This is a genomic window from Ralstonia sp. VS2407 (assembly GCF_052950655.1).
In genome coordinates, this window is sequence record NZ_JBRFVG010000004.1 from 1 (window position 1) to 55,778 (window position 55,778).

Sequence of the window (55,778 nt, forward strand, 5' to 3'; positions counted from 1 at the left end):
CGAACACGACGGTCAGCAGCAGGCTGACGATCAGCACGCTCACAGCCGACTTGGAGGCCGAGGCCTTGTCGATGCCGATATGCAGATCGAGGATCAGGTAACGGATGCCGGCGCAGAAGTGGTGCAGATATGCCCAGATGAGGGCAAGGACGACAACCTTGGCAAAACCGTTGGACAGAAGCGCCGAGAACTTGGCGAAACTGATTTCCGACGTGAGACTTTGCTCGAACAAGTACAGCACGAACGGAAGAAGAAGGAACATCAACGCACCGCTGGCACGGTGCAAGATGGACACCTTACCGGCCCAGGGCAACCGGTAACGGGCGATGTCGCCCAAACCGATGTTCCTGTATACCGGCCTGGCTTTCTTGATGGCTTCTGCCATGGTCAGACCCCAATTGGCTAATCAACAAACAAAACAGCTTTGCACAAATCCGCGAGATTTTAGCGCGCTTTTGTTGCGCAGCGCACCATTAATTCCATGCGACGCGCTCCACTTTTGTGCTTCCTGCCCTCGCCTGCCAGTGGCGTGATACGGGGGCCGATTGTCCTCTCTACACTGCCTTCATGCCGCGCAATACGCTGTTGCGCGACGCACAAACCCAGACCCAGTCTCAGTCGCAACGGGCCGCCCGAATCGGGCCTGGCAGCGCGTCGTCAATTCAATTCGTTCTGGTAAAAGTGCCGCGTCGTGACGTACAGGCCACGACGTATCTCCACCGGTTTGTCGCCGAACGTATGCGACACGCGCTCCACCGACAGCAACGGCGATTGAGCCGCCACCGAGAGCAATTCAGCCGTGGTCGCGTCAGCCGCCACTGCACGGATGCGCTCGGTGGCACGCAACATGCGCACACCGAACTCCGCCTCGAAAAAGGCGTACATCGGGCCCTTCCACTCGGTCAGTTTTTCAGCCGTCAGCCCTTTGAAACTCGCGCCCGGCAGCCAGATTTCTTCCAGCACGGTCGGCTCACCCGAAAAGAACAGGATGCGGCGGATCTGCACGACGCTGTCGCCGGCCTTGAGTTCGAGCAGGCGGGCGATCTCGGCCGGGGCGCGCATGCGCTTGCACTCCAGCACACGGCTGCTCGGATAGTGCTGTTCGCCCTGCTCCGGCATCAGACGCAAAAACCGGAACTGCACGCCCTCTTCGTAATGCGTGGTAACGAAGGTGCCCTTACCCTGGCGCCGCGCGACCAGGTTTTCGGCCGCCAGTTCGTCGATCGCCTTGCGCACGGTACCCTGGCTGACCTTGTAGCGGGCCGCCAATTCCATCTCACTGGGGATCATCTCGCCCGGCTTCCATTCGCCGGCCTGCAGGCTTTGCAGGATCAGCGTCTTGATCTGCTGATACAACGGGCTGAACGTGGGAGAGCCGCCCGCGCCGCCCGAAGAAGCGGGCGATGCGCCGCCTTCGCCGCCCGGGGGCGGCATCGCAGCGGATAGAGGGCTGGGTGTGCTCGACATAACTGCCGATTTCACCACAAAAGCGACAAAGGCGTCCAGCCCGTTTATAGAATGTCTTATGTCTTATATAAGACAGAAGATTCATTGACTTTCCGGCGAGGCCAGACCTACACTCGCGCCTGTTCCGGGCGACGGCCCCCACGACACGCCACAACGGCTCAAAGGTCAATTGCAGTGTGTTTCCACATCGTCATGCGGACGCAGTAAACTGCGAGGCTCTTGCCGTTTCTGAGCCGACCGCCCACGAGGCGCCGACCGTTGCCGGCAATGCCTGCGAGGCTGCACCGACATCCTGCTGGGATGCGCGCCGCGCGCAGTGCGATCCGCTTTCACTACCGTTTGGAGAGTTCTCATGGCAAAAGCACCCATGCGCGTCGCAGTGACCGGCGCTGCTGGACAGATCGGTTACGCCCTGCTGTTCCGCATCGCCGCCGGCGAAATGCTGGGCAAGGATCAACCCGTCATCCTGCAACTGCTGGAAATCCCCGATGAGAAGGCCCAGAAGGCGCTCAAGGGCGTGATGATGGAGATCGAAGACTGCGCATTCCCGCTGCTGGCTGGCATGGAAGCGCACTCCGACCCGATGACCGCATTCAAGGACGCCGACGTGGCTCTGCTGGTGGGCGCCCGCCCCCGTGGCCCGGGCATGGAACGTGCGGACCTGCTGTCGGCCAACGCCCAGATCTTCACGGCACAAGGCAAGGCACTGAACGCCGTTGCTTCGCGCAACGTCAAGGTGCTGGTGGTCGGCAACCCGGCCAACACGAACGCCTACATCGCCATGAAGTCGGCGCCGGACCTGCCGCGTGAGAACTTCACCGCCATGCTGCGCCTGGACCACAACCGTGCCCTGTCGCAGATCGCCGCCAAGACCGGCAAGCCGGTTTCGAGCATCGAAAAGCTGTTCGTGTGGGGCAACCACAGCCCGACGATGTACGCCGACTATCGCTACGCCACGATCGACGGCAAGAGCGTCAAGGACATGATCAACGACCCGGTGTGGAACAACGACGTGTTCCTGCCGACCGTTGGCAAGCGCGGCGCCGCCATCATCGAAGCGCGCGGCCTGTCGTCGGCTGCTTCGGCTGCCAACGCCGCCATCGACCACGTGCGTGACTGGGTGCTCGGCACCAACGGCAAGATTGTCACGATGGGCATCCCGTCGAACGGCGAATACGGCATTCCGAAGGACGTGATGTTCGGCTTCCCGGTCACCACCGAAAACGGCAAGTACAAGATCGTCGAAGGCCTGGAAATCGACGAGTACAGCCAAGGCAAGATCAAGATCACGCTCGACGAGCTGGAAGGCGAGCGTGCGGGCGTGCAGCATCTGCTGTAATCCGCATGATCTAAGAAAGAACCGGAGCGGATCGGCAGCGACCCCTCCGGTTTTTTTACACCTGCACTCCGATCAAGACACAGGCGCCACAAGCGCCGCAGAACCGATACCAGCCCGTGCACCCCACCGAGGTTTTGTTCCAGGACGATGCCCTGCCGGCCCAATTGCCGGTCTGCGACCACTACGCGGGCGCAGAAAAACTGATGCGCAAGTCGCTCGCCCTGCAACAAGCCCTTGGCCCCGTTTTCGACATCACGTTTGACTGCGAAGACGGCGCCGCCGTCGGTCAGGAACGCGCACATGCCGAATTGGCCGCCGCGCTCATCAACAGCGACGACAACCGCTTCAACCGCGTTGGCGTTCGCATCCACGATCCGAACCACGACGCATGGACGCAGGACGTCGACATCCTTGTCGGCCTTGCGGGCCGCCGCCTCGCCTACGTGACCGTGCCAAAGGTCCGTGACGTCGTGGAAGTCGCGCGTGTGACCGATCGCGTCAACCAAGCCGCCAAGGCGGCCGGCATTGCGAGGCACCTGCCGATCCACGTGCTGATCGAAACGCATGGCGCGCTCGCGCAGGTGTTCGATATCGCCGCGCTGGTGCAGGTGGAATGCCTGAGCTTCGGCCTGATGGATTTTGTCTCGGCGCACAACGGCGCGATTCCCGGTGCGGCGATGGGCTCGCCAGAGCAGTTCGAGCATCCTCTGATCCGCCGCGCCCTTGCCGAGATTTCCGCCGCTTGCCACGCGCACGGCAAGGTGCCGTCGCACAACGTCAGCACTGACATCAAGCACCCCGACCGAGCCGGCGCCGATGCCGCCCGTGCCCGCAACGAGTTCGGCTATCTGCGCAAGTGGAGCATCCATCCGGACCAGATCGCGCCAATCGTTTCCGCATTCCGCCCATCGCACGAAGAAGTGACACGCGCGGGCGCCATTCTTGCGGCCGCGCAGGACGCCTCCTGGGGGCCCATCCAGCACGAGGGCCGGCTGCATGACCGCGCAAGCTATCGCTATTGGTGGGCCGTGCTGCAACGGGCGCACACCACCGGCGTGGAGATGCCGGCCGACGCCGTCGCGCGCTTCTTCGCGTGACGTGCAGAGAAAGGAGATTCGCCATGACGACAAACACCCAAGCCAGCGCAGGAGCGCGCTTCCGCCAGGCGCTGGTCGATGAATCGCCACTGCAGGTGGTGGGCACCATCAATGCAAACCACGCGCTGCTGGCCAAGCGCGCCGGCTATCGCACGATCTATCTGTCGGGCGGCGGCGTGGCAGCGGGCTCGCTGGGCTTGCCGGATCTCGGCATATCGGGCCTGGACGACGTTTTGACCGACGTCCGCCGCATCACCGATGTCTGCGACGTACCGCTCCTGGTGGATGTCGACACGGGCTTTGGCGCTTCGGCATTCAACGTGGCGCGCACGACCAAATCGCTCATCAAGTTTGGCGCCGCGGCCATGCATATCGAAGACCAGGTCGGCGCCAAGCGCTGCGGCCATCGGCCCAACAAGGAGATCGTCTCGAAGGACGAGATGGTCGATCGCATCAAGGCTGCCGTCGATGCCCGCACCGACGCCAGCTTTGTCGTCATGGCGCGCACCGATGCCCTGGCCGTCGAAGGCTTCGACCGCGCCCTCGAACGTGCCGTGGCCTGCGTGGAAGCCGGCGCGGACGCGATCTTTCCTGAGGCAATGACAGAACTGTCGATGTACCGCAAGTTTGTCGACGCGGTGAAGGTGCCGGTGCTGGCAAACATCACCGAATTTGGGCAGACGCCGCTTTTCACGCGCGATGAGCTGGCCTCCGCAGGCGTATCGATGATCCTGTATCCGCTGTCGGCATTTCGCGCGATGAACAAGGCCGCGGAAAACGTCTACGCTGCCATACGCCGCGATGGCACGCAAAAAAATGTCGTCGACACCATGCAGACGCGCATGGAGTTATACGACAGCATTGGTTACCACGACTACGAAGCCAAGTTGGACGCGCTCTTCGCACAGAATCGCGGTTGAGCCGGGCCAAGATCCACACCAACGCAAACAAGGAGAACGGAAGGCAAACCTGCGGGGGCAAGCTGCCCGGGAACAACCCGAAAAACGGCGCTGGCGCAAGCACGACACCCCCTTTTGGCGGAGCGGTCGGGCAAGCATGTAACAGAACGTTGGGCGCGGCGTCCAAATCGGTCAAAATACCGGCCGGTGTGCGAAATGCCGTGGCATCTCGTGGCCTGGCAGCCGCCTCCCCCACTCTGTCTTACCGAAGGAAACCCTATGAACAAATTCATCGTGGGCGCCTGTGCTGGCGTTCTCTCGCTGGCTGCATCGCAATATGCAGCCGCTCAGGCCCCAGAGAAGTCGGCTACCAAGAAGGCTCCCGCCAAGAAGACTTGGACCAAGAAGCATGCCGCCAAGAAGGCCGCGCCTGTTGCTGCCGTCAAGCCGGAAGGCGTCGAATGGAAGTGCGAGCTTGGCAACGAGATGTACCTCAAGGGCGACATGGCGCGCGATCAGATCATTACGATGTACTGGAAGGGCAAGAACTACCAGCTGCCGCGCCAAATGACCCGCACGGGCGCCGACCGTTACTTCGACCAGAAGACCGGGATGGATCTGGTGGTGATCCCGGCCAAGGCCATGCTGTTCGACCGCAACGAAGGCCACCGCCTGGCCGATGAGTGCCAGACCGCCGAAATGGCTGCCGGCGCACCGGCCCCGACGCAAGCGGGCGCCCTGCGCGCTCCGGCCGGCCTGCCGCTGATGGCGCCGGACAGCCCTGCCCCCGCTCCGGCCCCTGCTCCGGGCGCAGTGCTACCGGCCCAGCAGTAACGCGATATCGCACAAGAGGCCCACAGGAGCCGCTCATGTCCGCACCAGTTGCGAACCTCCGCACGAATCTGGGCAAGGCCATCGTCGACGATGTGACCTTGCCCGGATGCGCCGGGCTCCGTGGGCCTTTTGTGTCTGGGACCGTCCTGTCAGATGGCACGACGGGCACGACGGCTCCAGGCACGCCCCTCTTCGGCCGCAAGGCAATCGAAGATCAACAAGATTCCGTCGCCCGCGGCCAGCGCACCCATGTGCTGCGCATGACCATTGCCCGCGTGGACGATCAGCCTTTCACCACGAATGACCACGACGCCAAGAAGCGTGCGATCGCCCATGGCATCACCGCCCGCATCAGCGGCGGCAAGCCGTTCAGCGGTGTCGTGGCGGATTACCCGACCGGTCAGAAGCCAGGCCGGTCAACGCGTTTGTCGGTTTGTACGTGATTTGATTTTGTCGATTTGATGTATCCGCAAGGGGCGCCCCGGCACCCCGCGCAATCCTCAAGCCTTGGAGTCATGCCATGCCCCACAATCTGAAAAAAACACTCAAGGAATTTAAGATCAACGGCGGCCAGACCGGTAAGTTCCACTCCCTGCCGCAACTGGGCAAGGAACTGGGCGTGGCGATCGAGCGCCTGCCGGTGTCGATCCGCATCGTGCTCGAGTCCGTGCTGCGAAACTGCGACGGCAAGAAGGTGACCGAAGAGCACGTTGCGCAACTGGCCAACTGGAAGCCCAACGCCGAGCGCGTTGATGAAATCCCGTTCGTGGTAGCCCGCGTGGTGCTGCAGGACTTTACCGGTGTGCCGCTGCTGGCTGACCTGGCCGCCATGCGCAACGTGGCCGAGCGCATGGGCAAGAACCCCAAGAAGATCGAGCCGCTGGTGCCGGTCGACCTGGTGGTGGATCACTCGGTGCAGATTGACCACTTCCGTGAGAAGAAGGCGCTGGACCTGAACATGCAGCTGGAATTCTCGCGCAACAACGAGCGCTACCAGTTCATGAAGTGGGGCATGCAGGCATTCGACACGTTTGGCGTGGTGCAGCCTGGCTTCGGCATCGTCCACCAGGTCAACCTGGAGTACCTGGCACGCGGCGTCCATAAGAAAGACGGCGTGTACTACCCGGATACGCTGGTCGGCACCGACAGCCACACCACCATGATCAACGGTATTGGCGTGGTGGGCTGGGGCGTGGGCGGCATCGAGGCGGAAGCCGGCATGCTGGGCCAGCCGGTGTACTTCCTGACGCCGGACGTCGTGGGCGTGGAGCTGAAGGGCCGCCTGCGCGAAGGCTGCACGGCCACCGACCTCGTTCTCACGATCACCGAAATGCTGCGCAAGGAGAAGGTCGTCGGCAAGTTCGTCGAGTTCTTCGGCGAAGGCACCGCCAGCCTGTCGCTGCCGGACCGCGCAACCATCGGCAACATGGCTCCGGAATACGGCGCCACGATGGGCTTCTTCCCGGTGGACGACAAGACCATTGACTACTTCAAGGGCACGGGCCGCACGAAGGAAGAAATCGCCGCGTTCGAAAGCTACTTCAAGGCACAAAAGCTGTTCGGCGTGCCGAAGGCCGGCGAAATCGACTACACCAAGACGTTGACGCTGGACCTCGGCACGGTGGCCCCGTCGCTGGCTGGCCCGAAGCGTCCGCAAGACCGCATCGAAATCGGCAACGTGAAGTCGACGTTCTCGTCGCTGTTCTCCAAGCCGGTTGCGGAAAACGGTTTCAACAAGAAATCGGAAGACCTCGACAAGACCTTCACGACCACCAACGGCGTCGACGTGAAGAGCGGCGACGTGCTGATCGCGGCCATCACCTCGTGCACGAACACCTCGAATCCGAGCGTGCTGCTGGCGGCGGGCCTGCTGGCCAAGAAGGCTGTCGAAGCCGGCCTGGAGGTCGCGCCGCACATCAAGACCTCGCTCGCCCCGGGAAGCCGCGTGGTGACGAAGTACCTGGAAGCCGCCGGCCTGCTTCCGTATCTGGAAAAGCTCGGCTTTGGCGTGACGGCCTACGGTTGCACGACGTGTATCGGTAACGCCGGTGACCTGACGCCGGAGTTGAACGAAGCCATCGTGAAGAACGACATCGTGGCTGCCGCCGTGCTGTCGGGCAACCGCAACTTTGAAGCGCGCATTCACCCGAACATCCGCGCCAACTTCCTGGCCTCGCCGCCGCTGGTGGTCGCTTATGCAATCGCTGGCAACGTGACGCGCGACCTGATGACCGAGCCGGTCGGCAAGGGCAAGAAGGGTCGCGACGTCTATCTGGGCGACATTTGGCCGACCTCGGACGAGATCGCCAAGCTGATGAAGTTCGCGATGAACGCCGACACGTTCCGCACGAACTACGAACAGGTCAAGAAGCCGTCCAAGCTGTGGGCCAACGTCAAGGGCACGAAGGGTCAGGTCTACGACTGGCCGAAGTCGACGTACATCGCCGAGCCGCCGTTCTTCGAAGGCTTTGGCATGACGCCGGCCGCTGCCTCGGCATCGGTCAAGGGCGCACGCGCGCTCGGCGTGTTCGGCGATTCCGTGACGACCGACCACATCTCCCCGGCCGGTTCGATCAAGGAAACGTCGCCCGCCGGCAAGTACCTGCTGGCCAACGGCGTGCTCAAAGCCGACTTCAACAGCTATGGCTCGCGCCGCGGCAACCATGAGGTGATGATGCGCGGCACGTTCGCCAACGTGCGCATCAAGAACCTGATGATCCCGGCCAAGGCCGACGGTTCGCGCGTGGAAGGTGGCGAAACGCTGTTCCAGCCGAGCGGCGAACAAATGTCGATCTACGACGCTGCCATGAAGTACATCGCCGACGGCACGCCGACGGTCGTGTTCGGTGGCGAAGAGTACGGCACGGGCAGCTCGCGCGACTGGGCCGCCAAGGGCACGCAGTTGCTGGGCGTGAAGGCCGTGATCGCACGCAGCTTCGAGCGAATCCACCGCTCGAACCTGGTGGGCATGGGCGTGCTGCCGCTGCAGTTCAAGGGCAGCGACTCGGCACAGTCGCTGGGCATCGTGGGCGACGAGACCTTCGACATCGAAGGCCTGGATGGCGAAATCAAGCCGCAACAGGACGTCACCCTGGTCATCCATCGCGCCAACGGCGAGACGACGCGTGCACAAGTGCTGCTGCGCATCGACACGCCGATCGAAGTGGACTACTACAAGCACGGCGGCATCCTGCCGTTCGTGCTGCGTCAGCTGCTGGCGGCTTAAGCTTCACGCCGTTACGCTGCATTGGTGCAGGACGGAAACCGGCTCTTCGGAGCCGGTTTTTTTATTGCCTGCCGAATCAAACAAGGTGACGATCCTCCAATCGGCGAGCAGGCTTTGGTACAGTGTGCCGAATAGGCCGCGTGACGTGCTCGCCCTGTTGATGGCGAAATTGCCGCCCGTCCTCGCCTGATCGTTTCATTGCTGGAGTCCCGCACCCATGGCCCAAGTGGTACTAGCCTTCATCGTCGTGGCGGCTGCCGTGTTCTACATCCTGATCAAGGCACCGCAAACCGACGCCCAGGCCCCAGCCTCGACAGCGCCTGCTGTAACAGCCGCGCCCGTTCCTCCGCCCCCGCCGCTGGCCGCTTCGGAGCCCGTCGCCACGACGCACGTGGCACCAGCCAGCGCGCCAGTTGCATCGGAACCCACACCGGCTTCCGTACCTGCGGCCACGAGCAGTGTCGCAGCGGAAGCGTCGGCACCTGCGGCCAAGCCTTAACGTTTTCGCCCTATGGGTTTCGTAATAGGCGTCGCGCAGTAGCGTCCAAGGGTAAAATAACGCCCCTTTCATTGTTCCAACGACCGGTACGGCACAGCATGGCAGGATTCCGCTCCAAGGCTCCACAACGTCTTTCCCCCGATGCAGAACGGCTGGTGGCCGATGCGCTGGCGCTCGACGCGTCAGGCAGCCGCATCGAAGACGTCTATTGGGAACAAAGGCTGTCCGAACGTCTTTCCCGGCTGCTCAAGAACGGCAGCCAGACCGCGCTCGACGCCGCGCTAGACCATCTTTTCAAACACAACGAGGAAGCGTCCGACGTGCTGGCCGAACAGGCCGAGACACTGGCCGAATCGGCCATCCTCAGCTCAGGTGGCGTCGAATATGATGCGTTGCTGATCGCGGCGCCCATCCTGGCACACACGCGCTACATGATCCCGTCGGGCACGATCAAGCCCGAGATGGCGCAAACGCTGCAGGTACACCTGCAGGCGCACGTGATGGCTTCCAACGCCCGCGTGGCGCTGGCTCCTTACCTGTACAGCATCGATCAACTGCCGCGCACGCATTCCGACACCTTTGCGCTCACGCACAAGCTGGCCGCGTATGCGCTGTCGGGCCAGCCGGCCAAGGTCGAACTACGCGACATGCCCGAGACGGCGCCCATCCTGGCCGATCCGCGGTATCTGGTGGCAATCGTCGTGGCGCAGCACGGCCAAGCGCTGTTCCGCTGGCAGGAAGACGCCAAGGAACACCACGCAGAGCGCTCCGCCTGCCTGGAGCAATGGCGCGAGCAGGTCACGCCAACCATCTCCACACTGATGCCCGGCTGCGAGTTCGACCTGCTTCTGCCGGACGCCTTCTTCCTGTCGTGCCGCGAGTCCGACAAGCAGATTCGCCCACTGACAGTACGCGCCGCCGTCAATTACCTGCAGGGCGCGCTCGATATGCCGGCCAACCGCTTCGGCGCCATCATCGGCGCGTTCGGCGAAGAGCAGATCGAGGAATACCGCGTAGCGTTCACGGTGCGTGGCGAGAAAGAACTCATCTACGGCATCGTCTGGCCGGTGTACGGCCGCGATGGCGGCGCCACGGATGTCACCGCGGAAGGCGAACCGGGCAGCCCACTCGAGCAAATTTGCGATGAACTGCGCGCCTGCGGCATCGAAGACATCTTCCGCCACGGCCAGCTCTTCGAACCCGAGTACTGCGAAGATTGCGGCGCCCCGCTCTACGCAGACCGCGCGGCCGAAATCGTCCACGCAGAAATGCCGGAAGACGCGCCGACCCAACAGCCGCTGTTCCACTGACGGCGACGCGCGTGATCAAAGCCACCTCCGGGTGGCTTTTTTATTGCTCCGCCATCGTTCATATTGATTGTCGGTTTGCGTCGCACGTGCCCGGCCGGGCTGCGGCACAATGACGATCTTCCGCCACATGGCATCACCGCCCGAACCCCAGGAGCCCCCCGATGACAACCCGTCCCCTCTTGTGTGTTCCCATCCGCGCCCTGATCCGCAACCTTGCCGCATGCGCGCTGGCTGCGGCCGCCGCGATGCCGTTCGCCGCGCAAGCCGATGACCTGCGCATCGGCCTGTCCGCCGACGTCACGTCGATGGACCCGCAATGGAACAATGCCGGCCCCAACAACGCCATGGCGCTGCACATCTTCGAATCGCTGGTCTTCCTCGACAAGAACGGCCGCTACACGCCCGGCCTTGCCACTTCGTGGAAACCCATTGACGCCAACACGTGGGAGATCAAGCTCCGCCCCAACGTGAAGTGGAGTGATGGCACGCCGTTCACCGGCGAAGACGTGAAGGCATCCATCGAGCGTCCGGCGCGCCTGACCAACAGCCCCGGCCCGTTCACCAGCTACACCAAGTCAATTACCGACGTACAGATCGTCGATCCACTCACGGTGCGGCTGAAGTTGTCGACGCCCAATTACGCGAGCATCCCGAACGATCTGAACAGCCTGCCCATCATCCCGAAGAAAGTGGCCAATGCGGCGCAGGCGGACTTCGATGCTGGCCGCGCCATGATCGGCACCGGGCCGTTCCTGTTCGACCACTTCACGCGCGGGCAGGAAATCGTGTTGAAGAAGAACCCGCACTACTGGGGCCGCGTGCCGCAGTGGGACAAGGTGACCTTCAAGATCATCACCGACAATGCCGCGCGCACGGCCGCGCTGCTTTCGGGCGATGTGGATGTCGTCGAGGCCGTGCCGGCTGCAGACGTGCCACGCATCAAGCAGGACCCGAGGTTCCACCTCGAACAACAGGTGTCGTGGCGCACGATTTTCTGGCAGATGGACCAGAGCCGCGATGTGTCGCCGTTCGTGACCGACAAGGCCGGCAAGCCGCTCGCCAAGAACCCTCTCAAGGATCATCGCGTGCGAGAGGCCATTGCACTGGCCATCAACCGCGATGCCATCGTCAGCCGCGTGCTGGAAGGCCAGGGCGTGGTCGCATCGAGCATCGTGTCGCCGCAGATCTTCGGACATCCTGGCGGCAAGCCGATTGCCTATGACCCGGCTCGTGCGAAAAAACTGCTTGCCGAGGCGGGCTATCCGGACGGGTTCGGACTCACGCTGCACGCCACCAACAACCGCTATCTGAATGATGCGCAGGTCGCGCAAACCACCGCACAGCTGCTCACGCGCATCGGCATCCAGACAAAGGTCGAAACGCTGCCGGTGGCGGCGTATTTCTCGCGCGCGCGTCAGGGCGAGTTCTCGTTCATGATGCTTGGCTGGGGCTCGGTGGCGGCCGATGTGGCGCTGCGCAGCATTCTCGGCACACCCAACCCGAAAACCGGCTATGGTTCGTGGAACTGGGGCCGCTACAGCAATCCGGAACTGGACAAGCTGGTGCAGACATCGCTGTCGACGGTCTCGAGCGAACAGGCACATGAGCAGGCCGCCAAGGCCGCGGCGCGCTTTGCCCAGACAGACTACGCGATCATCCCGTCGCATCACCAACTGGCCACATGGGCCATGCGCAAGGGCATCCGCTACGAGGCACGCACCGATGAATGGTCGCTCGCGTGGTTGTTCACCAAGCAATGATGATGACTTGGTAACCAACACCGTGCCGTAACGCGCTGTTACAGCAAATTCGCTCGATGTGCCGCATTGGGGACGCATTGGGGTAACTAGCAGGAACTTTCATCCTTAGCTTTCCTCTATCATGGCGATTTCCACGCCGACACCCTGTAACTCGTGATGTTGCGACCCAAACTACTTTGTCTCGGCGTCGTCGCTTTGCTGGCCGCCTGCTCCAACCTGCAGACTGAACCGACCGATGCGTCGGCCCAGGCCACCAACGCCACGCCGAGCACCCCTGCCGCGCCAGCCAAGCCGGCCACTCAGCCCGTCCCGACCACGCCGCCCATCGTTTTCGACTCGACCAATAGCAGCGGCACAACGACGGTCAATCTGCCCTCCAAGGACAAGATGAGCTTGTCCGAATACCGCGCACAAACCCGCGACCGCCTGATTCAATCGGAAGGTGCCCGGCCCGACGTGGCAGACTGTGCCGCACATGCGAGCTGGATCATCCCGCGCTCAACCAATTTCGACCAGTTCCGCCTGCCAACCGGCGCGCTCTCCAACGACCAAGCTAAGGTCGAACCGTGGGGCTCCCGCTTCTCGTCCAGCAAGCAAGGCGCGATCAAGGTGTCCAGCGTGGTCAGCTTCAATGCCGCCGTGCATAAGCGCGGCACGGGCAATGACCAGTGGGAGCCGGTGCGCGTGCGCTGCGGGTATGACGAAGGGATGATGCTGGCGTATGAGCTGCTCGACGCCAATGGCCAGCCGTTCGCCGCGCCAGCCGCTGCACCTTCGTCGTCGAAAGCGCGCACGCACTGCCGCCGCGGCCATCGCTGCACGACCAGTGCGGCGGCACACGGCAAGAGCGCGGCCAAGGGCAAGGCCTCGACGAAAGCGACGGCCAAGTCCGCCAAGGGCAGCAGCACGGCCAAGACAAAGTCGACGACCGCAAGCAAATCCACCGCCAAGTCGACGGCCAAAAAGACGACGAAGAAGTCGTCCTCCAACTAAGCGCAACGCGCCGCCAACCCAGGCGGCGCGGCGTTTTTCTTCAGCCGAGATACTCCAGGATCGCCTGCAGCATGGCCGCGCCCAACGCGGCGCTGCGGGCGCCGTCCCAGCCCACGCGCGGGTCGGGCAGGTCGGCGTTGTCCTTGAACGGCATTTCGAGCGTCAACGACAGGCAGCCATACGTGTGGCCGATGTACTTGGAAGCGAGCTTAAGCGCGTCTTCGTTGTACTTGCTGGCCTCGTAGCCGTACCGCGTCTGGAAATCCGGTGACGCGCGAAGGAACGCCGCGACAAAGCGGTCTTGATCAGCGCGCTGTGCATCGGTAAAGCCCGGCAACATTTCACTGCCCGCGACGAACACATACGGCAGCGCCTCATCGCCGTGGATGTCGAAGAACAGGTCGACCCCGGTCTGCTCGATGGCCTGACGCACTGCCAGCACCTCGGGACTGCGCTGTGCGTCGGGCTCCATCCACTCGCGGTTCAGGTTGGCGCCGGCCGCATTGGTGCGCAGGTTGCCCAGCGACGAGCCGTCCGGATTCATGTTCGGCACGATATGGAAGACGGCGCGCTCGGCAAGCACACGGCCGATCGGATCGCCGCCCCAGACACCTTGACGCGTCAGCCGCGCAAGCAGGCCTTCGACGAACCACTCGGCCATCGTCTCGCCCGGATGCTGACGCGCGATGATCCACACGTTCTTCTTGCCGGGGCCGGGTTCGCCGACGGTGATGCTGGTCATGTCGCGGCCCTGCACCGTTTGCCCCAAGCACTGCGTGCGCACACCGGGCTTTGTCTGCGCTGCGGCTACGAGCGAAAGGTGGCGCTCATCCGAGTACGGCTCGAAATAGGCAAACCAGATGCTGTCATGCTCGGGCGTCACCTCAATGGTCAACGTCTTGCCGTCATAGCGGGTCGGTACACGGAACCAGTGCTCGCGGTCGTACGAGGCGACGGCACGGTAGTCCTTCCAGCCGGAGGCATAGGTGCATTCGCCGGCGTTTTCAAGCGCGAGCTTGCAGGCTTGGCCCCGCACACCCTGTAGCCGGAAGTGGAACCACTGGGTGAAGTCGGCGTGCGAATCGCGGCGAATTCGCAGGCGGACGGCATCGGCGCGGGCGGCATCGACAATTTCGATGGCGCCGCTGTCGAACGCGCTGGAGATGTGCGGTTGAGTGGGGGTCATGTCGGATCCTGTCATCAGGTGAGCTTGCGGCGGAAGACCCAGCGCTCGTCGTCGGAATCGGCAGCGGCGAAGGCGTAGCCATCGACATCGAACGCCTTGAGCTTGCGCGGATCGATAATGCGGTGCTCGATCGCGTAGCGCGCCATCAGGCCACGCGCACGCTTGGCGTAGAACGAAATGATCTTGTACTGGCCGTTCTTCCAGTCTTCAAAAACCGGTGTGACGATGCGCGCCTTGAGCACTTTGGGCCGCACCACCTTGAAGTACTCTTCCGAGGCAAGATTCACGAGCACGGGGTCGTCGTCCTGCTTGAAGAGCTTGTTCAGCGCGAGCGTCACCTCGTCGCCCCAGAAGGCGTACAGGTCTTTGCCGCGCGGATTGGCGAGGCGCGTGCCCATTTCCAGGCGATACGGCTGCATCCAGTCGAGCGGGCGCAGCACGCCATACAGCCCCGACAGAATCCGCAGATGCTTCTGCGCGAACTGCAGATCGTCGGCCGCCAGCGAATTGGCGTCGAGCCCGCCGTAGACATCGCCGTCGAAGGCGAGCGCCGCTTGCTTGCTGTTCTCGGCCGTGAATTCGGGCGACCAATCGGCATAGCGCGTGGCATTGAGCACCGCCAACGGATCGGAGATGTGCATGAGCGTACCGATCTGGGCCGGCGACAGCTTGCGAAGCACTTCAATGAGTTCTGCGGAGCGCGCGATGAAATCGGGCAGCGTGTGGGTCTTGGTGCGCGGCGGCGTGTCGTAGTCGAGGGACTTGGCCGGCGAGAGGACGATGATCATGTCAGAATCGCGGTTCACAAGTCTGGAATTGTATCGAATGGCAGACGCTGCCGCCCTCGCCCACTCCACCCAGGCTCCGGCCCCGCGCGTGGTGCTGGACTCCAACATCTGGGTCGACATCCTGATCTTCGACGATGCGGTTGCCCGCCCGATCCGCGCTGCTCTGGAAGCCGGCCGGCTGGACGCCATCATCAGCCCCGCCTGCCGCGAAGAACTGCGCCGCGTGCTGGATTACCCGCAATTCGCGCATTACGCCGTCGACGCGCAAGCCGCCCTGGCGTGGGTCGATCGCGTGACACGGTCCGTTGCCGATCCTGAAGAAGCCCCCCGCGTGCAAGGCGAAGCGTTCGTTCCGCGCTGCAAGGATCGCGACGACCAGAAATTTCTCGCGCTGGCCAACGCGGCCGACGTTGCCTATCTCGTTTCCAAGGACCGCGCCGTGCTCAAGCTCAAGCGCCGCATGGCCAAGTATTGCGACGTGGCGGTGCTGCCGCCCAAGCAGTTCGTCGCGCTGGTCCAGTTGGAAAACGCACCCCTTGCTGCTATCCCGAATCAAGCCTGAAGCCGTCTTGTCATGACCACTGTTGAATCGTTCGCGCCCATCGCCCCGCCGCCGTCGCGGCTGCCGAATGTCGGCACCACCATCTTCACCGTGATGTCGGCGCTTGCCGCGGAAAAGCAGGCCGTCAACCTGGGCCAGGGCTTTCCGGATTTCGATTGCGATCCGCGCATTGTCGATGCGGTGTCGGACGCCATGCGCGCCGGCCTGAACCAATACCCGCCAATGACCGGCGTGCCCGCCCTGCGCCAGGCCGTCGCCGCGAAGGTCGCCAATCTGTACGGCCACGCTTACGATGCCGACCGCGAGATCACCATCACCGCGGGCGCCACGCAGGCGCTGCTGACGACGGTGCTGTGCTGCGTGCATCCGGGCGATGAAGTCATCGTCTTCGAGCCGACGTACGACAGCTACATCCCGTCGATTGAACTGGCTGGCGGCAAGGTCGTGCCGATCACGCTGAACGCGCCGGACTTCCGCATCCCGTTCGACACGCTGGCGGCGGCCATCACACCGCGCACGCGCCTGATCATGCTCAACACGCCGCACAACCCGACCGGCACGGTCTGGCATGCGGACGACATGCGCAAGCTCGCCGAGATCCTGGCGCCCACCAACGTGCTGCTGCTCTCCGATGAGGTGTACGAGCACATGGTGTACGACGGCGTGCAACATGCGTCCGTCGCACGCATTCCGGAGCTGGCACGGCGCGCATTCGTGGTGTCGAGCTTCGGCAAGACGTATCACGTGACGGGCTGGAAGGTCGGCTACGTGGCCGCGCCCGCCGCGCTGATGGCGGAGTTCCGCAAGGTGCACCAGTTCAACGTGTTCACCGTCAACACGCCAATGCAGCACGGCTTGGCGAACTACATGGCCGATCCGCGTCCGTATCTGGAGCTGCCGGCGTTCTACCAGCGCAAGCGCGACCTGTTCCGCGCGGGGCTGGAGAAAACGCGCTTCAAGCTGCTGCCCTGCCAGGGCACGTACTTCCAGTGCGTGGATTACAGCGCCATCTCCGATCTGCCCGAAGCCGAATTCGCCAAGTGGCTGACGAGCGAGATTGGTGTGGCGGCGATCCCCGTCTCGGCGTTCTATTCGCAGCCGCACGAATCGGGCGTGGTGCGCTTTTGCTTCGCCAAGAAAGACGAAACGCTCCAGGTTGCCCTGGAGCGTTTGTCGAAGGTGTAAGACCGTAAGGCTACAGCCGATCAGCGCTTGCTGGCGTAGTGCGCCAGCATCTGCTCCAGATTGGCCTTGCTGTCTGCCCGCACCTTCTGCACGTTGGGGTTCTCGGCCATCTTGGCCAGGTAAGGCTTGACGCCCTCGACCTGCGCCAGCAGGTCTTCACCATAGATGATCTTGGTGGCCTGGCTGATCAGCGGGAAATGCACGATGGCCGCGCAGTCCGCAATGGTGAACGTGTCACCCGCCACATAAGGCGAAAACTTGAACAGCTTGGCCGCCGCCGGAATATTCTTCTGCAGTTGCTCGCGCACCTTCACCTTCAGGTTGTCGCTGATCTTGCCGCCGAAGAACGCCTCGGGAAACAGCTGGCGCGCGACCAGCTCCAGGTGCAGCTCCAGGAACGTCACGATCTCCCGCACCTTGGCCGCCTTGAACGGATCAGCCGGAATCAGCGGATGTTGCGGGTAGCGCGCTTCCAGATAATCGAGGATGACCTGCGATTCGCACATTCCACCATCCTCTCCCACCAGATACGGCACCTTGTGCAGCGGCGAAACCTCACCGTCGGTCTGGTCCGGCCAGCGCAGCGATTCCTCAAACGCAATCCCCTTCTCCATCAGCGCGAGCTTGACCTTGTTGTAGTAGTTGCTCGCAGAAAAACCGTATAGCGTCAGCATGAAGCCGTCTCCTTGGTAATTTGGCCGTCCGTTATGGTCGGTGCGGATGCCAGAAATCGCACGCTCGTGCTATTTTAGCCAGACTTCTTTCGATCGCAGCGGATTTCATATGCAGACTATCGGGATTGTGGGCACCGGCGCCATGGGGCGCGGCATTGCGCAGATCGCGGCCCAGGCCGGTTTGCGCGTCAAACTGTTCGACGCCAACCCGCAGGCCGTGGAAGCGGCGCGCACTGCACTGGCCGATACGCTCGCCAAGCTGGCCACCAAGGGCAAGATGACGGCGGAGGAAGCCGACGCCACCGTCGCGCGGCTCGTTCCTGCAGGAGCCCTCACCGATCTGGCGGACTGCGATCTCGTGGTCGAGGCCATCGTCGAAAAGCTCGACGTCAAGCGCGACCTCTTCCGCCAGCTCGAAGACATTGTCCGCGCCGATGCGATCCTCGCGTCGAATACCTCATCGCTGTCGATCACGGCGATTGCCGCCACATGCAAGCACCCCGAACGCGTCGCGGGCTTTCACTTCTTCAACCCGGTGCCACTGATGAAGGTGGTCGAGGTGATCGACGGCCTGCGCAGCGCGCCCGCCACCGGCGACGCCCTGGCCGCACTGGCCAAGCGCATGGGGCACACGGCCGTGCGCTGCATCGACATGCCCGGCTTCATCGTCAACCACGCCGGGCGCGGCATGAACACCGAGGGCTTGCGCGCGGCCCAGGAGAGTGTGGCGGCGTATGCGGACATCGACGCCATCATGCGCGAGCAGGCCGGCTTCCGCATGGGGCCGTTCGAGTTGATGGACCTGACGGGGCTCGATGTTTCGCATCCGGTGATGGAATCGGTCTACCGACAGTTCTATGACGAGCCGCGCTATCGTCCGTCGCAGATCACGGCGGTGCGCTTTGCCGGCGGCATCCTGGGCCGCAAGACGGGCGAAGGTTTCTACCGCTATCCGGAAGGACAGAAGCAGGTTCCCGCTGAGGCGCCTGCACCGACTGCGCGCCCATCTTCGGTGTGGATCAGCCGCGCGCATGACGCCGGCCACGCCGCAGCGCAGCGCCTCTTGCTCGATCTGGGCATCACGCCCGAAGGCGGTTCCAAACCGTCCGCCGATGCACTGATCATCGTCACGCCGCGAGGCCTGGATGCCACGGCCTGCGTGGCCGCCGAGGGGCTCGACGCACGCCGCACCGTGGCGCTCGACACGCTCTATCCGTTTGCCGCCACCAAGCGCCGCACGCTGATGACCACGCCCGCCACCGATGCGGCCTACCGAGATGCCGCACACGGCTTGCTGGCCTCCGACGGCGTGCCGGTTACGGTGATCCGCGATTCGGGTGGCTTTGTCGCGCAGCGCATCGTTGCGTGCATCGTCAACATCGCGTGCGACATCGCCCAGCAGCGCATTGCCACGCCCACGGACATCGATCTCGCCGTCACGCTGGGCCTCGGTTATCCGCAAGGGCCACTGGCACTCGGCGATACGCTCGGCACGAACGCCATCCTTGAAGTCCTGCAGAACCTCTACGCGCTCTATGGGGACCCGCGTTATCGCCCGAGCCCGTGGTTGCTGCGCCGTGCCCGTCTGGGCATGTCGTTGCTTACGCCTGATGCCTGACGCCTGATTGCCGTTTACCCAACGAGGCCGCCATGACCGCGCAATTGCTCTCCAAACGCATCGGCTCGACGCTGGTGCTGACGCTGTCCAACCCTGACGCGCGCAACGCGCTGGACCCGGTGATGTACACCGCGTCGATGGAAGCGCTGGACCGCGCCGCCAACGACAACGAGATCCGCGCTGTCATCTTCACGGGCGCCGGCAATGCCTTCTGCGCGGGCGGCAACCTGAACCGCCTGCTGGAAAACCGCAGCAAGCCGCGAAGCGTGCAGGAAGACGGCATCGACGCGCTCAACCACTGGATCGAGACGATCCGCACGTTTCCCAAGCCGGTGATTGCCGCAGTGGAAGGCCCAGCGGCAGGCGCGGGTTTCTCACTGGTGCTGGCGTGCGACTTTGCGATTGCCGCATCGGATGCGAAGTTCGTGATGGCGTATGTGAACGTCGCGCTCACCCCGGACGGCGGTGGCTCCTGGCACATCGCGCGCTTCCTGCCGCGCCCGCTGGCGAGCGAAATCATCATGCTCGGCAAGCCCGTTGGCGCGGAGCGGCTGGCGCACTTTGGCCTCATCAATGAGGTGGTCAAACCCGGCGAGGCGCTGGACCAGGCGTTGGCACTGGCGGAAAAACTTGCTGCGCAATCACCGCATGCCGTGGGCCGCATCAAGGGCCTGATCACCCACGCTGAAGACGCCTCGCTGCACGATCACCTCAAGGCCGAGCAGCACAGCTTTGTCGAAGCGCTGCACCACGCCGACGGCAACGAAGGCATCTCGGCGTTCCTGCAAAAGCGCAAACCTCAATACCGCTAGTTTCAGGCTCGCATGGTTCCCTTCCCGACACCCAACCGCCGCCGCGTCTACCTGATGCGTCATGGCGCGGTCACCTACTTCGACGACACCGGCCGCCCCGTTCCCTCACCTGAGGCCGTACCACTGAACGAACTCGGCCGCAGCCAAGCCACCGCAGCCGGCAAGATCTTCGCCGCCGAGAACATCGTCTTCGACCGCGTGATCGTCAGCGGCTTGCCGCGCACGGTCGAAACCGCACAGCGCGTGCTGGCCGAGATGCCCGCGATGCAGGAACGCGGCATCGCGCTTGAAGAATGGCCCGATCTGCAGGAAATCCGCGGCGGCAAGCTGGCGGAAATTCCCGAGCACGAACTCGCGCAAGCCTTCATCAGCGCGTTTGAAGGCACGGTGGCCGAAGACCGGCGCTTCCTCAATGGCGAGAGCATCGGCGAATTTCTTGACCGCGTGATTCCGCCAATCGCCCAGCTGCGCGCGCAAACCGACTGGGACACCGTGCTGCTGGTGCTGCATGGCGGCACCAACCGCGCGATCCTTTCGCACGCCATCACCGGCGGGGAGCGCGTGTTCTTCGGCAGCCTCGCGCAGACCGCCGGCTGCATCAACGTACTCGATGTGGGCGATACCCCGACCGACTGGGTGCTGCGCATGAGCAATTTCTCGGCGCCATCGCCCGCGCATCTCGGCTCGCGACTCACGACGATGGAAGTGCTGCTGCAGCAGTACCTTCGCCATCGCCAACCGACCTGAACTTTCCTCGATACACAACAAGATTCGGAGACACACCCATGGCACAGACGGACCAGCAGGATTTCTCGGCCTTCGAGGGCACGCGCCCGGTAGCGGATCAGCAAAAGTTCGACATCGGCGCGCTGGAGGCGTGGATGCGCGAACACGTTGAAGGCTTTGCAGGCCCGCTCACGGTGGAGCAGTTCAAGGGTGGCCAGTCGAACCCGACGTTCAAGCTGATCACGCCGTCGCGCACGTACGTGATGCGCGCGAAGCCCGGGCCAAAGGCGAAGCTGCTGCCGTCCGCGCACGCCATCGAACGCGAATACCGGGTGATGGATGCACTGGCGAAAACCGACGTCCCGGTCGCGAAAATGGTCGCACTGTGCGAAGACGAAGCCGTGATCGGCCGCGCCTTCTACATCATGGAATTCGTGCAGGGCCGCGTGCTGTGGGATCAGGCGCTGCCTGGCATGGAGCCTGCCGAGCGCACTGCCATCTATGACGAAATGAACCGCGTCATCTCTGCATTGCACACGGTCGACTACGCAGCCATCGGCCTGGCCGACTACGGCAAACCCGGCAACTATTTCGCGCGCCAGATCGAGCGCTGGAGCAAGCAGTACAAGCTGTCGGAAACCGAGTCGATTCCGGCCATGGACAACCTGATCGAATGGCTGCCCAAGCACGTGCCGCAGGAAGCCGAAGAAATCACCAGCATCGTTCACGGCGACTACCGGCTCGACAACCTGATCTTCCACCCGACCGAGCCACGTGTGCTCGCCATCCTGGATTGGGAGCTGTCGACGCTCGGCCACCCGCTCGCCGATTTCAGCTACCACTGCATGAGCTGGCACATCGAGCCGGGGCAGTTCCGCGGCGTCGCGGGTCTGGACTTTGCCGCACTCGGCATCCCCACAGAAGCCGAGTACATCCGCCAATACGAAGAACGCACCGGCCGCCGCATCACGGGCGACTGGAACTTCTACCTCGCCTACAACATGTTCCGCATTGCCGGCATCCTGCAGGGGATCATGAAGCGCGTGGTGGATGGCACGGCGTCTTCGGCGCAGGCGATGGAAGCGGGCAAGCGCGCCCGCCCGATGGCCGAGCTGGGCTGGAAGTACGCCCAGCAGGCCGGCGCATGATGTTGCGCCTCACTCCGTAGCGGGCTTCTCGTACTCGCGCGCCGCTTCCAGCGGACCGGACATTGGCGCTTCCAGCTCCAGCACCACCCCGCCCGGCAACTGCACGAAGATCTGTGCGGCAGGCCGCGCGGGGTGTTTTCTGACCTGGTGCGGCATACCGCTTTCACGCACTGCGGCCAGCACGTCGGCCGCATCTTTCCCGGTGCGGAACGCGATATGCGAGAACACCAGCTCGGGCGTATCGCCCACCTGCGTCACGAGATGGACCAGCGCGTCGTCGTTCTGGTACAGCCACGTTCCGGGAAACGGAAACGCCGGGCGCGGCCCCGGCTTCCAGCCGAGCACATCGGCGAAGAATTTCAGGATGGGCGCTTCTCCCGCCACGTGAAAGTTCACGTGGTCGAATGTCCAGTCGCTGTCAGGTGTCATAGCAAACCGCCTCCTTCAATGTCGATGATGGCGCCGGTCATGAAACCGTTGGTCATGGCCAGCAGATAGCCTTGGGCAAGGTCTTCCGGCGTGCCGACACGGCCGACCGGCAAGCCGCTGCCAATACGCGCGAGCATGGCCTCGCGATCGGCCGGGGTGCCCCACACTTCCGTATCCACCACGCCGGGGCTGATCACGTTGACACGGCGCGGTGCGAGTTCCTTCGCCAGATTCTTGGCGGCGGCTTCCACTGCAGCATTGATCGAGCCACGCAGCAAGCCGGTCGCCGTGGCCTTGCGAGAAAGCAGGCCAGAGGTGAGCGTAATCGATGCCCGCTCTGCCAGGTGCGGCAATGCGGCCTGCACCGCCATCAGCGCGGCAAACAACTTGGTGCCGAAGGCCTGCTCAAGGTCGGCACGCTGCAGCGAAGCAAATGGCGGCGGGCTCGTGCGCGAGCCGATGGTGATGACAAGGTGGTCGATCTTGCCGCTGGGCGACAACTGGGCTGCCTGTGCCAACGCGCCGGCCAGCGACACCGTGTCGTTCGCGTCGACGGCAATGCCTTGAATGCCATCACCCGTCTTGGCCGAGCGCCCCAACACCGTCACGCGCGCACCTTCGGCTGCCGCCGCGCGTGCCACCGCCTGGCCAATACCGGCCGTACCGCCCAACACCACCACCGACTGGTCCTGCAGAGTTTTCGAAGTCATGCCAATGCTCCTTTGAGAAGAGGAAAGAAAAAACCGTCAATCGATTGGGGCCATTCTTTCATCAAACAAAAGCAAGATAATCTGGCTATGCTTTGATGAGTCTCCAAACCCGCTTTGACAATGATCGCCCTCGACGACCTCCGCCTGCTGGTGCGCATTGCCGACGCCGGCAACCTTTCCGCCGCCGCGCGCCAGCTCGGCTGGCTGCCCGCCACCGCCAGCGCAGCGCTCAAACGTGTGGAGACTGAACTCGGCGCCCGCCTGTTCGAGCGCACCACGCGCAGCATGCGTCCGACCGAAGCCGGTCAGCGTTATCTGGGGTATGCAAGACAGGCGCTGGAGGCGCTGGACGAAGGCGCCGAGAGCCTAGGGCAAGATCGCACCGAGCTGTCCGGCCCCATCCGCATTGCGGCCACATCAGACCTGGGGCGGCACATCCTGCGCCCATGGCTCGACGCGTTCTGCGATGAGCACCCCGGCGTGCGCGTCACGCTGGTGCTGGGCGACCGGCTGGCCGACCTGATGCGTGAAGACCTCGACTTCGCGCTGCGCTATGGGCATCTGCAGGATTCCGCGCTGGTGCGGCGGCCATTGGCGTCGCACCCGCGCGTGATCGTGGGCGCGCCGTCGTACTTCAAGCAGCATGGCCGGCCCGCACACCCGAGCGACCTGGCCGACCACCGCTGCCTGATCCTCCTGCGCAACGGCGAGCCCGTCACCCGCTGGCAACTCACGCACGCCAGCGGCCCTGCCCCGATCGACGTGCGCGGCGATTTCCAATGCGACGATGGAGCGGTGGTGCGCGACTGGGCGATCGCGGGGCGTGGCCTGGCATTCAAATCATGGTTGGATGTGGCGCAAGACGTGAGCGCAGGCCGACTGGAGGTGGCACTGCCGGCATGGAGCCATGCGCCCACGCCGCTGCAGCTTGTTGCCCTTGCGCGCCGCCATCGACCGGCACGACTGACGGCATGTGCAGACTTTCTTGCCGCGCGCTTTGCGGAATTCAGCGCGCGTTACCCGTTCTCGTCGGCAAAGGCGATAACGGCATCGCCCAAGCCGGTCAAGGCCGCCAAAGCCAAGTCGGCCGTCACGGTGAATACGTAGGGGTTCCTGTTGGTTGTTGCGGCGGCGATTGCGTCCGCCTTTGCGTTCGTCAACGCCCATCGGCGAATGCGGCCGCCGCGTCGTCCAGCGCCACCTCCGCCATCGCGGCGAATACGTGGTCGCGCAGCCAGCGGCTGGCGGCATCCTGGTCGCTGTTCGTGTGCCAGTACAGATACAGCTCCAGCGGCTGCACGTTGAACGGCAGCGGCAGCATCACGTTGCCATACGGCTCGTTGGCGATGCGCGCATAGCGGATCGGCAACGTGGCAAGCAGATCCGTGCAGCTCACCACACGGCAGGCGGCGGGGTAATGCTGGCAACGCAGCCGCACGCGTCGCTCGTGGCCGAGGCGGCGCAGCTCCACGTCTTCCAGCCCCGCCCCACGACGCCGGGACGATACATGCACGTGCTCGCACGCGAGGTAGCGCTCCAGCGTCAGCGGTTCATTTGCGATGGGATGGCCGGGGCGCGCCAGCACCACCATCGGGTCGGTCAACAGCGGCGCATGGCGGATGGCCGGGGATGCCGGCACCAGAATGTCCGCCGCCGCGTCGATGGTGCCGGCCAGCAATTCGGTTTCGAGCTGGCGGCGGTCTCCGCGCACGGTCGTCACGTCGATGCGCGGCGCTTCCTTGGCAATGGCCGCCATGAGCGGCGGCAGCAACGTCGCTTCCAGCGCATCACGCATCGACAGCGTGAAGCGGCGCTCACTCGTGGCCGGGTCGAAGCGCGTGCCCTCGCGCAAGGTGCGCTCGAAGCCCTGCAGCGCCGTGCGCACCTCCGCGATGAGCGTGCGCGCCAGCGGCGTCGGCACCATGCCCTGCCCGCGCCGTTCGAACAGCGGGTCGTCAAACAACTCCCGCAGCCGCCCCAGCGCGTGGCTCACCGCCGGTTGTGTCAGGTTGAGCGTGCGGGCGGCGGCCGTGATGCCGCCTTCCGTATAGATGGCGTCGAAGACGACAAACAGGTTCAGGTCGACCCGGGAGATATGCATGGTATTGATGGACCGTAATCTACTAAATTCATTTCTCTTATTGTAGGCGAAGGCTTATTCTGCGGACACCACTTGTGAGTTGCGCCGCGCGCCATGACCACAACCCCCGATCTCGCCGTACCAATGGGCTTTGACCTGCTGAACAAGCCGAGCCCTTTCCTGACGATGCTGGGGCCGGTCTATGCCCGAGGCATGGGGCCGACGATGGTGATGGGTTTCCACGTGCAGCATCACCACCTGAATCGGCGCGGCATCCTGCACGGTGGTGTGGTGGCATCGCTGGCGGACGCGGCGCTCGGCTATTGCCTGGCCGAGCCCGGTGAAGGCACCGGTGGCGCCTTGGCCATGTCGACCGCCAGCCTGACCGTGGATTTCATCGCCTCTGCCGGAGAAGGCGACTGGATCGAGATCACCCCGGAGGGGTTGCGCACAGGCAGCAAGCTGGCCTTTGCGCAGGCCCTCTTCCATCGCGGCGACCGCTTGATTGCGCGCGCGAGTGCCGTTTTTGCCGTGCTCGGCGGACGTATTTGACGTATGGCCGAGCCCGTCTGGTCTGAACTGAGTTGATGGCTGCCCATTCAAGGCGCTTGTTCGATGTACTGAGGAGACACCATGAATTTCGATTACACGCCCAAGGTCAAGGAAATGCAGGCACGCCTGCTTGAATTCTTCGACCAGCACATCTACCCGAACGAGCACCGCTTCCACGAAGAAGTCGAAGCCAACCGCCGGGCTGGTAACGCGTGGATTCCCACCAAGGTCATCGAAGAACTCAAGCCGCTGGCGCGCAAGGCCGGGCTGTGGAACCTGTTCCTGCCGCGTTCGCCGCGCGCGCCCGAAGGGCTGTCGAATCTGGAATACGCCCCGCTGTGCGAAATCATGGGCCGCGTGCCCTGGGCGCCGGAAGTGTTCAACTGCTCCGCGCCCGACACCGGCAACATGGAGACGCTGGAGCGCTACGCCTCCGAAGAACTGAAAGACCGCTGGCTCGAACCGCTGCTGCGCGGTGAGATCCGCTCCGCCTTCCTGATGACCGAGCCGGCCGTGGCCTCGTCAGACGCCACCAACATCGAATGCCGCATCGAGCGTCAGGGCGACGAATACGTCATCAACGGCCGCAAGTGGTGGTCGTCGGGCGCCGGCGACCCGCGCTGCGCTGTCTACATCGTCATGGGCAAGACCAACCCCGATGCCGGCCGCCACGAGCAGCAATCGATGATCGTGGTGCCGGCCAACGCGCCGGGCATCACCGTCATGCGCCCGCTGTCGGTGTTCGGTTACGACGATGCGCCGCACGGTCACATGGAAGTCGACCTGAAGGACGTGCGCGTGCCGGTGGGCAACATCCTCCTGGGTGAAGGCCGCGGGTTCGAGATCGCGCAGGGCCGCCTGGGCCCGGGCCGTATCCACCACTGCATGCGCAGCATCGGCGTGGCCGAGCGTGCGCTGGAGCTGATGTGCAAGCGACTGTCGTCGCGCGTTGCGTTCGGCAAGGCCATCGCACAGCACAGCGTGTGGCACGAACGCATTGCCGAAGCGCGCTGCATGATTGAACAGGCCCGTCTGCTGACGCTCAAGGCCGCGTACATGATGGACACCGTCGGCAACAAGGTCGCCAAGGCCGAGATCGCGATGATCAAGGTCGTGGCCCCGAACATCGCCTGCCAGATCGTCGACTGGGCGATCCAGGCACACGGCGGCGGCGGCGTGTCGGGCGACTTCCCGCTGGCTTCGGCCTATGCGCACCAGCGCACGCTGCGCCTCGCCGACGGCCCGGACGAAGTGCACCGCGCGGCCATCGCCAAGCTGGAGCTGGCCAAGCACCTGCACAGGCTCGCCGATGTGGCAGACATGCCAGTGACGCGCGGCGCATGACGCTGGCCACAACGATCACTCCTTGCCCCCGCGTTAAGCGGGGTTTTTTTTCGCCCGCGCGGGCCGTCAGCGCGTTTTGACGTTCTGTGCTTGAATGACCGGCTCTCCCCTCTTTCCTGCTCAGGAGCACGCAAGTCATGATCGACGTCTATAGCTGGGCCACGCCCAACGGGCACAAGGTGCACATCATGCTGGAAGAATGCGGGCTGCCCTACCGCGTTCACGCCATCAACATCGGCGCAGGCGACCAGTTCAAACCCGACTTCCTCAAGATCAGCCCCAACAACAAGATCCCGGCCATCGTCGATCAGGATGGCCCGGACGGCAAACCGATTTCGCTGTTCGAATCGGGTGCGATCCTGCTGTACCTCGCCGGCAAGACGGGCAAGTTCATGCCCGACGACGTGCGCGGCAAATACGAAGTGCTGCAATGGCTGATGTTCCAGATGGGCGGCGTCGGCCCGATGCTCGGCCAGGCGCACCACTTCCGCATCTACGCGCCCGAGAAGATCGAATACGCCATCAACCGCTATACGAACGAAGCCAAGCGTCTGTACGGCGTGATCGACAAGCGCCTGGGCGAATCGAAGTTCCTCGGTGGCGCGGACTACTCCATCGCTGACATTGCGACGTGGCCGTGGCTGCGCAGCTGGAAGAACCAGGGGATCGAGCTGTCGGATTACCCGAAGCTGCAGCGCTGGTTTGAAGCCATTGAAGAACGCCCGGCCGTGCAGCGCGCGGTGAAGGTGCTGGCCAAGGAACGACCGGCTGTGCAGGACGACAAGGCGAAGGAAATTCTCTTCGGCGCGACACAGTACGAGCGGCGCTGATTGCGCGTCTTCGCATCGGGGAACAGGCCGCGTGATGCGGCCTTTTTCCTTTGGAAGCCCTCCTTGCCGGATAGCAGCGGATTCCTGCCGCTATGCCGCCCGGCCGCCTGGGCAGCGCAAAGCGTTCAGGCTAGAGCCAAGCGCAATGCATCAACAGGCGCCTTCCACCACCATCTTTCCGCCGGCTGTACCGGCATCGAGCACGCGATGCGCGCTCTGGATGTCGTCAAAGGCAAACACCTGCGCCGGCCTGGCGCGCAGCACGCCGGCCTGGACCAGATCGACGATGCGTTGGAACGGAATGTCCGTGAGCGGGTACTCCGGCGTGCCATAGACAAACGCGCTGCCGAAGAAACTCAGGTGCCGCCCGCTGGGCAGATGCTGTAGCGGATCAAACCGCTCGATCGGCGCATGCCCACCGAGAAACCCGGCCACGCAGACGCGCCCGCCGCGACGGGTCAGCCGCAGCGACTCCAGCACGGTGCCGGTGCCGACCAGGTCCAGCACGGCATCGATGCCGGTTGGCGCTAGTTCGCGCAGCGCATCGCCCACGCCGTCTCCCTCGACCAGGACGAAATCCGCACCGTTCTCCTTGGCAACGGATGCCCGGCCCGTGTGGCGCACGGTCGCCACCACGCGAGCCTGTGTGTATGCCGCCAGGTTGAGCGCCGCCAAGCCCAGCGCCGAAGTGGCACCACGCACCATGACCGTGTCGCCGCGCCGCAGGGCCAGGTTATCGAACAGGCAGCTCCACGCCGTGGCGTACGACTCGGGAATGGCAGCCAACTCACTCCAGCCAAGCGCGCTACGGATGGGCACGACATTGACGGCGGGCACGGCCACCAATTCCGCATAGCTCCCGCTGCGCGAACGCCCCATGCCACCCATCAGGGCGAACACACGCTGTCCGGGCTGCAACTTTCCGCTCGGGTCACGCACCACTTCACCTGCGCATTCGATGCCGGAAATCGCAGCCACATCGCCCCAGTGCCCTTGCCGGAAGTACTGCTCCGCGCGGTTGATGCCAAACGCCCTGACGCGCACCAGCACCTCGTCCTTGCCGGCAACCGGGTCTGGCACCTCGGTTACGCAAAGTTGCTCCGGCCCGCCGTATTGCCGCCGCACGATCGCTTTCATGCCTGCTCCTTTTTGTATTGGGAGGTGCTAGGCTAGGTTTTCAGGCAGTCAAAAAAAATTGAATAATTCCGCCATTCTTCGTCAATTGAGCTAACAATGGATTTCTCTCTGCACGAACTCGCCTGTCTTGAAGCGGTGGTTACCGAAGGCAGCTTCCAGGCGGCTGCGGACAAGCTGCATCGCACGCATTCGGCCGTGCATGCTGCCATCAAGCAACTGGAGCAACGGCTGGGCGTGCCCCTGCTTGACCGCAGTGAATACCGTGTGAGGCTCACAGCAGCAGGCGAAGCGTTCCGCCATCAATCGGCCGCAGTGCTGCGCCAAGCCGCGGCGCTGGATACGTTGTGCCAGCAACTGAGCCAGGGCGAAGAAACAGACTTGCGCGTGATTGTGGGAGACCTCACTCCGACGGCCGAGACGCTCCGGCGTCTGAAGCGCTTCTTCAACGCATGGCCGCAAACGCGGCTGCACCTGCATTTCGAAGTGATCGGCGGCCCCTGGGAGCGCCTGCTTGCCGAAGAGGCCGACCTGATCATTCACCACGTGGACAAAAGCGACCCACGCTTCGAGTGGACAGACCTCACGAAGGTGGTGCTCGTGCCAGTGGCTGCACCCGGCTACGTGACCGCGCCTTCCATGCGCAACCTCACACCCGAGCAGATGCAGGCCTATGTTCAGGTGGTGATTCGCGATACGGCACAACAGCCGCAGCGTGACTACTTTGTCATCAAGGACGCGCCCAACTGGACGGTCGCTGACCAGCACACCAAGAAGGAGTTGATCGTGCAGGGCATGGGTTGGGGCCACATGCCGTTGCACCTGATCGAAAAGGAGTTGCGCAGCGGCAAGCTCGTGTCATTGGAGGGCCGACACTTCAAGCGCTCCAAACTCGACATTGTTGCCGCACGATTGCGGGCGCGCCCCGTCGGGCCGGTGGCGCAGGCGCTCTGGCACACCCTGACAGAAGACGCCTGAACGCCCTACCGAGGCAACGCAAAGCACTGCACATCCGGCGCGGTGTAGACCGTCGGATACGGCGCCCGCGGCCCGGTCTGCAACCGCAGCGGCTGCGTCGCCAGCACCTCGGCTTCGTTACGCTCGCGCACCGTCAGGGGTTCCGGCGGCGGACTGGGCAGATGCACCGGTTGATTCACCGCACACCGCACGGGTTTCCCGTCCGCCAGCCGCACATCCATCGTGTAATACGGCCCGACGATGGTGGGCGCGCAGGCAACTGCACCCAAGACCACCGTCGTCAGCACTGCAGCATGGATCGTCTTCATCACCCGCCTCCGCACCACACGCGTCAGTATTTTTGACTCAGTGCGGCCCCCGCGAGTGCCGCTGCTGCGGTGAATCAATCAGGCAGCTGCCGTCAGCATCCCCTGCTTCTCGATGAAGCGGATCACCTCATCCAACCCACCCTGCGCCCGCAGATTGCACATCACGAACGGACGGTCGCCACGCATCTTGCGCGTGTCGCTCTCCATCACCTCCAGCGACGCTCCGACATACGGCGCCAGGTCCGTCTTGTTGATGATGAGCAGGTCCGACTTGGTGATGCCCGGGCCGCCCTTGCGGGGGATCTTCTCGCCGCCCGCCACATCGATCACGTAAATCGTCAGGTCCGACAGCTCGGGGCTGAACGTCGCCGCGAGGTTGTCACCGCCCGACTCGATGAAGACGACATCCGCATCTGGAAACCTGGAGAGCATGCGATCGACCGCTTCGAGGTTGATCGACGCATCTTCGCGGATGGCCGTGTGTGGGCAGCCGCCGGTCTCGACACCCATGATGCGTTCGGCAGGCAGCGCGCCGGAGATGGTCAGCAGGCGCTGGTCTTCCTTCGTGTAGATGTCGTTGGTGATCGCCACGAGGTCGTAACGCTCGCGCATGGCCTTGCAGAGCATTTCGAGCAGCGTGGTCTTGCCGGAGCCCACCGGGCCGCCCACGCCAACACGCAGGGCAGGAAGTTTCTTGGTTCGCATGATGATCGGGTTCAGGATCGAAAGAGTCGTGAGTATTGCGTTTCATGCCGGGCAGACAACACGCCCAGCCCAGGCGAAAACGTAGACAGTTCAGGTGGATGACAAGCCGCACGGCGCGTGGCCTCTTCCACCGCACGCGCCACCGCAGTGTGCAGACCGAAGAGAATGCGCTGCCCCGCAGCCTGCCCCAGCGGCACGGCCTTCACTGCCGCCGCCATCTGGTTTTCCACCCACGCAAAGCAGTACGCCGTCACGCCGTCGCGCGGGTCGACATTCAGCGCGGCAGCGGCGGCGGCAAAGGCCGTTGGAAACGTCACCGAGGCACGCCCGGCCAAGGCGCTGCGCAGTGCGCCATCGCCCCACTCCATCTGCTGGATGAGGCGACTGAGCGACCAGCCCATCTGCGACGTTTCGAGCCGCAGCTCGCGCGTCTCGCGGGTGGCGAGGAACCAGGCATCGCGCTCGGCCACGGCATCGAAGCGGCCTGCCTGCCAGTCGGCAAACTGCAGCAGCCACAGCGGCGCCTCGCAGGCGGCCAGCACGTCGAGGCCCTCGGCAATCCACGCCGCAGCCGACGCTTCATCCACCACGTGCCGCACGTCTACCGCTGCCTCCAGGCCCTGCGAATAGCTGAACGCGCCCACCGGCAGCGCCGGCGACGCGAGATGCAGCAAGGCAGTGAGCTGCGCGGCGTTAGTCATGGTGATGGTGGTGATGGCCGCAGCCGGGCCCGTGGGCATGGCCGTCGTCGTGACCGTGACCGTGGTCGTGGCTATGCGAGTGACCATGGTCGTGGCCGTGGTCGTGCGCGTGACTGTGACCATGATCGTGACCGTGATGCTCGTGGTACAGCGCCTGCGCGGCTGCGTAGTCCTCTTCGAACGTCGCATCGTGGCCGTGACGATGGCCGCCACCATAGGCGCCCGCCTCCGGCTCGAACGGTGCTTCCACATGCGCGACGGTCACGCCCAGGCGGACCAGCATGTCTTCGAGCACCGGATCGGCTTCGAGCTGCAGTGCATCGGCGCTGACCTCCACGGGCGTGTGGCGATTGCCGAGGTGGTAGGCGGCGCGCATCAGCGCGAGGCGGTTGTCGCTGGTCACGCGCAGTACCCGCTCAGGCGCGGCCTGCACTTCCACCAGCGTGCCGTCTTCAGCGACCAGCACGTCGCCGCCGCGCATGACAGTGCCGCGCGGCAGCACCACGGCCACTTCACGGCCATCGTCGAGGGTGGCGCGCAAGCGGCTGCGGCTGCGCTCCAGGAATGGCAGCACTAGCTTGGGTGCACGCTTGACCAGCACAGAGGCCAAGCCATGCGGCGCGGGGAGATGTTTGTTGATGGAAAGCATCTTTACGACCTGATTCGTCATCCAACTATGAGGCTCGAAGTTCTGAACTCCAGGCGTCGAGTTCTGAACTGCAAGCACCGGGTTCGGAACTTCAAGCGTGGAGTTCTGAACGCCATACGTCGGGTTCTGAACGTCAAACGTTGAGTTCGGAACCTCAAGCGTCGCGTTCTGAACTCCGAGCGTTGAGTTCAGAGACGCCACGCATCGGGTTCGGAACTTCAAGTGTCGAGTTCTGAACTCCAATCGCCGAGTTCTGATCTCCAAGCGTGGAGTTTTGATCTCGGCGCGGCAGCGCATCCTTATTTCACCCCCTGCCGGGGGCGACTCACTTTCTTTGTCTTGCCAAAGAAAGTAAGCAAAGAAAGGCGCGCCCGAGATGGCGAACCATCCCTTGAATTTTCGTAACCGGGCGGAGACGGGAAAAACTCGCTGCGCTCAGACAGTTTCCCGTCTTTTTTCCGCCCGCTTACGAAAATTCAAGGCGCCATCTAGGGCAAGGGTAAAGCACACACTCTTCTGCCCATGCACTGCTCCGTTGTACGTTCAGAACCGTCGCACGCGCTGGCTCTTGCTCTTGCTCTCGCACTCGCACTCGCACTCGCACTCGCACTCGCACTCGCACTCGCCGAGCTCCGGCGCCCACCTCAGTTCCCCGCCGGTGTGGCCATTGACTTACCTGCCCTAGATGGCGCCTTGAATTTCTGTAAGCGGGCGGATCAAGGAAGGAGGCCTGTCTGAGCGAAGCGAGTTTGCCTCCTTCCCCGCCCGGTTACATAAATTCAAGGGGAAGTCGCCATCTCGGGCGCGCCTTTCTTTTGCTTACTTTTCTTTGGCAAGACAAAGAAAAGTAAGTCGTGCCCGGCAGGGTACGAAACAGGGATGGACCACAAGAGCCCATCCCAAAACTCAAAACAAAAAGTACCTCTGCGCCATCGGCAACACCTCCGCCGGCTCACAAGTCAACACAGTCCCATCCGCAACCACCTGATACGTCTCCGGATCAACGGTAATGTCAGGCTGCCAGTCGTTATGAATCATGTCCGCCTTGCTCACAGTACGCGTGCCCTTGACCACCGCCGTGGTCTTGGCCAACCCATACTGCTCCGCCACGCCGGCAGCAGCAGCCGACTGCGACAAGAACGTCAACGACGTCCGCCCCAGCGCCCCACCCGCCGCCCCAAACATCGGCCGATAGTGCACCGGCTGCGGCGTCGGGATCGACGCATTCGCATCGCCCATCGCCGCAGAGGCAATCATCCCGCCCTTCAGGATCAGGCTCGGTTTCACGCCAAAGAATGCCGGCTTCCACAGCACGAGGTCAGCCCACTTGCCGACTTCAACCGAGCCGACTTCATGCGCAATGCCATGCGTGAGTGCGGGGTTGATCGTGTACTTGGCGACGTAGCGCTTCACGCGAAAGTTGTCATGCCCGCCGCGCGCATCGTTCGGGTCTCCGGCCAGCTTGCCGCGCTGCACCTTCATCTTGTGTGCGGTCTGCCACGTGCGCAGCACGACTTCGCCGACGCGGCCCATGGCTTGGGAATCACTGGAGATCATCGAGAACGCGCCGAGGTCGTGCAGGATGTCTTCAGCGGCAATCGTCTCGCGGCGGATGCGGCTCTCGGCAAAGGCGATGTCTTCGGCGATGGACGCATCGAGGTGATGGCACACCATCAGCATGTCGAGGTGCTCGTCCAGCGTGTTGACGGTGAACGGCCGCGTCGGGTTGGTGGACGACGGCAGCACGTTCGACTCACCGCACACGCGGATGATGTCGGGCGCGTGCCCGCCGCCCGCGCCTTCGGTGTGATACGTGTGAATCGTGCGTCCTTTGAATGCGGCGACGGTAGCTTCAACAAAGCCCGATTCGTTCAACGTATCGGTGTGGATGGCGACCTGCGTATCAGTGTCGTCGGCCACACCCAGGCAGCAATCGATGGCGGCGGGCGTGGAGCCCCAGTCTTCGTGCAGCTTCAGGCCGATGGCGCCCGCGTCGATCTGCTCGCGCAGCGCGCCCGGCAGGCTGCCGTTGCCCTTGCCCAGGAAGCCGATGTTCATTGGGTACGCATCAGCCGCCTGCAGCATGCGCTGCATGTACCAGGGGCCCGGCGTGCAGGTCGTGGCGTAGGTGCCGGTGGCGGGGCCGGTGCCGCCGCCGATCATCGTCGTCACGCCGCTGTTCAGCGCTTCGTCGATCTGCTGCGGGCAGATGAAGTGGATGTGCGAGTCGACGCCGCCGGCGGTGACGATCATGCCCTCACCCGCGATGATCTCGGTGCCGGGGCCGATGACGATGGTCACGCCGGGCTGGATGTCCGGATTGCCTGCCTTGCCGATCGCCGAGATGCGGCCGTGCTTCAGGCCGATGTCGGCCTTGACGATGCCCCAGTGGTCGATGATCAGCGCGTTGGTGATGACGGTGTCGGCGCAGTCTTTCGATTCGCGCTGGCTCTGGCCCATGCCATCGCGGATGACCTTGCCGCCGCCGAATTTCACTTCTTCGCCGTAGATGGTGAAGTCGCGTTCGACTTCGACGATGAGGTCGGTGTCGGCCAGGCGGACGCGGTCGCCCGTGGTTGGGCCGAACATTTCCGCATAGGCGCGGCGGTCGATCTTGAGTGTCATGTCCGTTCCTTCTGCGTCAACTTCACAGCTTGCCCATCACACGGCCAGCAAAGCCATAGACCGCGCGATCGCCCGCAAGCGCTACGAGTTCGACCGTGCGCTCCTGCCCCGGCTCGAAGCGCACGGCGGTGCCGGCGGCGATGTTGAGCCGATAGCCGCGCGTGGCTTCGCGGTCAAAGCGCAGCGCGTCATTCACTTCATAGAAGTGGTAGTGCGAGCCGATCTGCACGGGGCGATCACCAGTGTTGGCCACTGTGACCGTGACCGCCGCGCGGCCTGCATTGAGTTCGAGATCGCCGTCTTGCGGCAGGAGTTCTCCGGGGATCATCTCGCGCCCCTTCAGACGGCCACCGCCAGCAGGCCGGCACCGTACAGCGCCACGCCCACACCCGACAGCCGCGCCAGCCATGCCAGACGCGGCTTCAGCGCAAAGCCCGCGCCGATGCCGGCGGTGTGCAGCAGCGCCGTCGCCACGGCAAAGCCGCCCACGAAGGTCGGGAACATGGCCTGCGCGCCTGCGGGGAATTCCGTGCCGTGCGCGTAGCCGTGGAACAGCGCGAACGCGCCGCACAGCAACGCACCACCCCATGCCGGCAGTTGGGCGCGAGCGGCAATCAGCAGGCCGAACACGAGCAGCGATGCGGCGATCATCGGCTCAGCCATCGGCACCGCCACGCCACCCGCGCCGAGCAGCGCGCCCAGGATCATCAACGCAACAAAGGCGACCGGCGCCCACAGCGCATCGCGCACCGAGCGCGAGGCCAGTGCGCTCCACACGCCCACGGCCACCATCGCCAGCAAGTGGTCGGCACCCGTGAGCGGATGCAGGAACCCGGCAAGCAAGCTGCCTTCGGCGGTATGGCCCGGATGCCCCGGGTGGGCAAACGCGATGGAGGCGCCAAACGTGAGCGCAATGGCCGCAGCGGGCCGGACGAAGCGAGACAGGGTAGGCGTCATGGCAGGACTCGTAGTGGTGAGTGGCGTGCGGACTTCAAACTTCAAAACTCAAACGATCGGGTGATGGACGGTGACGAGCTTCGTGCCGTCCGGAAACGTGGCTTCGACCTGGATGTCGGGAATCATCTCGGCCACGCCGTCCATCACGTCATTGCGGGTGAGGAGCGTGGTGCCGTAGTGCATCAGCTCGGCGACGGTCTTGCCGTCGCGCGCGCCTTCCATGATGGCCGCGCTGATGAAGGCGACGGCTTCCGGGTAGTTGAGCTTGAGGCCACGGCCCTTGCGGCGCTCGGCCAGCAAGGCGGCGGTGAAGATCAGCAGCTTGTCTTTTTCGCGCGGGGTCAGTTCCACGAGGGGCTCTCTTCGGTGAGGGTCAATTCAGTTCAGTTCAGATCGGGCGATGCGAAGTCACGTTGCCATCAACTGGCCATCATGTGGCCCACAGGCGCAGCGGACGGCCTACCACGCCATGCATCGGTTCGCGCAGCGCGAGCCACGTCTGTGACAGCAACGCGCGCGCATCTTCGGGCCGACGTGCGAGCACGCGCAGCAACAAAACGTTTGGCAGGCCAGGCGCATCTTGCGTGAGGCAGGTGACGCCGGCGCGCAGATCATCGTTGTACGGCAGGTGCTCGGCCATCGATTCGGCCAGGGCTTCGGTAGCCCCCTCGCCCACGGCCCACAGCGTGCCGACGACGTGGAAGCCGGCCATACCCGTCGTCGCATTTAGCATGGGTGATTGCGCATCGAACGCAGCCGACTCGATCCACAGCGGCTGGCCGTTGCAACGCAATGCGGTGCGCATGGCGATGCGGCCTTCGGCCCACGATTCGCCGGCGGCGTGGCGGCCGAGCATGGTGGTGTCCCAGCCGATGGCGGTGGCACCGGGGGCCAGATCGAGAGTCAGGTCGATGATCGGGCAGGCCTGGTTGAAGACGATGTTCTCTTGCGGCAGCCAGTCGAGCCTCGCACCTGCATCCATGCGGATCGCAACGCGCTGCGTGGCCGTGCGGCCGAGCGACTTGTACCACTTGGTGGCGCCGGGCGTGGTCAGCACGGCATGCGCATCGGCACCGAGTTCGATGTCGATATCGAGCACGTCGCCGCCGGCAATGCCTGCGGGCGGATGCAGCATGACGGCATGGCAGACGCCCTCGCCTTCCGGATACAGGGCCTTCTGCACCCGCAGCGGCCCCTGATGCCGGCACGTCGCCAGCACGGTGCGCTCACCGCGCCGCGCAAACGCCAAGTGCAACGAGGCTTCCCAGGATGCAAATGCGGAGGCCTGCGGCGGAACAGGAAAATCGGGATGGCGCATCGGTCATGCAAACGGGAGGCATCCCTCATGAAACGCGGCTGTGCGCTTCAGACCGGACCCCGCCCTAAGCAAACGGAAAGGTTTTCCATCATAGCCAGATGCCGCCCATTTGGCACCCGACTTTTTCACACGACACCTGTGCGTCAAACCGCCACCAGATCGCGTACGCCATCGGCCTCCATGTTGGCGCCGTCGCCCTGGGCGATCACCTCGCCACGGCTCATGACGACGTAGCGGTCGGCAATGCTGCGCGCGAAGTCGTAGTACTGCTCGACCAGCAGCACCGACATGCCAAACTCATCCACCAGCCGGCGCAGGGTGCGGCCGATCTCCTGGATGATCGACGGCTGAATGCCTTCGGTCGGCTCGTCCAGGATCAGCAGGCGCGGCTCGCTCATCAGCGCGCGGCCAATGGCAAGTTGCTGCTGCTGGCCGCCCGACAGATCACCGCCGCGCCGGCCCTTCATCTCCTTGAGCACCGGAAACAATTCATAGATGGAATCGGGCACCTTGGAGGGCGCACGCTTGGCGGCGGCACCAATCAGCAGGTTCTCTTCCACCGTCAGGCGCGGGAAGATCTCGCGGCCCTGCGGCACATAGGCAAGCCCCTGCGAGACACGCTCGTACGCGGGCAGCTTCTGGATGGTGCGCCCTTCCCAATCGATCGCACCGCTGGCGGCGGGCACCACGCCCATCAGGCATTTGAGCAACGTCGTCTTGCCGACACCGTTGCGGCCAAGCAGCGTGGTCAGCTTGCCCGTGGGGACGTCAAAGCTGACGTTGCGCAGGATGTGGCTGCCGCCGTAGTACTGGTTCAGTTGTTGGACCTGCAACATCGCGTTCTTTCCTTTTGCCTCGAGAAGGCTCTGAAAAACGTAGCCAGCGATCCGATGTTGGCCCGAGAAGCGCAGCCGTACACGGGCACGGCGAGCATCACAGGGGCAAGATCGAGACGCGCAGTAGTTTTGCGGAGCCTTCTAACGCCCCAGATAGGATTCGATCACCCGCTCATCGCGCTTGACGGCGTCGAGCGTGCCTTCGGCCAGGACGCTGCCTTCGGCCAGCACGGTCACGCGCCCTTCCGCCCCCGCCAGCGCGGCGACGAACTCCATATCGTGCTCCACGACCATGATCGAACACGTGCCGCGCAGGCCGTTGAGCAACGTTGCGAGCTGCATCGTCTCTTCATCCGTCATGCCGGCAACAGGCTCATCGAGCAGCAGCAGTTGCGGCTGTTGCATCAAGAGCATGCCGATCTCCAGGCGCTGTTTCTGCCCGTGCGAGAGCAGCCCAGCGGGCCGATAGGCTTCCGCTTCCAGGTGGATGCGGCCGAGCGTTTCTTCGATGCGCTGACGGCCGTCGTTCAGCAGACGCGCGCGCAGCGACACCCACCAGCGCTTGTCGGCCTTCATCGCCAGTTCCAGGTTTTCCCACACGGTGTGCTGCTCGAACACGGTCGGTTTCTGGAACTTGCGGCCGATGCCGATCTGCGCGATGCGCGGTTCGGTCAGGCGCAGCAGGTCGATGGTCTGGCCGAGGAAGACTCGGCCCGTCACGTCGGCGTTGCGCGGGCCCGTCTTGCCGGTGATCACGTCCATCATCGTGGTCTTGCCCGCGCCGTTGGGGCCGATGATGCAGCGCAGCTCACCATGGTCGATCGACAGCGTGAGAGCGTTCAGAGCGCGAAAGCCGCCGAAGCGCACCGTCACGTCTTCGAGATACAGGATGGCGCCGTGCGAGACGTCGATGGTGTCGGGCTCGACCAGGTGGCCCATGCCGGTGGCGGTGCCAGTCTCGGCACGGTCGGGGAGTTCGGTGAACGTGCTCATGCATGGTCTCCGGTCACGGTCGCGGCTTCGGGTGCCTTGGCTTGCGTGGGCGCCCGCTTCTTCATGCGCAGCTTGCCCATCAGGCCAAGCACGCCGTTCGGCAGATACAGCGTCACCAGCACAAAGATCGCGCCGAGCACGAACAGCCAGTATTCCGGCACCCATGCGGTGAGCAACGTCTTGGCCCCGTTGACGAGGAACGCGCCGATGATCGGGCCGATCAATGTGCCGCGCCCGCCAACGGCCACCCACACGGCCATCTCGATGGAGTTGCCCGGCGACATCTCGCCCGGGTTGATGATGCCGACCTGCGGCACGTAGAGCGCCCCGGCAATACCGCACAGCACGGCCGAGAACGTCCAGACGAACAGTTTGTAGCCGAGCGGGTTGTAGCCGGAGAACATCACGCGCGCTTCGGCATCGCGAATGGCGGTGACCACGCGGCCGAACTTGGACGTGACGATGGCCCGGCAGGCGATGAACGCCAGCACCAGCGCCACGAACGTTGCCACGAACAGCACGGTGCGCGTGGGCAATGCCGAGATCGGGAAGCCGAGGATGCGCTTGAAATCGGTAAAGCCGTTGTTGCCGCCAAAGCCCGTCTCATTGCGGAAGAACAGCAGCATGGCCGCATACGTCATCGCCTGCGTGATGATCGACAGGTACACGCCTTTGACGCGCGAGCGGAAGGCGAAGAAGCCGAACAGCCATGCCAGCACGCCGGGCACCAGAATCACCAGCAGCATCGCCCACGCGAAGTGCTCGGTGCCGTGCCAGAACCACGGCAGCTCCTTCCAGTCGAGGAAGACCATGAAGTCGGGCAGATCGCTCTTGTACACGCCTTCTCGGCCGATGGAGCGCATCAGGTACATGCCCATGGCGTAGCCGCCGAGCGCAAAGAACACGCCGTGGCCGAGACTGAGGATGCCGCAGTAGCCCCAGACCAGATCGAGTGCCAGCGCCGCCAGGGCGTAACACATGATCTTGCCGATGAGCGTGAGCGCATACGCCGACAGATGCAGCGGGCTGCCTTCCGGCACAAGAAGCGCGCACACCGGCGCGCCAATGCACACGATGAGCGACACCAGCGCCAGCGCGGACCACTCGCGCCGCGACAGCAGCGGCATGCGCGCCGGAATATCGAGAGAGAACTTGGTCGTCGTCATATCAGGCCTCGGCGCTGCGGCCCTTGAGGGCGAACAGGCCCTGCGGACGCTTCTGGATGAACAGCACGATCAGCACCAGCACGATGATCTTCGCCAGCACCGCGCCATAGAACGGCTCGATGAATTTGTTGATAAGGCCCAGCCCGAACGCACCGATGATCGTGCCCGCCAACTGCCCCACCCCGCCCAGCACCACGGCCATGAACGAATCGATGATGTAGCTCTGGCCGAGGTCCGGCCCGACGTTGCCGATCTGCGAGAGTGCGCAGCCGCCCAGCCCGGCAATGCCCGCACCGAATGCAAACGCGTAGCTGTCGACCTTCCACGTACGCACGCCAACGCAGGCGGCCATCGTGCGGTTCTGCGTGGTGGCACGCACGAACAGTCCCAGGCGCGTGCGGTTGAGCACGGCCCAGGCGATCGCCACCACGGCCAGCGCAAACAGCAGGATGACGAGCCGGTTGTACGGCAGCACAAGGCCCTGCGTCAGGGCAACGCCGCCGCTCATCCAGCTCGGGTTCGCCACCTCCACGTTCTGCGCGCCAAAGATGGAGCGCACCGCCTGCATCAGCAGCAGGCTGATCCCGAAGGTGGCGAGCAGCGTTTCGAGCGGACGGCCATACAGGTGACGCAGCACCAGCCGCTCCAGTGCAAAGCCGACGACGGCCGCCGCCAGGAACGCGGCAGGCAGCGCTGCGGGCAGATACCAGTCGAAGGCGTTCGGAAAGTAGTTGCGGAAAATCGTCTGCACCACGTAGGTGGCATACGCACCGATCATCAGGAACTCACCGTGCGCCATGTTGATGACGCCGATCAGGCCATAAGTGATGGCCAGCCCGAGCGCCGCGAGCAGCAGCACCGAACCCAGGCTCAGGCCGGCAAACAGGTTGCCGATCAGTTCAGATTTGCGCTCTTGTGCAGCAAGACTATCGAGCGCTTGCTGTGCGGCGGCGCGCAGTTCATGGTCAGCGCCGCTGTCCTTGGCAAGCAACGGGGCGATGCGCTGGCGGGTCTGCGGATTCGTATCGGCTGCGAGCAACTTCAGCGCTTCGAGCTTCTCGGCATGCGTGCCATCGTCGAGCGCGAGATTGGCCCACAACAGGTGCAGCTTGGTACGCAATTCCGGATCGGTTTCATGCTTGCGTGCCGCGTCGACAATGGGGCGCGACGCCGTCTCGGGATGCGCGAGCAACGTATCGACGGCCTGGGCACGCACGGCACGGTCGGGCGATTGCAGCACGAAGCCGCTCGCCGCGCTGTCCACTTGCGCACGCAGGGCATTGTTCAGTGTGAGGGATTGCAGATCGTCGGCCTTGACGGTGACGGGCTGGCCGGTGATCGCGTCCAGGTACTTCTCGCCATCCTGACGCACCATGCCAGCGGCGGGCGCGAAGAACAGCGCGTCATTCTGCAAGGCTTGCAGGATCGGGGCGGCCTGCTCCGCAGGTGCAGCGGCCAGTGCATTGAGTGTCTTCACCTTGGCATCGAAGTCGTCTTCGGCCAGGGGCTTGAGATCGGCCTGGGTCAAGGGTTGTCCGGCCGCCCACGCAGAAGCTTGGGGCATCGCAGTCAGACAGAAGGCGCACAGCAGTGCGGCAAGGGAATGAAACAACCAGCGGGACAAGCGCATCATGGCAATCCGATGCGTGGCGGCCGATGCCGAGATCGGTCCGCCACGTCGTACAGCGTCGTTCAAAGGACCGGCCACGTCAGACGCGTGACCCGCCCGCCTGACCACATTACTTGCTTGCGACCATGTCAGGCTTGCCCTCGTTGCCCGGGATGTACGGGCTCCACGGCTTGGCGCGGATCACCGTCGGCGTCTTCCACACGACGTTGAACTGGCCGTCGCCACGCACCTCGCCAATCATCACGGGCTTGCTCAGGTGATGGTTGTTGTTCATCACCAGCGTGAAGCCCGACGGTGCCTTGAACTGCTGGCCGTACATCGCCTTGCGGACCTTGTCCACGTCGGTCGAGCCAGCCTTCTCGACAGCCTGCTTCCACATCATGATGCCGACGTAGGTGGCTTCCATTGGGTCGTTGGTGACGCGCTTGTCGCCGCCGGGCAGGTTGTTGGCCTTTACCCATGCAGCCCACTTCTTCTTGAAGTCGTCGTTGACGGGGTTCTTGACCGACATGAAGTAGTTCCATGCGGCCAGATGGCCCACCAGCGGCTTGGTGTCGATGCCGCGCAGTTCTTCTTCACCCACCGAGAAGGCCACCACCGGCACGTCCTTGGCCTTCAGGCCCGCGTTGCCGAGTTCCTTGTAGAACGGCACGTTGGAGTCGCCATTGATGGTCGACACCACGGCCGTCTTGCCGCCCTGCGCAAACTTCTTGATGTTGGCGACGATGGTTTGGTAGTCGGAGTGGCCGAACGGGGTGTAGACCTCTTCGATGTCGCTGTCCTTCACGCCCTTGCTGTGCAGGAACGCGCGCAGGATCTTGTTGGTCGTGCGCGGATAGACGTAATCGGTACCGAGAAGGAAGAACCGCTTGGCGCCGCCGCCCTCCTTGCTCATCAGGTATTCCACGGCCGGAATGGCCTGCTGGTTGGGCGCCGCGCCGGTGTAGAAGACGTTCTTCGACATCTCTTCGCCTTCGTACTGCACCGGGTAGAACAGCAGACCGTTCAGCTCTTCATAGACCGGCAGCACCGACTTGCGCGACACCGAGGTCCAGCAGCCGAACGTGACGGCCACCTTGTCCTGCGTCAGCAGCCCGCGCGCCTTCTCGGCAAACAGCGGCCAGTTCGATGCCGGGTCCACCACCACCGGCTCCAGCTTGCGGCCCAGCACGCCACCACTCTTATTGATCTCGTCGATCGTCATCAGCGCGACGTCTTTCAGCGACGTCTCGGAGATGGCCATCGTGCCCGACAGCGAATGCAGGATGCCGACCTTGATCGGTTCTTTGGCCTGGGCAAACGCGAGGCTCGACACGGACAACAGCGTTGCGGCGGCGACGGCAGACAGCTTCAACAGCTCACGACGTTTCATTGCGGCTCCTTGGGTTTATTGGTGGCGAGAACGACTCCCGGGGCCCAAAAGTGCAACTACCGTGCCATCGCATTTGGCTCGTTCAAAGGGAAATACGCGCCAAAACGGTGCTGAAGCCGCGCCAAGTCAGCGCATTTGTTCGTTGGAATGCGCCCGCTTGGGGCGCGTAAAGACAAGCACAAAACAAGCGGAGTGCAAGCGCACGCCAGTGCAAAAAGAAAGGCCGGCATTGCGCCGGCCTGGGGAATATGAGAAAGACGCGACTCAGGAATAGCGGCGAGAGATCGATTCGGCCACGCACACCGGGCGATCCTGCCCTTCGCGTTCGATGGTCACCGCCCAGGTCATCTGCGCGCCCGTCAGCGTGGGGGCATTGGGCAGTGGCGGCAGCGCTTCCATTTCCACCAGCTTCACGCGGGCGCGCACACGGCTGCCCACCGGCACGGGTGCGGTGAAGCGGACCTTGTTCAGGCCGTAGTTCACGCCCATCTTCACGTCAGACATCTCGATCGCGTTGGCCATCAGCATCGGCAGAAGCGACAGCGTGAGGAAGCCGTGCGCCACCGGCGCGCCAAACGGCGACTCGCGCTTGGCACGCTCCACATCGACGTGAATCCACTGGTGATCGCCCGTGGCCTCGGCAAAGAGGTTGACCTGCTGCTGCGTGATCTCGGTCCAGTCGCTCACGGCAACTTCCTGGCCGATCAAGCCTTTGAGCTCGTCGAGCGATTCGATGATGCGCATCTGCGTTGTCTCCTTGTTGTGATGGAATGGCGAGCGATCAGGCTTGCGGACGGCGACCGAACAGGCCCATGCCCGTGACGGTACAGACGAGTTCGCCGCGCTGGTTGCGAGCCTCCCAGCGGTTGACGGCCACGCCGCGATCCGGCTTCGACTGCGACGGACGCACTTCCATGCAGGTGCTCGACACCGACAGCGTGTCGCCCGGATACACCGGCTTCATCCAGCGGATTTCATCCACGCCGGGCGAGCCCATGCTGGCCGCCTTGCCGAGAAACCCCGTCACCATCAGCCGCATCATGATCGAGCAGGTCATCCAGCCGCTGGAAATAATGCCGCCGTAGATGCTGTGCTTGGCGGCTTCCGCATCGATGTGGAACGGCTGCGGATCGTACTGCCGCGCGAAGGTCAGGATCTCTTCTTCGGTAACCGGGTAGGTGCCCATCTGCAGCGTGCGGCCGACTTCGAAATCGTCGAAGTAGAACTCGTACGAACGCGCTGTTTCTGCCCTTTCGTTCTCTGCCATCTCGTCTCCTCCAAATGACAACGCCCCGCACGAATGCGGGGCGTTCAGGTTTGCCGTTACGCCGCTTGCTGGAAGCCGGGCAGCGATGCGAAGCGTGCCAGGTGATGGTCCACGTCGCCCAGCGTCGTGTTGATCATTGTCAGCCGCTTGAACATGTGCGCGGCCGGCAATTCGTTCGTCACGCCCATGCCGCCGTGCAGTTGCACGGCCTCCTGACCAACGTCACGCGCTGCCTGGCCGACACGCGCCTTGGCCGCCGACACGTAGCGGCGGCGTGCCTCGACATCGCCATCTTCAAAGTGCGCAGCAGCCAGATAGGTGATCGAACGGGCCTGCTCTGCGTGGATGAACATATCGACCATACGATGCTGCAGTGCCTGGAAGCGCGCGATGGGCACGCCGAACTGCTGGCGGGTCTTGGTGTACTCCAGCGTTGCGGCGTTCAGCGCATCGATCAGGCCGATTGCTTCTGCGCACAGCAGGACACAACCAAGATCGGCCACGGCATCGATGGTTTCCCACGCCTCGCCCGCTGTGCCCAGTAGCGTTGCCGGTGCGTTGTCGAAGCGGATATCCGCAGCACGCAGATTGTCGATCGTGCGGTAGTCCTTGACCGTGACGCCGGCGGCGTTGCGGTCGACCACGAAGAGCGACAGGCCCGACGTATCACGCGCTTCGCCGCCCGTGCGTGCCGAAACGATCAGCTTGTCAGCCTGTGCGCCGTGCACCACCACCGCTTTCTCGCCCGTGAGCGTCCAGCCGTTGCCCTGCTGCGCAGCGCGCGTGGTGACGTTGAAAAGCTCATAGCGCGATTGGGGCTCGCCGAAGGCAATGGCCAGCTTCACGGCGCCGCCAGCGACTTCTTCAAGCAAGGCATCCTGACCGCCAGCGAGCTTGAGCGCCTGCGCGCCCAGCACGGTGGCCTGATACGGCTCTACAACCAGACCGCGGCCGAGTTCCTGCATGACGACCAGCAGGTCCATCGCGCGGCCGTCGAAACCGCCTTGTGCTTCGGGCACGGGCAGTGCAGTCAGGCCCAGTTCGGCCAGCGCATCCCAATGACCTTGCGACACACCTTCCGGCGAGTACACCACCTTGTTGCGCGCCTCAAAGCCGTAGTCCTTGTCGATGAAGCGGCGCACCGCATCGGCCAGTTGCTTCTGTTCGTCGGTGAACGAGAAATCCATGTTTGTCTCCGCTATGTGTTCTGTCGCCGTTCTGCTCAGACGCCAAGGATCATCTGCGAGATGATGTTGCGCTGGATTTCGTTCGACCCGCCGTAGATCGAGGTCTTGCGATAGTTGAAGTAATAGGGTGCCAGCGGCGCGGCATCGTTGTCGCCCGTGACGGCCTGCGGCACATCGCCCTCGAGGTAGTCCGGGTCGAAAGGCTGGGCGTACGGGCCAACGGCCTCGACCATCAGTTCGGTCAGCAACTGCTGGATCTGCGTGCCCTTGATCTTCAGCAGCGATGCCTCGGGGCCCGGGCCCTTGCCGGCGTTCTCGCTCGACACCACACGCAGCACCGTCATCTCCAGCGCCAGCAGTTCAATTTCGAGCGAGGCGATCTTGGCGGCGAACATCGGATCTTGCAGCAACGGCTTGCCGTTCTTCTGATGCTGCAACGCGACGCGCTTGAGGAATGCGAGTTCGCGCTTCGAATTGCCCACGCGAGCAATGCCGGTCCGCTCATGACCAAGCAGGTACTTGGCATACGTCCAGCCGCGGTTCTCTTCGCCGATGAGGTTTTCGACCGGCACCTTCACGTTGTCGAAGAACACCTCGTTCACCTCGTGCTCTTCGTCGAGCATGATGATCGGGCGAACGGTAATGCCCGGCGTCTTCATGTCGATCAGCAGGAACGAGATACCCTCCTGCTTCTTGGCCTCCGGGTCCGTGCGGACGAGGCAGAAAATCATGTCGGCGTGCTGGCCGAGCGTCGTCCAGGTCTTCTGGCCATTGACGATGTAGTGGTCACCTTCGCGTACCGCGCGCGTCTTCAGCGAGGCGAGGTCGGAGCCCGAGCCCGGCTCCGAATAGCCCTGGCACCACCAGTCGGTACAGTCCAGGATGCGCGGCAAGTAGTAGCGTTTCTGCGCTTCGTTGCCGTACTTCATGATGACGGGCGCGACCATGCTGACGCCGAACGGCAACACGCCGGGCGCACCGACCTGCGCGCACTCTTCGTCCCAGATGTGTTTTTGGATGGGGGTCCAGCCGGTGCCGCCCCATTCGACCGGCCAGTGCGGGACCGACCAGCCCTTGCCCGCCAAAGCCTTGTGCCAGCGTACGAAATCGTCGCGGTTCAGGCGGCGGTGGTTCAACACCTTGTCCTGGATGTCCTTGGGCAGATTGGCTTGCAGCCAGCCGCGGACTTCCTGGCGGAACGCATCATCGGCCGCCGAGTAGTTCAGATCCATGCCTGTCTCCTGTGGTTGGCTCTCCACCGCGGCAAATCGATGGAGAACGTTCTGTCGGACCGGCGCGGACCTGAATCGGGGCTGCTAGTGCACGGGCTGCTTCAGCGCGTCGGGCACCAGCAGCGGCATCACGTCGATGCCTTCCTCCGCCAGTTCCTGCGCTTCTTCCCGAGATGTCGTCCCGCGAATCCCCCGCTCCGGCGCCTCGTTGTAATGCATGCGGCGCGCCTCTTCTGCAAACCGCTCGCCAACGTCCTCGGTATTGGCAAGAACATGGCGCACGGCTTTCAGGTAGAGCTGTTGCAGGGTCGCGGGCACACCGCTCTCGCCTTCGGCCGCCTTGCCAGCGCCGCTCTTGTGGGCGGACTCCGGACGAGACGACGATAGATTCAGGCGGGGCGCACTCGGCAAACGCTCAACCTCGTTGTGACCGCAAACTGGGCACGTCAATAGCCCGCGCTCTTGCTGCGATTGCAGATCGGCATCGGAGCCGAACCAGCCTTCGAAGCGGTGGTCATTGGCACAGCGGAGGTCCAGCACTTTCATGATCGGTCCAGCGCATGGGGACGAGTGTATCCCCGATTCGAAAATTTGTGAACGGTCGTGCTAATTTTTTCGCACGACCGTTCGCTATGGTAACAACGACAGGAAAACGGTGTGATCAAGCGACGGCTGTAAGCGCCTCAGACTGCACCCGGCGTCCACGCGCCTGACAGAATCTTCTCAAGCCAGAACGTGCCGATGATGGTCTTCACGTCGGAAATCTTACCTTCGCGCACCCAATCGATCAGTTGGCCGGCCGGCGTGACGAAGGTCTCGAGAAATTCGCCTTCATCTAGCATTGCCTTACCTTGTTTAAGATCGCGTGCGAGATAGATGTCGATGAACTCGGTGGAATACGAAATGACCGGATGAATGCGCGTGAGGTAGTCCCAGCGCTCGGCCGTGTAGCCGGTTTCCTCGCGCAGTTCGCGCTTGCCGCATGTGAGCGCACCTTCCTCCGGATCGAGCTTGCCTGCCGGGAACTCAATCATCACCTTGCCGACCGGGTAGCGGAACTGACGCTCCATCAGTACGGTGCCGTCATCGAACAGCGGGATCATCATCACCGCGCCCGGGTGAATCAGGTATTCGCGGCTCGCATTGCGGCCGTCCGGCAGGCGAACAATGTCGTGCTTGAGCGTAAGAAATTTGCCTTGGTGCATCAACGCAGATGCAACCTGCGTCTCGCGCAGACCGGCGTCGGGGTCCTGCGTCGTCTCAGGAGTGGCGTTCAGCGGGGTGTGATCGGACATGGCGCTCTCTCATGCCGAGACAGCGAGAACCTGCCCGGCGGGAATTAACGGGAATCGCGGGGATGGCGAACCAGGTATTGCCACGTAAAGCCGGGAAACGCGAAAACCAGCATCAGGCAAGCGGTGATCGCGTAAAACTGCCAGCCTTGCGGAAATGCATTGCCCTGGCTCGATTCGATACCAAAGCCGATCAGCCCAACCACAACGTACATGGCAATCAGCTCGGTGCCGCGCAGCCAGAACGGCTTGCGCGGCCAGCGTGCCGGCACCAGTGCCAGCACGCGTTGATTGACGAACGGCAGGTTGGCACAGATCAGTGCCAACACGATGACAAACAGACCGCCCGTCGACGTAGTCATGGTGCTCGGCGTCTTACGAAGCCAACGTCAGGCGGATTGCCTGATAGCACACAGCCATCAGGCCGGCCGGGAAGATACCCAGCAACAGCACCAACAAGCCATTGATCGACAGCAACGAGCGCAGGCCCAAGGTGGCCTCCACGGGGCCCTCATCCGCCGGCGCATCGAAATACATGACCTTGATGACACGCAGGTAGTAGAACGCCCCCACCAGCGAGAACAGCACGGCCACCACGGCCAACCACGGCATTCCGGCATCAACCACCGCCCCCAGGACCGACAGTTTGGCGTAGAAGCCCACCGTCGGCGGCAGGCCCGCCAGCGACATCATGATGAACAGCATCAGCAGCGCAAACCACGGGCTCTTTTTCGACAAGCCCTTGAGGTCGGCAATCTCTTCCGCTTCGTAGCCCTTACGCGCCAACAGCAAGATGATGCCGAAAGCGCCGAGTGCGGTCAGCACGTAGGTGATCGCGTAGAACATCGACGCGCTGTAGGCCTGTGCTGTCAAATCCGGCTTGCCGGCGCTGACGCCTGACACCAAGCCCAGCAGCAGGAAGCCCATGTGCGAGACCGTCGAATAGCCCAGCAGACGCTTGAAGTTGGTCTGAACAACGCCCGTGATATTGCCGATAGCCAGCGACACAACGGCCAGCACGATCAGCATGTTCTGCCAGTCGAACGCCAGCGGCAGCAACCCTTCCACCAGAATGCGCAGCGTCATCGCGAACGCAGCCACCTTCGGTGCGCCGGCGATCAGCAGCGTCACGGCCGTCGGCGAGCCTTGGTACACGTCCGGCACCCACATGTGGAACGGCGCCACGCCCAGCTTGAAACCCAGACCGGCAACGATGAACACCACGCCGAACACGAGGATCGTCTTGTTGATCTCGCCGTTCTTGATGGCGTCAAACACCTTGCCCAGCTCCAGCGAGCCGGTCGCGCCGTACAGCATCGACATGCCGTACAGCAGCAGGCCCGATGCCAGTGCGCCCAGGATGAAGTACTTCATGGCTGATTCGGACGACACGTTCGAACGGCGGCGCAGCGCCACCAGCGTGTACGACGCCAGCGACAGCAATTCCAGGCCCAGATAAAGCACGAGGAAGTTGTTGCCTGTGATCATCACCACCTGCCCACCCAGTGTGAACAGGGCGAACATGTAGAACTCGCCCGCATACATGTCGCGGTCGGCCAGATAGCGGCGCGTGTAGACGAGCGTGGCAAACAGCGTAAGCGCGCAGAACGACGCCAGCACGTTGGCCATCGGGTCGATCACGGCCATATTGCCGAAGACGTAGTGCGTCTCGCCGTTCGCGGCGTTCAGCCCGAACCACACGGCCAGCACCAGCGTGATCACCAACGAAACCGGATACGCCACGCTGCTTCGTTTCTGGCCGCGCGCCAGGTCAATCCAGTTGACTGCACCAATGCCCAGCGCGAGAAAAACGATTGGGGCAACAGCCGCAATAGAGGAGGACGATTGCATAGTTTCTTCTCGCTGCTTACAGCTTCGACTGAGCCACGTGGGTCAGCAGGTTGACCACGGACGCATGCATGACATCGGTAAAGGGTTTCGGATACAGACCCATGTACAGGGTGGCGATCGCCAGCACGCCCAGCATGAAGAACTCGCGGCAGTTCAGGTCCTTCAATTCGGCCACGTGCTTGTGGGTCACATCACCGAAGATCACGCGCTTGACCATCCACAGCGAATACGCTGCACCAAAAATCAGTGCCGTGGCAGCCAGCAGACCAATCCAGAAATTGAACTTGACCGAACCCAGGATCACCATGAATTCGCCAACGAAACCCGAGGTTGCCGGGAGGCCGCAGTTGGCCATCGCAAAGAACACCGACAGCGCCGCGAACTTCGGCATCGTGTTCACCACACCGCCGTAATCGGCGATCTGACGTGAGTGCACCCGGTCGTACAGCACGCCGATGCACAGGAACATCGCACCGGAGATGAAGCCGTGCGAGATCATCTGGACGATACCGCCCTCCACACCGATCTCGTTGAAGATGAAGAAGCCCAACGTGACAAAGCCCATGTGGGCGATCGACGAATATGCGACCAGCTTCTTCATGTCGGCTTGCACCAGCGCGACCAGGCCGATGTAGATCACGGCGACCAGCGAGATCGCAATGATGAACGCGGACAGGCTATGGCTGGCATCCGGCGCGATCGGCAGCGAGAACCGCAGGAAACCGTAAGCGCCCAGCTTCAGCATGATGGCCGCCAGCACCACGGAACCACCAGTCGGCGCCTCCACGTGGGCATCCGGCAGCCAAGTGTGCACCGGCCACATCGGCACCTTCACGGCAAAGGCCATGAAGAACGCGAGGAAGATCAGGATCTGCTCGTTCATCGACAGCTTGACCTGATGCCACTGCAGAATTTCGAACGTGCCGCTGTGGAAGTACAGATACAGCAGCGCGACCAGCGTCAGCAACGAGCCCAGCAGCGTGTACAGGAAGAACTTGAATGCCGCATAGACGCGGTTCGGGCCGCCCCACACGCCGATGATGATGTACATCGGGATCAGCGTGGCTTCAAAGAACACGTAGAACAGCAGACCGTCGAGCGACGCAAACACGCCGATCATCAGACCCGACAGGATCAGGAACGCGGCCATGTACTGGGCCACACGCTCGGTGATCACTTCCCAGGCGGCAATGACCACGATGACGGTAATGAATGCAGTCAGCACCACGAACCACATCGAGATGCCGTCGACACCCAGGTAGTAGCTGATGTGGAAGCGCTCGATCCACGACGACTTCTCGACGAACTGCATCGCAGCCGTCGTCTTGTCGAAACGCGTGATCAGCGGCAACGTCATCACGAAGCTGATCAGCGAGCCGATCAGCGACATCCAGCGGACATAACCGGGATTGCGGTCTGAGCCCGAGGCCAGCACCAGCACGCCGAAGAAGATCGGCAGCCAGATCGCAAAAGACAGAACCATTTTTGTAATCCCTTATTTGCCTGCCAGGAACACGAAATACGTCAGCAGCCCAACCGTGCCGATGATCATCGCGAACGCATAGTCATAGATGAAGCCGGACTGGAGCAGGCGCACGACAGTCGCGAACCAGCCCACCAGACGCGCGCTGCCGTTGACGACAACACCGTCGATCACGCCCTGATCGCCGCCCTTCCACAGGCCACGGCCAAACTTGACCGCACCGTTGGCAAAGACGATCTCGTTGATCTTGTCCATGTAGTACTTGTTGTCCAGCAGCTTGTAGACGCCAGAGAAACGCTTGGCAATCGCTGCCGGGATATCCGGGCGCTTCAGGTAGAAGAACCACGACAACACGACGCCCGCCAGCAACAGGATGAACGGTGCCGACGTAAAGCCGTGCAGCGCCATCTCGACCCAGCCGTGGAAGTCTTCAGCCAACACCTTCATTGCCTCGTGGTTGTCAGCATTGAAGATGACTTCCGAGAACACCACACCGTGCTTGAAGAACTCCCCGAACAGCATCGGCTGGATTGCCATTGCACCGATGATGACCGACGGAATCGCCAGCAGGACCAGCGGCACCGTCACCACCCACGGCGACTCGTGCGGCTTTTGGCCCGGGGCCAGACCATGGTGATGATCGTGGTCGCCCTCTTCCTCTTCATGGTGATCGTCGTGATGAGCATGGGCCTTGCCGAAACGCTCTTCACCGTGGAACACCAGGAAGTACATGCGGAACGAGTAGAACGCGGTCACGAACACGCCGGCCAGCACCGCCCAGTAAGCGAAGCCAGCGCCCGGCAGGTGCGATTCGCGCACCGCTTCGATGATCGAGTCCTTCGAATAGAAGCCCGCGAAGAACGGCGTGCCAATCAACGCCAGCGACCCCACCAGCGACGTCAGCCAAGTGATCGGCATGTACTTGCGCAGGCCGCCCATGTTGCGCATGTCCTGGTCGTGGTGCATACCGATGATGACGGAGCCCGCGCCGAGGAACAGCAGCGCCTTGAAAAACGCGTGCGTCATCAAGTGGAACACGGCTACTTGATAAGCCGACGCGCCCAGCGCGACGGTCATGTAGCCCAGCTGAGACAGCGTGGAGTACGCTACCACACGCTTGATGTCCGTCTGGATGATGCCCAGGAAGCCCATGAACAGCGCGGTGATGGCGCCGATGATCAACACGAACGACAGAGCGGTGTCCGACAGCTCGAATAGCGGCGACATGCGCGCGACCATGAAGATGCCGGCGGTCACCATGGTGGCCGCGTGAATCAGCGCAGAAATCGGGGTCGGACCTTCCATCGAGTCCGGCAGCCACACGTGCAGCGGGAACTGCGCCGACTTACCCATCGCGCCGATGAACAGGCAGATACAGGCGACCGTCAGCATGTGCCAATCGGTGCCCGGGAAGCCGATCGTGGCCAGGTTGTCGCGGGCGGCAAACACGTCGGCATAGCTCAGGCTGCCGCTGTACGCCAGCAGGAGACCGATGCCCAGCACGAAACCAAAGTCACCCACGCGGTTCACCAGGAACGCCTTCATGTTGGCGTAGATGGCCGTCGGACGCTTGAACCAGAAGCCGATCAGCAGGTACGACACCAGACCCACCGCTTCCCAGCCGAAGAACAACTGCAGGAAGTTGTTGCTCATCACGAGCATCAACATGGAGAACGTGAACAGCGAGATGTACGCGAAGAAACGGTTGTAGCCATCATCTTCGGCCATGTAGCCGATGGTGTAGATGTGCACCATCAGCGAGACGAAGGTCACCACGCACATCATCATCGCCGTGAGCGAATCGATGAGGAAGCCGACTTCCATCTTCAGCGAGCCAACCGTCATCCATTCATAGACGGTGCCGTTGTAGCCGGCGCCATTGATGACGTCGGACAGCGTCAGCGCCGACAGAATGAAGGCGATCGCAACACCAAGGATGGTGACGCTGTGGGATGCCGTGCGGCCGATCTTCTCGCCAAAGAACTTGGTGCCGAACAGCCCGGCGATCGCCGCGCCGGCCAGCGGCGCGAGCGGGATCGCCAGCAGCAGGTTGGGATTGAGCGTGGTAGCCATGGAACGCTTCTTATAGGTGGATGCGGAGGTCAGCCTTTCAGGCTGTCCAGATCGTCGACGTTGATGGTGTCCAGATTACGGAACAGCACCACCAGGATGGCGAGACCGATCGCGGATTCCGCCGCGGCCACCGTCAGGATGAAAAACACGAACACCTGCCCTGCCAGATCGCCCAGGTAATGGGAGAACGCAACGAAGTTCAGGTTGACCGCCAGCAGCATCAATTCGATCGCCATCAGCAGCACGATGACGTTCTTGCGGTTCAGGAAGATGCCGACGATGCTGATGGCAAACAGCACCGCGCCGAGCACGAGGTAATGGGCAAGGGATAGCGAAGACATATGGGTTCTCCCGGGGCTCAGCTCTTGGATTCAGCCGAAGCTGCGCCAGCCGACTTTTCAGACGGCATCGAGACCAGACGCACACGGTCCTTGCGCTTCACGCGGATTTGATCAGACACGTTCTGGGCTTTGGTGTCCTTGCGGCGACGGGCGGTCAAGGCCACGGCCGCGACAATCGCCAGCAGCAGCACTGCGCCAGCGACTTCAAAGGCATAGATGTAATCGGTGTAGATGAGCTTCCCGAGCGCCTGCGTGTTCGGACCAGTAAAGCCCTTGGGCAACTCCTGCACGGGCTGTACGCGCCCCATGAAGGTCTTGGTCAGCACGACGGCCATTTCGAGGATGATGACCACGCCCACGAACGCTGCCATTGGTACGTACGTCCAGAAATCGCGTCGCAAGTGCTCGATGTCGATATCGATCATCATCACCACGAACAGGAACAGCACCATCACTGCCCCAACGTAGACCAGCACCAGCGTGATGGCGAGGAACTCCGCCTTGAGCAGCATCCAGATCGCCGCCGCGGTAAAGAACGAGAGCACGAGGAACAGCGCCGCGTGCACCGGGTTCTTCGCGGTGATGACCTTCAGCGCTGCGAGCACCAGCACGAGCGCGAAACAGTAGAAGATGATCGTCGTGATTTCCATGATCCTGGCACGGGCCGTTTTGCGGCACGCGCTTGTCCAAAGCCGCGATGGCGTAGCGCCACCGCAACTGGTTGGCTCTCAAAGAGCCGTTGTCCAACCGGGATGTCAACTGCACCGCCCGCCAACCGCACGGCGGACGTTCTGAATCAGCGGTACTTTGCGTCGGCCGCCTTGTTGGCCGCAATTTCCGGCTCGAAGCGATCACCCACGGCCAGCAGCATGTCTTTGGTGAAATACAGGTCGCCGCGCTTTTCACCGTGGTATTCCAGGATGTGCGTCTCGACGATGGCGTCCACCGGGCAAGCCTCTTCGCAGAAGCCGCAGAAAATACACTTGGTCAGGTCGATGTCGTAGCGCGTGGTGCGGCGAGTGCCGTCGTCGCGCTGGTCTGACTCGATCGTGATGGCCAGAGCCGGGCATACGGCCTCGCACAGCTTGCAAGCGATGCAACGCTCCTCGCCGTTCGGATAGCGACGCAGTGCATGCAAACCGCGGAAGCGCGGCGACAGCGGCGTCTTCTCTTCCGGAAAGAGAACAGTGATCTTGCGCGCAAACAGGTAGCGCCCGGTCAGCGCCAGCCCCTTGAAGAGTTCCTTCAGGAGCAGGCTGTTAAAGAATTCCTTGATGGCAAGCAACATGGTGCCTTCCTATTGTCCCGTTACTTCCAGATGTTCCACGGCGACACCAACCAGATGGCGACGACGACAAGCCAGCCCACAGTGAGCGGAATGAAGATCTTCCAGCCCAGACGCATGATCTGGTCATAGCGATAACGCGGGAACGATGCACGCAGCCAGATGAACACCGACAGCAGCAGGAAAACCTTGATGAGCAGCCAGAAGAAGCCCGGAATCCAGTTGAGAACCGGTGCATCAATCGGCGAGGCCCAGCCGCCCAGGAACAGCGTTGCCGTCAGCGCCGAGATCACGATCATGTTGATGTACTCGGCCAGGAAGAACAGC

58 protein-coding genes (1 of these 58 running past the window's edge) are annotated in these 55,778 nt (G+C 63.2%); 21 read left to right on the plus strand and 37 right to left on the minus strand.

All coding sequences use genetic code 11. The annotated features are described in order from the left end of the window. Together sdhC and ACU8YE_RS07845 are read right to left on the minus strand one after the other, a co-directional pair. The coding region (gene sdhC, locus ACU8YE_RS07840) for a succinate dehydrogenase, cytochrome b556 subunit (protein WP_446928471.1) at positions 1-385 on the minus strand (385 nt) is incomplete at its 3' end. Between the two features lie 272 nt (positions 386-657). Then, on the minus strand, positions 658-1,467 hold the full coding sequence (locus ACU8YE_RS07845) for a GntR family transcriptional regulator (RefSeq protein WP_232040413.1): 810 nt from the start codon (positions 1,465-1,467) through the stop codon (positions 658-660). Positions 1,468-1,819: 352 nt separating this feature from the next. Here ACU8YE_RS07845 and ACU8YE_RS07850 point away from each other — a divergent pair, with 352 nt between their 5' ends. The 10 genes from ACU8YE_RS07850 to ACU8YE_RS07895 all read left to right on the plus strand — a co-directional run bounded on the left by ACU8YE_RS07850 (position 1,820) and on the right by ACU8YE_RS07895 (position 13,424). Next, positions 1,820-2,806, plus strand: a complete 987-nt coding sequence (locus tag ACU8YE_RS07850; protein WP_024975343.1) for a malate dehydrogenase — start codon at positions 1,820-1,822, stop codon at positions 2,804-2,806. A gap of 116 nt (positions 2,807-2,922) precedes the next feature. After that, the gene (locus ACU8YE_RS07855; protein WP_260801796.1) at positions 2,923-3,903 is read left to right on the plus strand and encodes an HpcH/HpaI aldolase/citrate lyase family protein; all 981 of its coding nucleotides are present in this window, start codon (positions 2,923-2,925) and stop codon (positions 3,901-3,903) included. Positions 3,904-3,926: 23 nt separating this feature from the next. Next, complete coding sequence (gene prpB / locus ACU8YE_RS07860) at positions 3,927-4,823, plus strand: methylisocitrate lyase (RefSeq protein ID WP_440477405.1); 897 nt, start codon at positions 3,927-3,929, stop codon at positions 4,821-4,823. Between the two features lie 258 nt (positions 4,824-5,081). Beyond that, complete coding sequence (locus ACU8YE_RS07865; RefSeq protein ID WP_232040416.1) at positions 5,082-5,636, plus strand: hypothetical protein; 555 nt, start codon at positions 5,082-5,084, stop codon at positions 5,634-5,636. Between the two features lie 35 nt (positions 5,637-5,671). Beyond that, positions 5,672-6,079 (plus strand): 2-methylcitrate dehydratase, encoded by a 408-nt coding sequence (locus tag ACU8YE_RS07870; protein WP_446928472.1) that lies wholly within the window; start codon positions 5,672-5,674, stop codon positions 6,077-6,079. 77 nt (positions 6,080-6,156) lie between these two features. Next, positions 6,157-8,862 (plus strand): aconitate hydratase AcnA, encoded by a 2,706-nt coding sequence (gene acnA / locus ACU8YE_RS07875; protein ID WP_446928473.1) that lies wholly within the window; start codon positions 6,157-6,159, stop codon positions 8,860-8,862. A 217-nt stretch (positions 8,863-9,079) separates the two neighbouring features. Continuing rightward, the gene (locus tag ACU8YE_RS07880; protein WP_260785076.1) at positions 9,080-9,361 is read left to right on the plus strand and encodes a hypothetical protein; all 282 of its coding nucleotides are present in this window, start codon (positions 9,080-9,082) and stop codon (positions 9,359-9,361) included. Between the two features lie 98 nt (positions 9,362-9,459). Continuing rightward, the gene (locus ACU8YE_RS07885; protein ID WP_045206230.1) at positions 9,460-10,671 is read left to right on the plus strand and encodes a DUF2863 family protein; all 1,212 of its coding nucleotides are present in this window, start codon (positions 9,460-9,462) and stop codon (positions 10,669-10,671) included. A gap of 161 nt (positions 10,672-10,832) precedes the next feature. Then, a complete protein-coding gene (locus ACU8YE_RS07890; RefSeq protein ID WP_260801802.1) occupies positions 10,833-12,431 on the plus strand; it encodes an ABC transporter substrate-binding protein in 1,599 nt (532 codons plus the stop codon). 156 nt (positions 12,432-12,587) lie between these two features. After that, positions 12,588-13,424 carry a BspC domain-containing protein gene (locus ACU8YE_RS07895; RefSeq protein WP_260801803.1) on the plus strand — a complete coding sequence of 279 codons (837 nt, stop codon included), beginning with the start codon at positions 12,588-12,590 and terminating at the stop codon, positions 13,422-13,424. Between the two features lie 40 nt (positions 13,425-13,464). Here ACU8YE_RS07895 and ACU8YE_RS07900 read toward each other — a convergent pair whose 3' ends face one another. After that, positions 13,465-14,610, minus strand: a complete 1,146-nt coding sequence (locus ACU8YE_RS07900; RefSeq protein WP_316869748.1) for a M14 family metallopeptidase — start codon at positions 14,608-14,610, stop codon at positions 13,465-13,467. Positions 14,611-14,624: 14 nt separating this feature from the next. Next, on the minus strand, positions 14,625-15,398 hold the full coding sequence (yaaA, locus tag ACU8YE_RS07905; RefSeq protein ID WP_414560787.1) for a peroxide stress protein YaaA: 774 nt from the start codon (positions 15,396-15,398) through the stop codon (positions 14,625-14,627). 37 nt (positions 15,399-15,435) lie between these two features. On the opposite strand from yaaA, the gene ACU8YE_RS07910 reads away from it, so the two are divergent. Both ACU8YE_RS07910 and ACU8YE_RS07915 read left to right on the plus strand, forming a co-directional pair. Next, positions 15,436-15,960 (plus strand): putative toxin-antitoxin system toxin component, PIN family, encoded by a 525-nt coding sequence (locus tag ACU8YE_RS07910; RefSeq protein ID WP_414560788.1) that lies wholly within the window; start codon positions 15,436-15,438, stop codon positions 15,958-15,960. A gap of 12 nt (positions 15,961-15,972) precedes the next feature. Next, a complete protein-coding gene (locus tag ACU8YE_RS07915) occupies positions 15,973-17,145 on the plus strand; it encodes a pyridoxal phosphate-dependent aminotransferase (protein WP_446928474.1) in 1,173 nt (390 codons plus the stop codon). A 20-nt stretch (positions 17,146-17,165) separates the two neighbouring features. On the opposite strand, the gene ACU8YE_RS07920 is transcribed toward ACU8YE_RS07915, so the two are convergent. Then, entirely contained in the window at positions 17,166-17,819 is a 654-nt protein-coding gene (locus tag ACU8YE_RS07920) for a glutathione S-transferase (protein WP_232040426.1), read from the minus strand. A gap of 46 nt (positions 17,820-17,865) precedes the next feature. On the opposite strand from ACU8YE_RS07920, the gene ACU8YE_RS07925 reads away from it, so the two are divergent. From ACU8YE_RS07925 to ACU8YE_RS07940, 4 genes are read left to right on the plus strand one after another with little or no spacing between them, the layout of a single operon-like run. Continuing rightward, the gene (locus ACU8YE_RS07925; protein ID WP_343619898.1) at positions 17,866-19,437 is read left to right on the plus strand and encodes a 3-hydroxyacyl-CoA dehydrogenase; all 1,572 of its coding nucleotides are present in this window, start codon (positions 17,866-17,868) and stop codon (positions 19,435-19,437) included. A 32-nt stretch (positions 19,438-19,469) separates the two neighbouring features. After that, positions 19,470-20,249, plus strand: coding sequence for an oxepin-CoA hydrolase, alternative type (locus tag ACU8YE_RS07930; RefSeq protein WP_414560789.1), 780 nt, complete (start codon positions 19,470-19,472; stop codon positions 20,247-20,249). A 12-nt stretch (positions 20,250-20,261) separates the two neighbouring features. Then, complete coding sequence (locus tag ACU8YE_RS07935) at positions 20,262-20,996, plus strand: histidine phosphatase family protein (RefSeq protein ID WP_446928475.1); 735 nt, start codon at positions 20,262-20,264, stop codon at positions 20,994-20,996. 38 nt (positions 20,997-21,034) lie between these two features. Further along, positions 21,035-22,123 (plus strand): phosphotransferase, encoded by a 1,089-nt coding sequence (locus ACU8YE_RS07940; RefSeq protein ID WP_446928476.1) that lies wholly within the window; start codon positions 21,035-21,037, stop codon positions 22,121-22,123. Between the two features lie 9 nt (positions 22,124-22,132). On the opposite strand, the gene ACU8YE_RS07945 is transcribed toward ACU8YE_RS07940, so the two are convergent. Together ACU8YE_RS07945 and ACU8YE_RS07950 are read right to left on the minus strand one after the other, a co-directional pair. Continuing rightward, positions 22,133-22,552 carry a glyoxalase gene (locus ACU8YE_RS07945; RefSeq protein ID WP_446928477.1) on the minus strand — a complete coding sequence of 140 codons (420 nt, stop codon included), beginning with the start codon at positions 22,550-22,552 and terminating at the stop codon, positions 22,133-22,135. Beyond that, the gene (locus ACU8YE_RS07950; protein ID WP_446928478.1) at positions 22,549-23,262 is read right to left on the minus strand and encodes an SDR family oxidoreductase; all 714 of its coding nucleotides are present in this window, start codon (positions 23,260-23,262) and stop codon (positions 22,549-22,551) included. The genes ACU8YE_RS07945 and ACU8YE_RS07950 overlap by 4 nt, the downstream gene beginning before the upstream one ends. A gap of 120 nt (positions 23,263-23,382) precedes the next feature. On the opposite strand from ACU8YE_RS07950, the gene ACU8YE_RS07955 reads away from it, so the two are divergent. Beyond that, entirely contained in the window at positions 23,383-24,369 is a 987-nt protein-coding gene (locus tag ACU8YE_RS07955; RefSeq protein WP_446928479.1) for a LysR family transcriptional regulator, read from the plus strand. A 49-nt stretch (positions 24,370-24,418) separates the two neighbouring features. Here ACU8YE_RS07955 and ACU8YE_RS07960 read toward each other — a convergent pair whose 3' ends face one another. After that, positions 24,419-25,363, minus strand: coding sequence for a LysR family transcriptional regulator (locus ACU8YE_RS07960; protein WP_316879027.1), 945 nt, complete (start codon positions 25,361-25,363; stop codon positions 24,419-24,421). 93 nt (positions 25,364-25,456) lie between these two features. On the opposite strand from ACU8YE_RS07960, the gene ACU8YE_RS07965 reads away from it, so the two are divergent. The 3 genes from ACU8YE_RS07965 to ACU8YE_RS07975 all read left to right on the plus strand — a co-directional run bounded on the left by ACU8YE_RS07965 (position 25,457) and on the right by ACU8YE_RS07975 (position 28,068). Next, positions 25,457-25,894, plus strand: coding sequence for a PaaI family thioesterase (locus tag ACU8YE_RS07965; RefSeq protein WP_260801813.1), 438 nt, complete (start codon positions 25,457-25,459; stop codon positions 25,892-25,894). An 81-nt stretch (positions 25,895-25,975) separates the two neighbouring features. Beyond that, on the plus strand, positions 25,976-27,238 hold the full coding sequence (locus ACU8YE_RS07970; protein WP_260801814.1) for an acyl-CoA dehydrogenase family protein: 1,263 nt from the start codon (positions 25,976-25,978) through the stop codon (positions 27,236-27,238). 137 nt (positions 27,239-27,375) lie between these two features. Beyond that, entirely contained in the window at positions 27,376-28,068 is a 693-nt protein-coding gene (locus ACU8YE_RS07975; RefSeq protein WP_260801815.1) for a glutathione S-transferase N-terminal domain-containing protein, read from the plus strand. Between the two features lie 150 nt (positions 28,069-28,218). On the opposite strand, the gene ACU8YE_RS07980 is transcribed toward ACU8YE_RS07975, so the two are convergent. Beyond that, on the minus strand, positions 28,219-29,205 hold the full coding sequence (locus tag ACU8YE_RS07980) for a zinc-binding dehydrogenase (protein WP_446928480.1): 987 nt from the start codon (positions 29,203-29,205) through the stop codon (positions 28,219-28,221). A gap of 96 nt (positions 29,206-29,301) precedes the next feature. On the opposite strand from ACU8YE_RS07980, the gene ACU8YE_RS07985 reads away from it, so the two are divergent. After that, positions 29,302-30,180 carry a LysR family transcriptional regulator gene (locus tag ACU8YE_RS07985; protein ID WP_446928481.1) on the plus strand — a complete coding sequence of 293 codons (879 nt, stop codon included), beginning with the start codon at positions 29,302-29,304 and terminating at the stop codon, positions 30,178-30,180. A 5-nt stretch (positions 30,181-30,185) separates the two neighbouring features. Here the strand turns inward: ACU8YE_RS07985 and ACU8YE_RS07990 are convergent, their stop codons facing one another. The 28 genes from ACU8YE_RS07990 to nuoH all read right to left on the minus strand — a co-directional run. Further along, on the minus strand, positions 30,186-30,488 hold the full coding sequence (locus ACU8YE_RS07990) for a hypothetical protein (protein ID WP_260801818.1): 303 nt from the start codon (positions 30,486-30,488) through the stop codon (positions 30,186-30,188). Positions 30,489-30,566: 78 nt separating this feature from the next. Continuing rightward, the gene (gene ureG / locus ACU8YE_RS07995; RefSeq protein ID WP_012762284.1) at positions 30,567-31,193 is read right to left on the minus strand and encodes an urease accessory protein UreG; all 627 of its coding nucleotides are present in this window, start codon (positions 31,191-31,193) and stop codon (positions 30,567-30,569) included. A gap of 11 nt (positions 31,194-31,204) precedes the next feature. Continuing rightward, the gene (locus ACU8YE_RS08000) at positions 31,205-31,894 is read right to left on the minus strand and encodes an urease accessory protein UreF (RefSeq protein ID WP_446928612.1); all 690 of its coding nucleotides are present in this window, start codon (positions 31,892-31,894) and stop codon (positions 31,205-31,207) included. Next, positions 31,887-32,543 (minus strand): urease accessory protein UreE, encoded by a 657-nt coding sequence (gene ureE / locus ACU8YE_RS08005; RefSeq protein ID WP_446928482.1) that lies wholly within the window; start codon positions 32,541-32,543, stop codon positions 31,887-31,889. Before ureE ends, ACU8YE_RS08000 begins: the two co-directional genes overlap by 8 nt. Before the next feature lie 906 nt (positions 32,544-33,449). After that, positions 33,450-35,168 (minus strand): urease subunit alpha, encoded by a 1,719-nt coding sequence (gene ureC, locus ACU8YE_RS08010; protein ID WP_446928483.1) that lies wholly within the window; start codon positions 35,166-35,168, stop codon positions 33,450-33,452. A gap of 22 nt (positions 35,169-35,190) precedes the next feature. Further along, positions 35,191-35,496 carry an urease subunit beta gene (locus ACU8YE_RS08015; RefSeq protein WP_446928484.1) on the minus strand — a complete coding sequence of 102 codons (306 nt, stop codon included), beginning with the start codon at positions 35,494-35,496 and terminating at the stop codon, positions 35,191-35,193. A gap of 11 nt (positions 35,497-35,507) precedes the next feature. Continuing rightward, positions 35,508-36,125, minus strand: a complete 618-nt coding sequence (locus ACU8YE_RS08020) for a HupE/UreJ family protein (protein ID WP_446928485.1) — start codon at positions 36,123-36,125, stop codon at positions 35,508-35,510. 48 nt (positions 36,126-36,173) lie between these two features. Then, positions 36,174-36,476, minus strand: coding sequence for an urease subunit gamma (gene ureA, locus ACU8YE_RS08025; RefSeq protein WP_045206205.1), 303 nt, complete (start codon positions 36,474-36,476; stop codon positions 36,174-36,176). A 79-nt stretch (positions 36,477-36,555) separates the two neighbouring features. Next, a complete protein-coding gene (locus ACU8YE_RS08030; RefSeq protein ID WP_446928486.1) occupies positions 36,556-37,443 on the minus strand; it encodes an urease accessory protein UreD in 888 nt (295 codons plus the stop codon). A gap of 143 nt (positions 37,444-37,586) precedes the next feature. Beyond that, positions 37,587-38,279, minus strand: a complete 693-nt coding sequence (gene urtE, locus ACU8YE_RS08035; RefSeq protein WP_232040447.1) for an urea ABC transporter ATP-binding subunit UrtE — start codon at positions 38,277-38,279, stop codon at positions 37,587-37,589. A gap of 141 nt (positions 38,280-38,420) precedes the next feature. Further along, positions 38,421-39,272, minus strand: coding sequence for an urea ABC transporter ATP-binding protein UrtD (gene urtD / locus ACU8YE_RS08040; RefSeq protein WP_009241045.1), 852 nt, complete (start codon positions 39,270-39,272; stop codon positions 38,421-38,423). After that, entirely contained in the window at positions 39,269-40,438 is a 1,170-nt protein-coding gene (gene urtC, locus ACU8YE_RS08045; RefSeq protein WP_446928487.1) for an urea ABC transporter permease subunit UrtC, read from the minus strand. The genes urtD and urtC overlap by 4 nt, the downstream gene beginning before the upstream one ends. Before the next feature lies 1 nt (position 40,439). Further along, positions 40,440-42,071, minus strand: a complete 1,632-nt coding sequence (gene urtB / locus ACU8YE_RS08050; RefSeq protein WP_446928488.1) for an urea ABC transporter permease subunit UrtB — start codon at positions 42,069-42,071, stop codon at positions 40,440-40,442. Between the two features lie 106 nt (positions 42,072-42,177). Then, positions 42,178-43,440 (minus strand): urea ABC transporter substrate-binding protein, encoded by a 1,263-nt coding sequence (gene urtA, locus ACU8YE_RS08055; protein ID WP_232040451.1) that lies wholly within the window; start codon positions 43,438-43,440, stop codon positions 42,178-42,180. Positions 43,441-43,704: 264 nt separating this feature from the next. Then, positions 43,705-44,184 carry a MaoC family dehydratase gene (locus ACU8YE_RS08060; RefSeq protein ID WP_232040452.1) on the minus strand — a complete coding sequence of 160 codons (480 nt, stop codon included), beginning with the start codon at positions 44,182-44,184 and terminating at the stop codon, positions 43,705-43,707. Between the two features lie 37 nt (positions 44,185-44,221). Beyond that, positions 44,222-44,707, minus strand: a complete 486-nt coding sequence (locus ACU8YE_RS08065) for a MaoC/PaaZ C-terminal domain-containing protein (RefSeq protein ID WP_440476482.1) — start codon at positions 44,705-44,707, stop codon at positions 44,222-44,224. Positions 44,708-44,763: 56 nt separating this feature from the next. Continuing rightward, positions 44,764-45,894 carry an acyl-CoA dehydrogenase family protein gene (locus ACU8YE_RS08070; RefSeq protein ID WP_322017257.1) on the minus strand — a complete coding sequence of 377 codons (1,131 nt, stop codon included), beginning with the start codon at positions 45,892-45,894 and terminating at the stop codon, positions 44,764-44,766. 35 nt (positions 45,895-45,929) lie between these two features. After that, positions 45,930-47,126 (minus strand): acyl-CoA dehydrogenase family protein, encoded by a 1,197-nt coding sequence (locus tag ACU8YE_RS08075; RefSeq protein ID WP_232040455.1) that lies wholly within the window; start codon positions 47,124-47,126, stop codon positions 45,930-45,932. A gap of 84 nt (positions 47,127-47,210) precedes the next feature. Continuing rightward, positions 47,211-47,672, minus strand: a complete 462-nt coding sequence (locus tag ACU8YE_RS08080) for a DUF1178 family protein (protein ID WP_414560805.1) — start codon at positions 47,670-47,672, stop codon at positions 47,211-47,213. Positions 47,673-47,809: 137 nt separating this feature from the next. Further along, entirely contained in the window at positions 47,810-48,421 is a 612-nt protein-coding gene (locus tag ACU8YE_RS08085) for an NUDIX domain-containing protein (RefSeq protein ID WP_440476484.1), read from the minus strand. Positions 48,422-48,465: 44 nt separating this feature from the next. Then, positions 48,466-48,780 (minus strand): DUF2818 family protein, encoded by a 315-nt coding sequence (locus ACU8YE_RS08090; protein ID WP_232040458.1) that lies wholly within the window; start codon positions 48,778-48,780, stop codon positions 48,466-48,468. 13 nt (positions 48,781-48,793) lie between these two features. Beyond that, positions 48,794-50,269 (minus strand): NADH-quinone oxidoreductase subunit NuoN, encoded by a 1,476-nt coding sequence (gene nuoN, locus ACU8YE_RS08095; RefSeq protein WP_440076051.1) that lies wholly within the window; start codon positions 50,267-50,269, stop codon positions 48,794-48,796. 16 nt (positions 50,270-50,285) lie between these two features. After that, positions 50,286-51,752, minus strand: a complete 1,467-nt coding sequence (locus ACU8YE_RS08100; protein WP_024975298.1) for an NADH-quinone oxidoreductase subunit M — start codon at positions 51,750-51,752, stop codon at positions 50,286-50,288. Positions 51,753-51,764: 12 nt separating this feature from the next. Continuing rightward, positions 51,765-53,825 (minus strand): NADH-quinone oxidoreductase subunit L, encoded by a 2,061-nt coding sequence (gene nuoL / locus ACU8YE_RS08105; protein WP_112184270.1) that lies wholly within the window; start codon positions 53,823-53,825, stop codon positions 51,765-51,767. 29 nt (positions 53,826-53,854) lie between these two features. Then, positions 53,855-54,166: an NADH-quinone oxidoreductase subunit NuoK gene (gene nuoK / locus ACU8YE_RS08110; RefSeq protein WP_004630788.1), complete on the minus strand. Its 312-nt coding sequence runs from the start codon at positions 54,164-54,166 to the stop codon at positions 53,855-53,857. Between the two features lie 17 nt (positions 54,167-54,183). Further along, the gene (locus ACU8YE_RS08115; protein ID WP_024975296.1) at positions 54,184-54,816 is read right to left on the minus strand and encodes an NADH-quinone oxidoreductase subunit J; all 633 of its coding nucleotides are present in this window, start codon (positions 54,814-54,816) and stop codon (positions 54,184-54,186) included. A 146-nt stretch (positions 54,817-54,962) separates the two neighbouring features. Continuing rightward, a complete protein-coding gene (nuoI, locus tag ACU8YE_RS08120) occupies positions 54,963-55,454 on the minus strand; it encodes an NADH-quinone oxidoreductase subunit NuoI (RefSeq protein ID WP_003261939.1) in 492 nt (163 codons plus the stop codon). 20 nt (positions 55,455-55,474) lie between these two features. Next, positions 55,475-55,778: the 3' portion of an NADH-quinone oxidoreductase subunit NuoH gene (gene nuoH / locus ACU8YE_RS08125; RefSeq protein ID WP_009241059.1), read on the minus strand. It continues 761 nt past the right edge of the window; only the last 304 of its 1,065 coding nucleotides appear in the window; its start codon lies beyond the right edge, outside the window; its stop codon occupies positions 55,475-55,477.

Excerpts from the sequence above, each read along its gene's own strand:
- ACU8YE_RS07845 (WP_232040413.1), bottom strand. The coding sequence starts at position 1,467 with ATGTCGAGCACACCCAGCCCTCTATCCGCTGCGATGCCGCCCCCGGGC.
- ACU8YE_RS07850 (WP_024975343.1), top strand. The coding sequence starts at position 1,820 with ATGGCAAAAGCACCCATGCGCGTCGCAGTGACCGGCGCTGCTGGACAG.
- prpB (WP_440477405.1), top strand. The coding sequence starts at position 3,927 with ATGACGACAAACACCCAAGCCAGCGCAGGAGCGCGCTTCCGCCAGGCG.
- ACU8YE_RS07865 (WP_232040416.1), top strand. The coding sequence starts at position 5,082 with ATGAACAAATTCATCGTGGGCGCCTGTGCTGGCGTTCTCTCGCTGGCT.
- ACU8YE_RS07870 (WP_446928472.1), top strand. The coding sequence starts at position 5,672 with ATGTCCGCACCAGTTGCGAACCTCCGCACGAATCTGGGCAAGGCCATC.
- acnA (WP_446928473.1), top strand. The coding sequence starts at position 6,157 with ATGCCCCACAATCTGAAAAAAACACTCAAGGAATTTAAGATCAACGGC.
- ACU8YE_RS07880 (WP_260785076.1), top strand. The coding sequence starts at position 9,080 with ATGGCCCAAGTGGTACTAGCCTTCATCGTCGTGGCGGCTGCCGTGTTC.
- ACU8YE_RS07885 (WP_045206230.1), top strand. The coding sequence starts at position 9,460 with ATGGCAGGATTCCGCTCCAAGGCTCCACAACGTCTTTCCCCCGATGCA.
- ACU8YE_RS07890 (WP_260801802.1), top strand. The coding sequence starts at position 10,833 with ATGACAACCCGTCCCCTCTTGTGTGTTCCCATCCGCGCCCTGATCCGC.
- ACU8YE_RS07895 (WP_260801803.1), top strand. The coding sequence starts at position 12,588 with ATGTTGCGACCCAAACTACTTTGTCTCGGCGTCGTCGCTTTGCTGGCC.
- ACU8YE_RS07900 (WP_316869748.1), bottom strand. The coding sequence starts at position 14,610 with ATGACCCCCACTCAACCGCACATCTCCAGCGCGTTCGACAGCGGCGCC.
- yaaA (WP_414560787.1), bottom strand. The coding sequence starts at position 15,398 with ATGATCATCGTCCTCTCGCCGGCCAAGTCCCTCGACTACGACACGCCG.
- ACU8YE_RS07910 (WP_414560788.1), top strand. The coding sequence starts at position 15,436 with ATGGCAGACGCTGCCGCCCTCGCCCACTCCACCCAGGCTCCGGCCCCG.
- ACU8YE_RS07915 (WP_446928474.1), top strand. The coding sequence starts at position 15,973 with ATGACCACTGTTGAATCGTTCGCGCCCATCGCCCCGCCGCCGTCGCGG.
- ACU8YE_RS07920 (WP_232040426.1), bottom strand. The coding sequence starts at position 17,819 with ATGCTGACGCTATACGGTTTTTCTGCGAGCAACTACTACAACAAGGTC.
- ACU8YE_RS07925 (WP_343619898.1), top strand. The coding sequence starts at position 17,866 with ATGCCAGAAATCGCACGCTCGTGCTATTTTAGCCAGACTTCTTTCGAT.
- ACU8YE_RS07930 (WP_414560789.1), top strand. The coding sequence starts at position 19,470 with ATGACCGCGCAATTGCTCTCCAAACGCATCGGCTCGACGCTGGTGCTG.
- ACU8YE_RS07935 (WP_446928475.1), top strand. The coding sequence starts at position 20,262 with ATGGTTCCCTTCCCGACACCCAACCGCCGCCGCGTCTACCTGATGCGT.
- ACU8YE_RS07940 (WP_446928476.1), top strand. The coding sequence starts at position 21,035 with ATGGCACAGACGGACCAGCAGGATTTCTCGGCCTTCGAGGGCACGCGC.
- ACU8YE_RS07945 (WP_446928477.1), bottom strand. The coding sequence starts at position 22,552 with ATGACACCTGACAGCGACTGGACATTCGACCACGTGAACTTTCACGTG.
- ACU8YE_RS07950 (WP_446928478.1), bottom strand. The coding sequence starts at position 23,262 with ATGACTTCGAAAACTCTGCAGGACCAGTCGGTGGTGGTGTTGGGCGGT.
- ACU8YE_RS07955 (WP_446928479.1), top strand. The coding sequence starts at position 23,383 with ATGATCGCCCTCGACGACCTCCGCCTGCTGGTGCGCATTGCCGACGCC.
- ACU8YE_RS07960 (WP_316879027.1), bottom strand. The coding sequence starts at position 25,363 with ATGCATATCTCCCGGGTCGACCTGAACCTGTTTGTCGTCTTCGACGCC.
- ACU8YE_RS07965 (WP_260801813.1), top strand. The coding sequence starts at position 25,457 with ATGACCACAACCCCCGATCTCGCCGTACCAATGGGCTTTGACCTGCTG.
- ACU8YE_RS07970 (WP_260801814.1), top strand. The coding sequence starts at position 25,976 with ATGAATTTCGATTACACGCCCAAGGTCAAGGAAATGCAGGCACGCCTG.
- ACU8YE_RS07975 (WP_260801815.1), top strand. The coding sequence starts at position 27,376 with ATGATCGACGTCTATAGCTGGGCCACGCCCAACGGGCACAAGGTGCAC.
- ACU8YE_RS07980 (WP_446928480.1), bottom strand. The coding sequence starts at position 29,205 with ATGAAAGCGATCGTGCGGCGGCAATACGGCGGGCCGGAGCAACTTTGC.
- ACU8YE_RS07985 (WP_446928481.1), top strand. The coding sequence starts at position 29,302 with ATGGATTTCTCTCTGCACGAACTCGCCTGTCTTGAAGCGGTGGTTACC.
- ACU8YE_RS07990 (WP_260801818.1), bottom strand. The coding sequence starts at position 30,488 with ATGAAGACGATCCATGCTGCAGTGCTGACGACGGTGGTCTTGGGTGCA.
- ureG (WP_012762284.1), bottom strand. The coding sequence starts at position 31,193 with ATGCGAACCAAGAAACTTCCTGCCCTGCGTGTTGGCGTGGGCGGCCCG.
- ACU8YE_RS08000 (WP_446928612.1), bottom strand. The coding sequence starts at position 31,894 with ATGACTAACGCCGCGCAGCTCACTGCCTTGCTGCATCTCGCGTCGCCG.
- ureE (WP_446928482.1), bottom strand. The coding sequence starts at position 32,543 with ATGCTTTCCATCAACAAACATCTCCCCGCGCCGCATGGCTTGGCCTCT.
- ureC (WP_446928483.1), bottom strand. The coding sequence starts at position 35,168 with ATGACACTCAAGATCGACCGCCGCGCCTATGCGGAAATGTTCGGCCCA.
- ACU8YE_RS08015 (WP_446928484.1), bottom strand. The coding sequence starts at position 35,496 with ATGATCCCCGGAGAACTCCTGCCGCAAGACGGCGATCTCGAACTCAAT.
- ACU8YE_RS08020 (WP_446928485.1), bottom strand. The coding sequence starts at position 36,125 with ATGACGCCTACCCTGTCTCGCTTCGTCCGGCCCGCTGCGGCCATTGCG.
- ACU8YE_RS08030 (WP_446928486.1), bottom strand. The coding sequence starts at position 37,443 with ATGCGCCATCCCGATTTTCCTGTTCCGCCGCAGGCCTCCGCATTTGCA.
- urtE (WP_232040447.1), bottom strand. The coding sequence starts at position 38,279 with ATGTTGCAGGTCCAACAACTGAACCAGTACTACGGCGGCAGCCACATC.
- urtD (WP_009241045.1), bottom strand. The coding sequence starts at position 39,272 with ATGAGCACGTTCACCGAACTCCCCGACCGTGCCGAGACTGGCACCGCC.
- urtC (WP_446928487.1), bottom strand. The coding sequence starts at position 40,438 with ATGACGACGACCAAGTTCTCTCTCGATATTCCGGCGCGCATGCCGCTG.
- urtB (WP_446928488.1), bottom strand. The coding sequence starts at position 42,071 with ATGATGCGCTTGTCCCGCTGGTTGTTTCATTCCCTTGCCGCACTGCTG.
- urtA (WP_232040451.1), bottom strand. The coding sequence starts at position 43,440 with ATGAAACGTCGTGAGCTGTTGAAGCTGTCTGCCGTCGCCGCCGCAACG.
- ACU8YE_RS08060 (WP_232040452.1), bottom strand. The coding sequence starts at position 44,184 with ATGCGCATCATCGAATCGCTCGACGAGCTCAAAGGCTTGATCGGCCAG.
- ACU8YE_RS08065 (WP_440476482.1), bottom strand. The coding sequence starts at position 44,707 with ATGGCAGAGAACGAAAGGGCAGAAACAGCGCGTTCGTACGAGTTCTAC.
- ACU8YE_RS08070 (WP_322017257.1), bottom strand. The coding sequence starts at position 45,894 with ATGGATTTCTCGTTCACCGACGAACAGAAGCAACTGGCCGATGCGGTG.
- ACU8YE_RS08075 (WP_232040455.1), bottom strand. The coding sequence starts at position 47,126 with ATGGATCTGAACTACTCGGCGGCCGATGATGCGTTCCGCCAGGAAGTC.
- ACU8YE_RS08080 (WP_414560805.1), bottom strand. The coding sequence starts at position 47,672 with ATGAAAGTGCTGGACCTCCGCTGTGCCAATGACCACCGCTTCGAAGGC.
- ACU8YE_RS08085 (WP_440476484.1), bottom strand. The coding sequence starts at position 48,421 with ATGTCCGATCACACCCCGCTGAACGCCACTCCTGAGACGACGCAGGAC.
- ACU8YE_RS08090 (WP_232040458.1), bottom strand. The coding sequence starts at position 48,780 with ATGACTACGTCGACGGGCGGTCTGTTTGTCATCGTGTTGGCACTGATC.
- nuoN (WP_440076051.1), bottom strand. The coding sequence starts at position 50,269 with ATGCAATCGTCCTCCTCTATTGCGGCTGTTGCCCCAATCGTTTTTCTC.
- ACU8YE_RS08100 (WP_024975298.1), bottom strand. The coding sequence starts at position 51,752 with ATGGTTCTGTCTTTTGCGATCTGGCTGCCGATCTTCTTCGGCGTGCTG.
- nuoL (WP_112184270.1), bottom strand. The coding sequence starts at position 53,825 with ATGGCTACCACGCTCAATCCCAACCTGCTGCTGGCGATCCCGCTCGCG.
- nuoK (WP_004630788.1), bottom strand. The coding sequence starts at position 54,166 with ATGTCTTCGCTATCCCTTGCCCATTACCTCGTGCTCGGCGCGGTGCTG.
- ACU8YE_RS08115 (WP_024975296.1), bottom strand. The coding sequence starts at position 54,816 with ATGGAAATCACGACGATCATCTTCTACTGTTTCGCGCTCGTGCTGGTG.
- nuoI (WP_003261939.1), bottom strand. The coding sequence starts at position 55,454 with ATGTTGCTTGCCATCAAGGAATTCTTTAACAGCCTGCTCCTGAAGGAA.